The sequence below is a fragment of the Cellulomonas sp. NPDC055163 genome, assembly GCF_053607065.1.
The window spans coordinates 1-56,408 of the sequence record NZ_JBSGSU010000006.1; the positions used below are offsets into that span (position 1 = coordinate 1).

50 protein-coding genes (1 of these 50 running past the window's edge) are annotated in these 56,408 nt (G+C 75.5%); 25 read left to right on the forward strand and 25 right to left on the reverse strand.

Annotated elements, in window-relative coordinates:
* Positions 1-55: 55 nt before the first annotated feature.
* The 3 genes from ACWFNE_RS12525 to ACWFNE_RS12535 are packed head-to-tail and all read right to left on the reverse strand — an operon-like array spanning position 56 to position 2,544.
* Positions 56-868 carry a MerR family transcriptional regulator gene (locus tag ACWFNE_RS12525; RefSeq protein WP_452122759.1) on the reverse strand — a complete coding sequence of 271 codons (813 nt, stop codon included), beginning with the start codon at positions 866-868 and terminating at the stop codon, positions 56-58.
* A gap of 15 nt (positions 869-883) precedes the next feature.
* The gene (locus ACWFNE_RS12530) at positions 884-1,648 is read right to left on the reverse strand and encodes an ABC transporter permease (RefSeq protein WP_452122760.1); all 765 of its coding nucleotides are present in this window, start codon (positions 1,646-1,648) and stop codon (positions 884-886) included.
* Positions 1,649-1,650: 2 nt separating this feature from the next.
* Positions 1,651-2,544, reverse strand: a complete 894-nt coding sequence (locus tag ACWFNE_RS12535; protein ID WP_452122761.1) for an ABC transporter ATP-binding protein — start codon at positions 2,542-2,544, stop codon at positions 1,651-1,653.
* A gap of 135 nt (positions 2,545-2,679) precedes the next feature.
* Between ACWFNE_RS12535 and ACWFNE_RS12540 the strand changes: the two genes are divergently transcribed.
* Complete coding sequence (locus ACWFNE_RS12540; protein WP_452122762.1) at positions 2,680-3,366, forward strand: DUF4870 domain-containing protein; 687 nt, start codon at positions 2,680-2,682, stop codon at positions 3,364-3,366.
* Between the two features lie 32 nt (positions 3,367-3,398).
* Here ACWFNE_RS12540 and ACWFNE_RS12545 read toward each other — a convergent pair whose 3' ends face one another.
* From ACWFNE_RS12545 to ACWFNE_RS12555, 3 genes are all read right to left on the reverse strand, one after another.
* Positions 3,399-3,833 carry a DUF6325 family protein gene (locus ACWFNE_RS12545; protein WP_452122763.1) on the reverse strand — a complete coding sequence of 145 codons (435 nt, stop codon included), beginning with the start codon at positions 3,831-3,833 and terminating at the stop codon, positions 3,399-3,401.
* On the reverse strand, positions 3,830-4,102 hold the full coding sequence (locus ACWFNE_RS12550; protein ID WP_452122764.1) for an SHOCT domain-containing protein: 273 nt from the start codon (positions 4,100-4,102) through the stop codon (positions 3,830-3,832). The genes ACWFNE_RS12545 and ACWFNE_RS12550 overlap by 4 nt, the downstream gene beginning before the upstream one ends.
* Positions 4,103-4,280: 178 nt before the next feature.
* Entirely contained in the window at positions 4,281-5,801 is a 1,521-nt protein-coding gene (locus tag ACWFNE_RS12555; protein ID WP_452122765.1) for a cellulose binding domain-containing protein, read from the reverse strand.
* A gap of 201 nt (positions 5,802-6,002) precedes the next feature.
* On the opposite strand from ACWFNE_RS12555, the gene ACWFNE_RS12560 reads away from it, so the two are divergent.
* A complete protein-coding gene (locus tag ACWFNE_RS12560; protein WP_452122766.1) occupies positions 6,003-6,404 on the forward strand; it encodes an SRPBCC family protein in 402 nt (133 codons plus the stop codon).
* 150 nt (positions 6,405-6,554) lie between these two features.
* On the opposite strand, the gene ACWFNE_RS12565 is transcribed toward ACWFNE_RS12560, so the two are convergent.
* Entirely contained in the window at positions 6,555-8,144 is a 1,590-nt protein-coding gene (locus tag ACWFNE_RS12565; RefSeq protein ID WP_452122767.1) for a family 43 glycosylhydrolase, read from the reverse strand.
* Between the two features lie 374 nt (positions 8,145-8,518).
* Here ACWFNE_RS12565 and ACWFNE_RS12570 point away from each other — a divergent pair, with 374 nt between their 5' ends.
* Both ACWFNE_RS12570 and ACWFNE_RS12575 read left to right on the forward strand, forming a co-directional pair.
* Positions 8,519-11,257, forward strand: coding sequence for a beta-glucosidase H (locus ACWFNE_RS12570; protein WP_452122768.1), 2,739 nt, complete (start codon positions 8,519-8,521; stop codon positions 11,255-11,257).
* Between the two features lie 290 nt (positions 11,258-11,547).
* Entirely contained in the window at positions 11,548-13,128 is a 1,581-nt protein-coding gene (locus tag ACWFNE_RS12575) for an outer membrane protein assembly factor BamB family protein (protein ID WP_452122769.1), read from the forward strand.
* Positions 13,129-13,206: 78 nt separating this feature from the next.
* Here ACWFNE_RS12575 and ACWFNE_RS12580 read toward each other — a convergent pair whose 3' ends face one another.
* A complete protein-coding gene (locus ACWFNE_RS12580) occupies positions 13,207-14,502 on the reverse strand; it encodes an alkaline phosphatase (protein WP_452122770.1) in 1,296 nt (431 codons plus the stop codon).
* Positions 14,503-14,781: 279 nt separating this feature from the next.
* A complete protein-coding gene (locus tag ACWFNE_RS12585; RefSeq protein ID WP_452122771.1) occupies positions 14,782-15,660 on the reverse strand; it encodes an oxygenase MpaB family protein in 879 nt (292 codons plus the stop codon).
* Positions 15,661-16,006: 346 nt separating this feature from the next.
* On the opposite strand from ACWFNE_RS12585, the gene ACWFNE_RS12590 reads away from it, so the two are divergent.
* The 10 genes from ACWFNE_RS12590 to ACWFNE_RS12635 all read left to right on the forward strand — a co-directional run bounded on the left by ACWFNE_RS12590 (position 16,007) and on the right by ACWFNE_RS12635 (position 26,577).
* A complete protein-coding gene (locus ACWFNE_RS12590; protein WP_452122772.1) occupies positions 16,007-16,759 on the forward strand; it encodes an SDR family oxidoreductase in 753 nt (250 codons plus the stop codon).
* 10 nt (positions 16,760-16,769) lie between these two features.
* On the forward strand, positions 16,770-17,405 hold the full coding sequence (locus ACWFNE_RS12595) for a TetR/AcrR family transcriptional regulator (RefSeq protein WP_452122773.1): 636 nt from the start codon (positions 16,770-16,772) through the stop codon (positions 17,403-17,405).
* Positions 17,406-17,410: 5 nt separating this feature from the next.
* A complete protein-coding gene (locus ACWFNE_RS12600; RefSeq protein WP_452122774.1) occupies positions 17,411-18,406 on the forward strand; it encodes an NADPH:quinone oxidoreductase family protein in 996 nt (331 codons plus the stop codon).
* Between the two features lie 35 nt (positions 18,407-18,441).
* Positions 18,442-19,173 (forward strand): SDR family oxidoreductase, encoded by a 732-nt coding sequence (locus ACWFNE_RS12605; protein WP_452122775.1) that lies wholly within the window; start codon positions 18,442-18,444, stop codon positions 19,171-19,173.
* Positions 19,174-19,332: 159 nt separating this feature from the next.
* The gene (locus ACWFNE_RS12610) at positions 19,333-20,151 is read left to right on the forward strand and encodes an ABC transporter ATP-binding protein (protein ID WP_452122776.1); all 819 of its coding nucleotides are present in this window, start codon (positions 19,333-19,335) and stop codon (positions 20,149-20,151) included.
* Positions 20,148-20,864: an ABC transporter ATP-binding protein gene (locus ACWFNE_RS12615; protein ID WP_452122777.1), complete on the forward strand. Its 717-nt coding sequence runs from the start codon at positions 20,148-20,150 to the stop codon at positions 20,862-20,864. Before ACWFNE_RS12610 ends, ACWFNE_RS12615 begins: the two co-directional genes overlap by 4 nt.
* On the forward strand, positions 20,864-21,742 hold the full coding sequence (locus ACWFNE_RS12620; RefSeq protein WP_452122778.1) for a branched-chain amino acid ABC transporter permease: 879 nt from the start codon (positions 20,864-20,866) through the stop codon (positions 21,740-21,742). The genes ACWFNE_RS12615 and ACWFNE_RS12620 overlap by 1 nt, the downstream gene beginning before the upstream one ends.
* Positions 21,739-22,887 (forward strand): ABC transporter permease subunit, encoded by a 1,149-nt coding sequence (locus ACWFNE_RS12625; RefSeq protein ID WP_452122779.1) that lies wholly within the window; start codon positions 21,739-21,741, stop codon positions 22,885-22,887. The genes ACWFNE_RS12620 and ACWFNE_RS12625 overlap by 4 nt, the downstream gene beginning before the upstream one ends.
* Positions 22,884-24,170, forward strand: a complete 1,287-nt coding sequence (locus ACWFNE_RS12630; RefSeq protein ID WP_452122780.1) for an ABC transporter substrate-binding protein — start codon at positions 22,884-22,886, stop codon at positions 24,168-24,170. The genes ACWFNE_RS12625 and ACWFNE_RS12630 overlap by 4 nt, the downstream gene beginning before the upstream one ends.
* Positions 24,171-24,426: 256 nt before the next feature.
* Positions 24,427-26,577, forward strand: a complete 2,151-nt coding sequence (locus tag ACWFNE_RS12635) for a putative bifunctional diguanylate cyclase/phosphodiesterase (RefSeq protein WP_452122781.1) — start codon at positions 24,427-24,429, stop codon at positions 26,575-26,577.
* 29 nt (positions 26,578-26,606) lie between these two features.
* On the opposite strand, the gene ACWFNE_RS12640 is transcribed toward ACWFNE_RS12635, so the two are convergent.
* A complete protein-coding gene (locus ACWFNE_RS12640; protein ID WP_452122782.1) occupies positions 26,607-27,458 on the reverse strand; it encodes a DUF4184 family protein in 852 nt (283 codons plus the stop codon).
* 212 nt (positions 27,459-27,670) lie between these two features.
* Between ACWFNE_RS12640 and ACWFNE_RS12645 the strand changes: the two genes are divergently transcribed.
* Together ACWFNE_RS12645 and ACWFNE_RS12650 are read left to right on the forward strand one after the other, a co-directional pair.
* On the forward strand, positions 27,671-29,686 hold the full coding sequence (locus ACWFNE_RS12645) for a sigma-70 family RNA polymerase sigma factor (protein ID WP_452122783.1): 2,016 nt from the start codon (positions 27,671-27,673) through the stop codon (positions 29,684-29,686).
* An 88-nt stretch (positions 29,687-29,774) separates the two neighbouring features.
* A complete protein-coding gene (locus ACWFNE_RS12650) occupies positions 29,775-30,374 on the forward strand; it encodes a dihydrofolate reductase family protein (RefSeq protein WP_452122784.1) in 600 nt (199 codons plus the stop codon).
* Positions 30,375-30,597: 223 nt separating this feature from the next.
* Here the strand turns inward: ACWFNE_RS12650 and ACWFNE_RS12655 are convergent, their stop codons facing one another.
* Complete coding sequence (locus ACWFNE_RS12655; RefSeq protein ID WP_452122785.1) at positions 30,598-30,888, reverse strand: hypothetical protein; 291 nt, start codon at positions 30,886-30,888, stop codon at positions 30,598-30,600.
* Positions 30,889-31,025: 137 nt separating this feature from the next.
* Positions 31,026-31,814: an SDR family oxidoreductase gene (locus ACWFNE_RS12660; RefSeq protein ID WP_452122786.1), complete on the reverse strand. Its 789-nt coding sequence runs from the start codon at positions 31,812-31,814 to the stop codon at positions 31,026-31,028.
* 101 nt (positions 31,815-31,915) lie between these two features.
* Between ACWFNE_RS12660 and ACWFNE_RS12665 the strand changes: the two genes are divergently transcribed.
* On the forward strand, positions 31,916-32,773 hold the full coding sequence (locus tag ACWFNE_RS12665) for a helix-turn-helix transcriptional regulator (protein ID WP_452122787.1): 858 nt from the start codon (positions 31,916-31,918) through the stop codon (positions 32,771-32,773).
* Between the two features lie 87 nt (positions 32,774-32,860).
* Here ACWFNE_RS12665 and ACWFNE_RS12670 read toward each other — a convergent pair whose 3' ends face one another.
* Complete coding sequence (locus ACWFNE_RS12670; protein WP_452122788.1) at positions 32,861-33,328, reverse strand: MarR family winged helix-turn-helix transcriptional regulator; 468 nt, start codon at positions 33,326-33,328, stop codon at positions 32,861-32,863.
* A 147-nt stretch (positions 33,329-33,475) separates the two neighbouring features.
* Here ACWFNE_RS12670 and ACWFNE_RS12675 point away from each other — a divergent pair, with 147 nt between their 5' ends.
* Positions 33,476-36,679, forward strand: a complete 3,204-nt coding sequence (locus ACWFNE_RS12675) for an efflux RND transporter permease subunit (RefSeq protein WP_452122789.1) — start codon at positions 33,476-33,478, stop codon at positions 36,677-36,679.
* A 103-nt stretch (positions 36,680-36,782) separates the two neighbouring features.
* On the opposite strand, the gene ACWFNE_RS12680 is transcribed toward ACWFNE_RS12675, so the two are convergent.
* The 3 genes from ACWFNE_RS12680 to ACWFNE_RS12690 form a co-directional block, all read right to left on the reverse strand.
* On the reverse strand, positions 36,783-38,030 hold the full coding sequence (locus ACWFNE_RS12680) for a low temperature requirement protein A (RefSeq protein WP_452122790.1): 1,248 nt from the start codon (positions 38,028-38,030) through the stop codon (positions 36,783-36,785).
* A gap of 71 nt (positions 38,031-38,101) precedes the next feature.
* A complete protein-coding gene (locus ACWFNE_RS12685) occupies positions 38,102-39,406 on the reverse strand; it encodes a DUF418 domain-containing protein (protein ID WP_452122791.1) in 1,305 nt (434 codons plus the stop codon).
* A gap of 199 nt (positions 39,407-39,605) precedes the next feature.
* Positions 39,606-40,466 (reverse strand): NAD(P)H-binding protein, encoded by an 861-nt coding sequence (locus ACWFNE_RS12690; RefSeq protein WP_452122792.1) that lies wholly within the window; start codon positions 40,464-40,466, stop codon positions 39,606-39,608.
* Between the two features lie 86 nt (positions 40,467-40,552).
* Here ACWFNE_RS12690 and ACWFNE_RS12695 point away from each other — a divergent pair, with 86 nt between their 5' ends.
* Positions 40,553-41,293 (forward strand): TetR/AcrR family transcriptional regulator, encoded by a 741-nt coding sequence (locus ACWFNE_RS12695; protein WP_452122793.1) that lies wholly within the window; start codon positions 40,553-40,555, stop codon positions 41,291-41,293.
* A gap of 227 nt (positions 41,294-41,520) precedes the next feature.
* Here ACWFNE_RS12695 and ACWFNE_RS12700 read toward each other — a convergent pair whose 3' ends face one another.
* The 3 genes from ACWFNE_RS12700 to ACWFNE_RS12710 form a co-directional block, all read right to left on the reverse strand.
* Entirely contained in the window at positions 41,521-43,125 is a 1,605-nt protein-coding gene (locus tag ACWFNE_RS12700) for an AMP-binding protein (RefSeq protein WP_452122794.1), read from the reverse strand.
* Between the two features lie 143 nt (positions 43,126-43,268).
* Complete coding sequence (locus ACWFNE_RS12705) at positions 43,269-44,480, reverse strand: acyl-CoA dehydrogenase family protein (RefSeq protein ID WP_452122795.1); 1,212 nt, start codon at positions 44,478-44,480, stop codon at positions 43,269-43,271.
* Positions 44,481-44,490: 10 nt separating this feature from the next.
* Positions 44,491-45,537, reverse strand: a complete 1,047-nt coding sequence (locus ACWFNE_RS12710; RefSeq protein ID WP_452122796.1) for a phosphotransferase family protein — start codon at positions 45,535-45,537, stop codon at positions 44,491-44,493.
* A 151-nt stretch (positions 45,538-45,688) separates the two neighbouring features.
* Here ACWFNE_RS12710 and ACWFNE_RS12715 point away from each other — a divergent pair, with 151 nt between their 5' ends.
* On the forward strand, positions 45,689-46,258 hold the full coding sequence (locus ACWFNE_RS12715) for a PadR family transcriptional regulator (RefSeq protein ID WP_452122797.1): 570 nt from the start codon (positions 45,689-45,691) through the stop codon (positions 46,256-46,258).
* The gene (locus ACWFNE_RS12720; RefSeq protein ID WP_452122798.1) at positions 46,255-47,700 is read left to right on the forward strand and encodes an MFS transporter; all 1,446 of its coding nucleotides are present in this window, start codon (positions 46,255-46,257) and stop codon (positions 47,698-47,700) included. Before ACWFNE_RS12715 ends, ACWFNE_RS12720 begins: the two co-directional genes overlap by 4 nt.
* Positions 47,701-47,739: 39 nt before the next feature.
* Here the strand turns inward: ACWFNE_RS12720 and ACWFNE_RS12725 are convergent, their stop codons facing one another.
* Positions 47,740-48,147, reverse strand: coding sequence for an acyl-CoA thioesterase (locus ACWFNE_RS12725; protein WP_452122799.1), 408 nt, complete (start codon positions 48,145-48,147; stop codon positions 47,740-47,742).
* Positions 48,144-48,794 carry a QsdR family transcriptional regulator gene (locus ACWFNE_RS12730; RefSeq protein WP_452122800.1) on the reverse strand — a complete coding sequence of 217 codons (651 nt, stop codon included), beginning with the start codon at positions 48,792-48,794 and terminating at the stop codon, positions 48,144-48,146. The genes ACWFNE_RS12725 and ACWFNE_RS12730 overlap by 4 nt, the downstream gene beginning before the upstream one ends.
* Positions 48,795-48,917: 123 nt before the next feature.
* Between ACWFNE_RS12730 and ACWFNE_RS12735 the strand changes: the two genes are divergently transcribed.
* The 3 genes from ACWFNE_RS12735 to ACWFNE_RS12745 all read left to right on the forward strand — a co-directional run bounded on the left by ACWFNE_RS12735 (position 48,918) and on the right by ACWFNE_RS12745 (position 52,161).
* The gene (locus tag ACWFNE_RS12735) at positions 48,918-50,291 is read left to right on the forward strand and encodes an acyl-CoA dehydrogenase family protein (RefSeq protein ID WP_452122801.1); all 1,374 of its coding nucleotides are present in this window, start codon (positions 48,918-48,920) and stop codon (positions 50,289-50,291) included.
* Between the two features lie 73 nt (positions 50,292-50,364).
* The gene (locus ACWFNE_RS12740; protein WP_452122802.1) at positions 50,365-51,588 is read left to right on the forward strand and encodes an acetyl-CoA C-acetyltransferase; all 1,224 of its coding nucleotides are present in this window, start codon (positions 50,365-50,367) and stop codon (positions 51,586-51,588) included.
* A gap of 228 nt (positions 51,589-51,816) precedes the next feature.
* Positions 51,817-52,161 (forward strand): hypothetical protein, encoded by a 345-nt coding sequence (locus ACWFNE_RS12745; RefSeq protein ID WP_452122803.1) that lies wholly within the window; start codon positions 51,817-51,819, stop codon positions 52,159-52,161.
* 75 nt (positions 52,162-52,236) lie between these two features.
* Here ACWFNE_RS12745 and ACWFNE_RS12750 read toward each other — a convergent pair whose 3' ends face one another.
* The 4 genes from ACWFNE_RS12750 to ACWFNE_RS12765 all read right to left on the reverse strand — a co-directional run bounded on the left by ACWFNE_RS12750 (position 52,237) and on the right by ACWFNE_RS12765 (position 55,638).
* A complete protein-coding gene (locus tag ACWFNE_RS12750; RefSeq protein ID WP_452122804.1) occupies positions 52,237-52,698 on the reverse strand; it encodes a MaoC family dehydratase in 462 nt (153 codons plus the stop codon).
* Positions 52,695-53,450, reverse strand: coding sequence for a 3-oxoacyl-ACP reductase FabG (fabG, locus tag ACWFNE_RS12755; RefSeq protein WP_452122805.1), 756 nt, complete (start codon positions 53,448-53,450; stop codon positions 52,695-52,697). The genes ACWFNE_RS12750 and fabG overlap by 4 nt, the downstream gene beginning before the upstream one ends.
* Positions 53,447-54,718 (reverse strand): zinc-binding dehydrogenase, encoded by a 1,272-nt coding sequence (locus ACWFNE_RS12760; protein ID WP_452122806.1) that lies wholly within the window; start codon positions 54,716-54,718, stop codon positions 53,447-53,449. The genes fabG and ACWFNE_RS12760 overlap by 4 nt, the downstream gene beginning before the upstream one ends.
* Positions 54,719-54,897: 179 nt before the next feature.
* Positions 54,898-55,638 (reverse strand): hypothetical protein, encoded by a 741-nt coding sequence (locus ACWFNE_RS12765; protein ID WP_452122807.1) that lies wholly within the window; start codon positions 55,636-55,638, stop codon positions 54,898-54,900.
* Between the two features lie 182 nt (positions 55,639-55,820).
* On the opposite strand from ACWFNE_RS12765, the gene ACWFNE_RS12770 reads away from it, so the two are divergent.
* Positions 55,821-56,408, forward strand: partial view of a carboxypeptidase-like regulatory domain-containing protein gene (locus ACWFNE_RS12770; RefSeq protein ID WP_452122808.1) — the 5' end (the start) only. The gene runs 1,275 nt beyond the window's last position; only the first 588 of its 1,863 coding nucleotides appear in the window; its start codon is at positions 55,821-55,823; its stop codon lies beyond the right edge, outside the window.

The window sequence follows — 56,408 nt, forward strand, 5'->3', positions numbered from 1 at the left end:
CCGCCCCGGCGCCGCCCCGGCACCGCGCCGGCCCGGCACCGCCTCGCGAGGTGGGTCAGCAGACCTCGGGCGGCCCGCCGGGGACCGTCGACGGGGCGGGCACCCGGTCGGCGGGCACGCGCTCGATCCGCGTCCAGCCGCCCCAGCCGCGCTCGTGCAGGATCGCGACGATGCGGCCCGCGACCGGTGACGCGGCGAGCGTGGTCGCGTCCAGGAGGTCGACGAACTGGTCGTCGAACGTGTCGTCCCCGAAGTTCCCCTCCGCGACGGCACGGACCATCAGGCGCTCGAGCACGTCCGCGGCCTCGACGACGCGCGGGTCGTCGACCGACCAGTCGAGCGCGCCGCCCACGAGCGCGTAGAGCCGCACCATGTCCGGGTCGTCGAGCTCCGCACGCTTCTGGGCGATGATCGCGTCGATCTGGTCCGGCACCTGGGCGGCGATCATGATCCAGCTGTCCCGCTCGAGCTCGATGTACCCCTCGCTGACGCCGATCGCGCGGAGCGCGTCGAGGTAGGCCACGACGCTCGGCGGCAGCGCGAGGTGCTCCCCGGCGGCCAGCCGCGCCAGGCGCTGCCGGGTCGCCTGCAGCCGCCGGACCTCGACGCGCAGCTCCCGGTCGATCTCGCGGACCCCCGCGGCGAACTCGCCGGGCCCGGCGTCGAGGAGCTCCCGGACCCGGGCCAGGGGGACGCCCGAGTCGGCCAGGGTGTGGATCCGGATCAGCCGGACGACGGCGGTCGCGTCGTACGTCCGGTACCCCGAGCGGTCGCGCTCCGGCTCCGGGAGCAGCCCGATCTGGTGGTAGTGGCGCACCGCCCGGACGGTGACCCCGGCATACGCGGCGAGCTGGCTGATGGTGAGCACGGCTCCCAGGCTCCCTCAGGCGGTCTTCCGGCGGTAGACCGCCATGGCACCGGCGTACGCGACGAGGAGCACGCCGACGCACCACGCGAGCGCGACCCAGATCTCCGTCCCGACGGGCTGCTGCGCGAGCAGGGCGCGGATCGTGTCCACGATCGACGTCACGGGCTGGTGCTCCGCGAACCACTGGACCGGGCCGGGCATGGACTCGGTCGGCACGAACGCCGAGCTGATGAACGGCAGGAAGATCAGCGGGTAGGAGAACGCGCTCGCGCCCTCGACCGACGACGCGGTCAGCCCGGCGATCACCGCGACCCACGTGAGGGCGAGCGTGAGCACGAGCAGGATGCCGACGACGGCGAGCCACGCCAGGACCCCCGCGCCCGAGCGGAACCCGATGGCCAGCCCGACCGCGACGACGACGGCCAGCGAGACGAGGTTCGCGACGAGCGACGTGAGGACGTGCGCCCACAGGGCACCGGACCGGGCGACGGGCATGGACTGGAACCGCTCGAACATCCCGCTCTTCAGGTCGGAGAACAGCCGGAACGAGGTGTACGCGACGCCCGACGCGATCGTGATGAGCAGGATGCCCGGCAGCAGGTACGTCACGTACGAGTCGGTCCCGGTGTCGATCGCCCCGCCGAGCACGTAGACGAACAGCAGCAGCATCGCGATCGGCGTGACCGCGGTCGTGATGATCGTGTCGACGCTGCGCGTGACGTGCCGCAGCGTGCGTCCGGTGAGGACGGCGGTGTCGGCCAGGGCGTGGGTGGTGGTCATGGTCAGTCCCTCGGGTTCGTGTCGGTCGTGGCGGTGGTGTGCGGGGTGGGGGCGGTCCCGGTCCCGACGACCGCGAGGAAGACCTCTTCGAGCGTCGGCTGCTTCTCGACGTACTCGACCCGGGCCGGCGGCAGGAGCCGCTTCAGCTCGGCGAGGGTGCCGTCCGCGATGATCCGGCCCTCGTGCAGGATCGCGATGCGGTCCGCGAGCTGCTCGGCCTCCTCGAGGTACTGGGTCGTGAGCAGCACCGTGGTGCCGCCCTCGGCCAGCCGGCGCACGGACTGCCAGACCTCGACGCGCGCCTCGGGGTCGAGCCCCGTCGTCGGCTCGTCGAGGAAGATCACGGCCGGGTCGCCGATGAGGCTCATCGCGATGTCCAGGCGCCGGCGCATGCCCCCGGAGTAGGTGGACACCCGCCGGGCGCCCGCGTCCGTGAGGCCGGAGCGGGCGAGCAGCGCGTCCGCGAGCGCCCCCGGCTCGGCCACGCGCCGCAGCCGCGCGACGAGCACGAGGTTCTCGCGCCCGCTGAGGATCTCGTCGACGGCCGCGAACTGGCCGGTCAGGCTGAACGACTCCCGCACCTGCGCCGCCTGCGTCGCGACGTCGAACCCGTGCACGGTGGCCGTCCCGGAGTCGGCGCGCTGGAGCGTCGCGAGGATGCGCACGAGGGTCGTCTTGCCGGCGCCGTTCGACCCCAGCAGCGCGACGATGCTGCCGGGTGCGACCTCGAGGTCGACGCCGCGCAGCACCGCGAGGTCGCCGTACGACTTGTGCAGCCCACGCACCCGGATCGCCGGACCGTCGGCCCGCCGGGTGGCCGTGAGCCGCCCGCCGCCCTCCTCGTCCGTGCGCCCGACCGTGGGGACCAACCGTTCGCGCTCGATGGACATCGCCATCCTCCGCTCCGTCTCGACGTGCTCGCGGCCCCCGGCGGGGACCCTCTGCGACCAGCGTCGGGGGTTGACCCTGCGTCAAGGTCAAGCGCTCGCGTCACCGGGTTCTCCCGGACGCGGGTCGTTAGGCTCCGCGGCGTGACCGACCAGGCAGCGTTCCCGTCCCGTCCGCCCAGCCGCGAGGCGCAGAAGCTCCGCGACGACCTGCTGCGGCAGGGCTTCTCCGCGGAGGAGGCCGACCTCGCGCTGCAGGACGCGGGCATCATCGCGCCGGGCCCGGGGGGCGCGTACCCCGGTGCTCCCACTCCCGGCGGGGCGCCGTACCCGGGTGCTCCCACTCCCGGCGGGGCGCCGTACCCGGGTGCTCCCGGCCCCGGCGGCCCCGGCGTCGCGCCCGGGCAGGGGGACCCGAGGGCGACCGGGCGGACGCCCTACCTGCTGGGCCTGCTCGCCTGGCTGCCCGTGCCCTTCGTCAGCGCGGTGGTCGCCGGCGTCGCGATGGCCGCGGCCTACCCCGGTCAGCGGAAGCGCTCGGCGCTCGCCGCCGAGAACGCCCGCGGTGCCGCGAACTGGGGTCTGACGTACGCCCTCGGCGTCGTCCTGACCGTCGCGGTGACGATCGTCCTCGGCGTCGCGACGCAGCCGGAGACGCCCGACCCCGGCGCGGTGCCGTGGCCGCTCTTCCTCCTCCTCGCGATCCCGGCGCTCAGCGTCGCGCACCTCGTCGTCACGGTCCTCGGCCTGACGCGCACCTCGCGCGGGGAGGTCTACGTGCCGCGGGCGGTGCCGTTCTTCCGTTCCCCGCAGGGTCCGTCGGCGACCTGACGGTCGCGCGGCACCGTGTCGCGTGCGACGTCCTACGCGGGGCCCCGCGAGGACAGCACGCCGAGCCGGCCCCGGTCGGCCTCCGAGAGCCAGGTCTCCTCGAGCAGGGTCGCCCCGGCGGCGCGCAGCGCAGCACTCAGCGGTCCCGCCCACAGGTGCTCGATCAGGGCGACGACGGCCAGCCCGTGCGACGGGACGACGTCGGCGAGCGACCAGGCGTCAGCGGCGCCGACCTCCTCGACTCCCGCCTGGGCACCGTCGAGCAGGGCGGTCAGGACCGCGCCGTGGCCGTCGACGGCGCCCTCGACCGTCTCCAGCGAGCCGTCGTGGGCGCGCCTCACGACGAGCAGGTCGACGAGGCGCACGACGCCCGCCGCGCCGAGGCGGGTCAGCTCCGCCAGCACGGACCCGTCGAAGTGCGGCTCGTCGAGCCCGAGCACCAGCACCTGCACCGGTCCCGTGGTCACGGCGACACCCGCGCGGCGAACTCCGTGAACTCGGCCTCGGTCAGGACGCCCTGGTCCCGCAGCGCGCGCAGCTGGCGCACGGCCGTGGGCTCGTCGGGCTCCTCCGCCGGGGGTGCGGGCCGGGTCGTCGGGGGGTGCCGGAGCGAGGCAGGCACCCCCTCCTGCGGGTGCTGGAGCGAGGAGATCTGCGCGGGGGTCAACCGGCCCCCGTAGTACGGGACCTGGCCCGTCATGCCGGAGCGCTGCAGCTGCCGGGGTACCAGGATCATCCGCGAGCCCTCTCGGTCAACCCGTCACGGCGTGGCGTACCCGGTCCAGCATGGTCTGCTCCCGGTCGCTGACCCGCGTCGCGCCGATCCCCAGGAACCCGCCCCTGACGGTCATGTGCCCACGCAACCCCTCGACCCGCACGGTGTCAACGTCCGCTCGGCACGTCGACCGGGGCGCTCAGCCCGCCGCACAGGTCACCGGCCCGGTCGGCGCCGCACCGGAGCCGATGAAGCCGAAGCTCGTCGACGCACCCGCGGCGAGCCCGCCGTTCCAGGCCGCGTTCCGCACGGTCACGGTGCTGCCCGACGCCGTGAGCTCGCCGGACCACGACGTCGCGACCGAGCCGCCCGCGGGCAGCGCGAACGTCGTCTGCCACCGGCCGATCGCCGCCCGCCCGGCGGTGACCTGCACCGACGCCTGGTAGCCGCCCGGCCAGGCCGAGCCGACGGTGAGCGTCGCCGCGCACCCGGTGGGGGTGATGGTGGGCGTCGGGGTCGGCGTCGGTGTGGGGGTCCGCGTGGGCGTCGGTGTGGGGGTCGGGGTCGGGGTAGGCGTGGGTGTCGGTGTCGGGGTCGGGCCGCCGCCGAGCGGGAGCGTGCCGAGGAACGTCGTGAGCTCCCGCGCGATGACCCGGTGGTCGGCGAGCGACGGGTGCCAGTGGCAGCCCAGGTAGTCGAGCCCCTGCGCGCCGTAGAACCAGCGGACCACCCGGTCGTCACCGCGCGCGTTGCGCTCGCGGACGACCTGCTCGGTGAGCTCGGCCTGCGCGCTGCCGCCCGACGGCGTCGCGCTCACGACGAGGAAGGTGTCGGGGCCGTGCTCCGCCCGGAGGTCGTCGAGGAAGCCGTGGTACGCGGCCACCCAGGCGGTGCGCAGGGACTCCGTGGTCCACTGCTCGCCGGAGCCGACGGGCGTCGAGAAGTCGTTGATGCCGAGCCCGATCACGACGACCTCGGGGGTCCAGCTCGCCGGCCGGTCCCACACGTCGCCGGCTGTGGCGAGCAGCGCGCGCTCCGCGTACGTGCGGTAGCTCGTCCCGGCCTCGCCGCCACCGTAGTTGCGGACCATGCCGCGGCCCGAGAAGGCATTGAGCTGGTAGTCGGCGCCGAGCTCCCGGGCGGCGAGGGCGCCGAAGCTCAGGTCGGCGTTGGTCGTGCGGTTGACCTGGTCGCCCGTGCACTCGCGGGTGGTCGACTCGTTGCCGTAGCCCGCGGTGTAGGAGTCGCCGAGCAGCTCGAGCTGCAGGGGGCGGTCGGCCGGTGCCGTGAGGACCTGGCCGCCCGGCGCGGCGACGAACCCGCCGAACGTGCTCGTGGCCCACGGGCTCTCGCTGCGCTTCACGACCCGCACCGTGTGCGTGCCGTCCGCGAGCCCCTCGACCCAGCGCGTCCCGCTGACCGGTGCCCGGAGGGTCTGCACGGTGCGCCCGTCGATCGCGACGTCGTAGTCGGCGGCCGGGTCGTCGAGCACGATGCCCACCCCGGTGCCCCGGAAGCGGCCCTCGAGGTAGACGCCCGGCCAGCTGAACGCCAGCGCGCCGTCGCGCGGGGTGACCCGGCCGGCGGTGTGGGTCGTGGTCCGCACGTCCGGCGGGGGAGCGACGGTCGGGGCGGCGACGGCCGACCCGGGGAGCAGCGCGGCCGAGGCCCCCAGGGCCAGCAGGGCCGTCAGCGCGACGGTGGCACGTGCACGGCGCACGTCGTCTCCTCTCGGCGCGAGGGGACAGCCCACGCGCAGCTCGTGGCCGGGCGCGCCGGTGCGCTGCTCGGGGTCCCTTCGTACCTGGTCAGCGCACCGACGGGCACCTACGAAGCGTTTCGACGACCCGACCAGGTGGCGGGGTCTCCGCCGGTCGCCGCGGCGCTCGCGCGTGTGGGTGCCTCGGTGCACGATCGGCGCATGACGGAGTCCCGGCACCTGAGCGTGCACATCGACCGGTCCGTGCCTGACGTGTACGCGTTCGTCGCGGACCCGGCGAACCTGCCGCGGTGGGCACCCGGTCTCGGCGGTGACGTCGTCGAGGAGGACGGGCAGTGGTTCGTCGAGACGCCCGGCGGGCGCGCGCAGATCACGTTCACTCCGCGCAACGGGCTCGGCGTGCTCGACCACGACGTGGTGACCCCTACCGGCGAGACGGTGCACGTGCCCCTGCGGGCGGTCGCGGACGGTGACGGGACCGAGGTCGTCTTCACGGTCCGCCGGTCGCCGGGGATGTCCGACGGCGACCTCGACCGGGACGTCGCGGCGGTGCGGGCGGACCTGGACCTGCTCAAGCGGGTGCTGGAGGGCGCGGCGGGCTGACAGGGCGCCCCTCCGGCTGCGACCGCCGGCGCGGGTCCGGCTGCGACCGCCGGCGTGGGTCCGGCTCGGGCGACGGCGCGGGTCCGGCTCGGGCGGGGGTCCGGCTCGGGCGACAGCGGGGACCAGGCGGACGTGTGGTGGACCGCTGCGTCAGGGGTGGACCGCGTACGTCGCCGAGTCGACGTCCGCGGGGTGCCCCGTGCCGGTCAGGTCCCACACCCACAGCCCCACGAAGGCGCCGGTGAAGCCCATGCCGCGCAGCTGACCGGCGTCGTCGAGGTCGGTCGCGTGCTCGTCGGACAGGGTCGTCGCGTCGAGCCCGGGCCCGACCTGCTGCCAGCCGCCGGGCCCGTGGTGCCGGAACGCCAGCCGCCCGCCGTCGAGGTCGAGCCCCAGGCGCACCGGACCGTCCCCGTCGAGCGCGACCGTGTCCGGGTGCAGCGTGAGCACGCCCCGGTCGCACCCGGCGAGCCGCAGCACGCGCCGCCCGTCGTCGTCGGCGGTGACGTGCAGGAAGTACCAGCTGCGCGCGTTGTAGTACGCGGTGATCCCCGCGGCGTGCTGGAAGGCGGTCGGCCGGTGGTCGAGCGTCGCCTCGAACCCGATCCGCGGTGCGGTGACCCGCCGCGCGACGAGGCTCGCACCGACCGTGCTCTGCGGCGACCGACCACCACGGACCCGCAGGTGGGAAGGGCGCTCGGTCAGCGTCAGCCAGTCGTCCGTCGGCGGACGGCGCAGCGTCGACCAGGCGGGGCCGAGCCGGGGGCCGTCGAAGTCGTCGACGTCGACGCTCCCGTCCGGCACCGCAGCCCCGCCCGGCACCGTCAGCTCGAGCGGGGGCAGCGGGTCGGCCACGGTCGGCCAGTCGTCGACCCACGTCACCTCGGTGAGCGCGGTCTCCCGCCCGAGGACGCACGGGCCGTGCTCGCCGTGCGGGCGGGCGACGAGGAACGCGAGGTACCAGCGGTCGTCGGGCGTCTGCACGAGGCTCCCGTGCCCGGCCTTCTGCAGCGGCCAGTCGGACCGGTGCCGGGACGTGACGAGCGGCCCGCGCGGGTCGCGCTCGTACGGGCCGGTCAGGTGGCGCGAGCGCGAGACGGTGACCTGGTGCTCCCAGCTGGTCCCGCCATCGGCCGTCACGAGGTAGTACCAGGCCCCGCGCCGGTACAGGTTGGGGCCCTCGATCCAGCCGGCGCCGGGCGGCAGGTCGAGGAGCTGCGGGGACCCGACGAGCGTGCGGGTCCTGCGGTCGAACGCCGTCACCTCGAGACCGGCGGACCCACCGCGCCCGGGACGCCAGTCGTGCACGAGGTTGACCAGCCAGCTCGCGTCGCCGTCGTGGAACAGCGACGCGTCGAACCCCCGCGCGCCGAGCGGCACGGGGTCGGACCACGGGCCGTCGACCGCGGGGGCGGTGACGAGCCGGTTCGGGGAGTCGGTGAAGCCGCCCGTGTAGGCCGAGACGGTGCTGTACAGCAGGTGGAACGTCCCGTCGACGTACGTGAGGTTCGGCGCCCACACGCCGCCGGAGTCGGGGCAGCCGGTGAGGTCGAGCAGCCGGGGCTCGTCGAGCACGCCGCCCAGCGGCTCCCACGACGCGAGGTCGTGCGAGCGGTGCACGCGCACGCCGGGGAACCACTCGAACGTCGAGGTCGCGAGGTAGTACGCGTCGCCGGCCCGCACGATCGACGGGTCCGGGTGCGAGCCGCCGAGCACCGGGTTGCTGACCGTCACGTCCACGCCGTCTCCGTCCTCACGAGGGCGCCCGCGCGCCCACCGGCCCCGACACTGCCAGCCGCGGGCCCGCGGCGGCGACTCACCGGACCACGAGGAGGATCGACGCTCGGTCCGGGTACCGGTTCGCGCGCCGGACCGCGGGGAGGATCGGCGCTCGGTCCGGGTACCGGTTCGCGGGCTCCGGGCGGGTGCGTCGACCGCCCTCCCCGGAGCCGTCGGACCTCGCTCCGGCGGCCTCGGCAGAACCTGGTCACGTGCCCGACTTGTCCCTTGACGTTAGCCCGAACGGGTGAACTACTGGGCCGGGCCGCGGGGTCCCACGCAACGGGGCAACGGAGCCTCGACGCTCCCGCGGCGGCACCCGAGGGAGTGTGTCCATGCCACCTGCACGAGTCAGTTCCGCGCGCCTGCGCGTCGTCGCCGCCCTGTCCGCGACGGTTCTCGTCGCCTCCGCGGGAGCCGCGTCCGCGGCCACCCCCGACCTCGACCGCGAGGCCGCGACCGCCGAGCGGCTCGAGCCGCAGTCGTTCCCCACGACGTGGTGGTGGGACGAGTCCGAGGAGGACACCGAGCGGGCCCGTGACCTGCTGCGTCAGATGACCTTGGACGAGAAGGTCAACATGATGCACGGCGAGCTCAACAACTACTACGGGTTCTACAACGGCCCGATCGAGCGTCTCGGCATCCCGGCGCTCACCATGGCGGACGGCCCCGCGGGCGTGCGGATCGCGAACCCCGACGTCAACGACCAGGAAGCCACGCAGCTGCCCGCGCCGATCGCGCTCGCCGCGACGTGGGACCGGGACCTCGCGCAGCAGTACGGCGACGTCGAGGGCGACGAGGCGTTCCGCACCGGGCACAACGTGCTGCTCTCGCCCGCGGTGGACATCGCCCGCGTCGCGCAGGCCGGCCGGGCGTTCGAGGCGCTCGGGGAGGACCCGCTGCTGTCCGGGACCATGGCCGCCGGCGTGATCCGCGGCATCCAGCAGCACCCGGTCGTCGCCGACATCAAGCACTACAACGTGTACACGCAGGAGACGAACCGCCTGTCCGGCGGGAACGCCGTCGTCGAGGAGCGTGCGCTGCAGGAGATCTACACCCGCCCGTTCGCGATCGGCGTCGAGCAGGGCCGCCCCGGCTCGGCGATGTGCGCGTTCAACAAGGTCAACGGCGTGTGGGCGTGCGAGAGCGACGAGCTGCTCAACCAGGTCCTCAAGGAGCAGCTCGACTTCCAGGGCTGGGTCATGAGCGACTACGGCGCCACGCACAGCACCGTGCAGTCGGCGAACGCGGGCCTCGACCAGGAGATGCCCGGCAACACGACGCCCGACGTCGGGCCCGGCACGTGCTACTTCTGCGGCCCGCTGCTCGACGCGGTGCGCTCCGGGCAGGTCCCCGAGTCGCGCGTCGACGACGCGGTGCTGCGCATCCTGCGGCCGATGTTCGGCCTGGGGCTGTTCGACCACCCACCGGTGATCCAGCCGCTGCCCGAGGCCGAGAACGGTGCGTTCGCCCGGCTGGTCGCGGAGCGCGCGATGGTGCTGCTCAAGAACGACGACGGCGCCCTGCCCCTCACGGACTCCGTCGGGTCGATCGCGGTGATCGGCGCGGACGCCGACTCGGTGGTCGCCGGGGGCGGCAGCTCGCTGGTCAAGCCGACGTCCACGGTGAGCCCGCTCCAGGGCATCCAGGACCGCGTCGCCCCCGGCGTCCAGGTCCGGCACGTCGCCGGCGCCGACCCGGTCACGTCCGCAGCGCTCATCCCCGGTCCCGACCCGATCCCGTCGGACTTCCTCACGTCGGCGCTCGGCGGCGGTGCGGGGCTGCGTGCGGAGTACTTCTCCGAGGCGGACTTCGGGGGAGCGGTGATCGCGGACCGCACCGACCCGTACGCCGCGATCAACGCCGGGTTCTTCCTGTTCGAGGGCTTCAACGCGCAGTCGCCGCACTTCCCGGTGCAGACCCGCCAGATGGGCGCCTCGATCCGGTGGACCGGGCAGCTCACGGCCCCCACGACCGGGACGTACGAGCTCGCGGTCACCACGACGGGCAGCGCGACCGTGTACCTCGACGACGGGGCGGTCCTCACCGCGACCCCGTCGGGCTCCTCGTCGCCCACGACCACCACCGCGGACGTCGACCTCGAGGCGGGCGTCGCCGGTGACCTGCGCGTCGAGTTCGTCAACAACGGCCTGGGAGGGACCGACGCGGGCGCCGTGTTCCAGCTCGGCTGGACGACGCCCGAGGGTGTCGTCGCACCGCAGGCGCTCGAGGCCGCAGCGCTCGCGCGCAGCTCGCAGGCGGCGGTCGTCGTCGTGCGCGACTACTCCAGCGAGGGCGGTGACAAGCCCGACCTCGACCTGCCCAACGGCCAGGTCGAGCTCATCCGCCAGGTCGCGGCGGCGAACCCGCGCACGATCGTCGTCACGTCGACCGGCGGGGTCGTCCAGACCTCCGACTGGGAGGGGGGCGTCCCGGCGATCGTGCACTCGTGGTTCGGCGGCCAGGAGCAGGGCAACGCGCTCGCGGGCATCCTGTTCGGCGACGTCAACCCGTCCGGCAAGCTGCCCGTCACGATCCCCGTGGACGAGGACAGCACGCCGACGAGCTCGCCCGAGCAGTTCCCGGGCGACGGGCTCGACCAGCAGTTCTCCGAGGGCATCCACGTCGGCTACCGCGGCTACGAGGAGTTCGACATCGAGCCGCAGTACCCGTTCGGCCACGGCCTGTCCTACACGACGTTCGCGTACCGCAACCTGCGCACGGACATCGCCGCGGGCGGGGGTGGCGCGCAGCTCCAGGTGCGCGTCGCGGTCCGCAACACGGGGACGGTCGCCGGCACCGAGACCGTGCAGGTCTACGTCGGCAACCTCCCGACCCGCCGGGTCGAGAGCTCCCCGAAGGTGCTCGCCGGGTGGGAGACGGTCACGCTGCAACCGGGCGAGCGGCGGCAGGTCACGGTGACGCTCAGCCCGGAGTCGGTCTCGTACTGGGACGTCGACACCGACCGGTGGCAGACCCCGCGCGGGACCATCCCGGTCTACGTCGGGTCGTCGTCGGCGGACGTCCGGCTGACGGGCTCCCTGCGGATCGGGGGCAGCGCGCTCCTGCCGTGAGCGCGTGAGCCCGTGAGCGCGTGAGGCCCGGGTGGCCGTGGGGGTGGTCGTCGCACGACGCGGCGGCCACCCCCTCGGTGCACGTGGGGCGGTGGTCGACGCTGGTCGCGGTGGCCGCCCCCTGGGCGCACGCGGGGCGGCGTCGTCGCCGGTCCGTGGCTGCCCGTCGGCGCGCGTCCGGCCGGCCTGACCGGAAGCGCCCGCGCGCGCCCCGCCGCAGGTGAGAGCCTGTGCGGACGGGGACCGCCGGCGCGCCGACGCGCCGGGCTCCCGCGCCGGAGGGGGAGCCCGTGAGCCGTGAGCCGCGTGTCGAGGTCGAGCTCGTCGAGGATGCGCCGCTGGGCGCGGCGGCGGCCGCGGCCGGCGTGGCCGTCGAGGGCGCGCACGGCGGGGGCGCCCACGGCGAAGGCGCGCACGGCGGGGGCGCCGTGCCGGCCCGTGGCGCCCGGCAGCCCTCCTGGCTGCGGCCCCGGACGCTCGTCGCCGGCGCGCTGGTCGTGGCGGCCGGGCTCGCCGGGACGCAGGCGGTGCTCGACGCGCGCGAGCGGGCGGCCTACGCGCGCTTCGCCGACGTCCCCGGGGTCGTCGCGCCGCTCTCCCCGGACCTCGGGGTGCTGTGGCGCCCCGACGAGGAGCAGGCCTCCGTGCTGTGGGGCGTGCAGCGGGACGCCGACGGCCTGCGCGCCGGGGCCTGGTTCGACGAGTCCGGCGTGCCGTCCGCGGTCGCCCTCGACCCGCGCACCGGCGAGCAGGCGTGGTCGTCGCGGCTCGGCGAGCCGGACCCCGTCGTGGCCGGCACGCCGTACGACCCGCGCGTGCCGTGCGACCTGTCCGACGAGCGCCTGCTGGTGTGCCTGGTCGGCTCGGGGTACGTCCCCGCGCCGCCCGAGGAGGAAGGGCTGGACGGGTACGACCCCACCCCGGTGCCGAGCCGCGCCGAGCTCGTGGTGCTCGACGCGTCCGGCGGCGAGGTCGTGCGCCGCGCCGCGGTGGAGGTCGGCACCGGGCTGCACGTCCTCGGCGACCTCGTGGTGACGGCGCGCGTCCGGGCGGACGCGAGCATCGAGGTCCGGGCGGACGACGCCCGGTCGGGGGACGGCGTGTGGGCGCACACGACCCCGCCCGGGACCGCCACGGCGTCCGACACGCGCGTCGGCGGTGACGGCAGCCCGTTCGTCACGTCGGTCGGCGACGCGGTGCTCGTGCACGCCGGCGACGGCGGGGTCCGGATCGGCGTCGACGGGACACCCGAGGCGACGTACCTGCCCGACCCCGACGGGGACGGGACCGGGGCGCTCACCGTGGTCGGGGGCCACGTCCTGCGCCACGCGTACGGGGGCGGCTCGCCCGAGCTGCTCGCCGACGACGGGACCGGCACGCCGATGCCCACCGGGTACCCGCACCAGCTGTCGGTCGACGACCGTTCCGACCCCGACCTGCTGCTGCTCCCGAGCGGCTCGGGCAACGGCGTCGACGCCTGGGACGCCGGGACGGCGCGCGCGCGCTGGTCGCGGCCCGACGTCTCGTTCCACGACGCCGTGCTGCTCGACGGGACGTTGTACGTCGTGAACGCCGCCGGGGCCGTCGCGCTCGATCCGGCGGACGGGACGACGCGCTGGACGAGCGAGGCCCCGCCCGCCGCGTCGCTGTTCTCGACGTCCTCGATGACGACCGCCGTGACCGACGGCCGCGTGCTCGCGGTGGTCGGCCAGCGCGTGAGCGGGCCGCCCGTGATGCAGGCGTTCTCGCTCTCCGACGGTCGGCTGGTGTGGACCGCCGAGCTGCCCGAGGACGTCCAGAACGTGCTGGTGCTCGGCGGCGTGGTCCTCGGCTGGGGAGAGGGTGGCGCGGCCCGGGCGGTGCTGGGCTGACGTGCGCGGGGCGGGGCGGGGCCGGGCAGGGACCCGACCCGACCCGGCCCCGCGCCGCCGACGCGCTGCGACTGCCGCCTACCACCGCCTCTGCATCAGGTCCGCGACCACGTCGTGCACGTCGGTCGCGTCCTGCGCACGGGCGAGGCGCTCGGCGCCGGGGCCCTCCGCGGTGAGCGGTGTCGCGGCGCCGGTGTGGCTGCCGGTCGTCCAGTCCACGGTGAACTGCAGGTCGCTGCCGGCGATGGTGAACGGGCCGTCCTCGAGGCTCTGCGTGACGTCGGCGCTCGGGTCGTCCGGGTCGCCCGACTCGTCGTCGGGGTCGACGTTCTCGATCGCCAGCCCGCCGGTCTCGTGGTCGCCGACCACGAGCACGAGGGTCCCGCGGTTCTGCGCCGCGAACTCCTGCGCGAGCGCGACGGTCTCGTCGAGCGACTGCCCGGCCTGGATGGTGCGCCCGGCGTTGTTGGCGTGCTCGAACTCGTCGATCGCCTCCTCCTCGACGAGCAGGAAGAACCCGTGCCGGTCCTGCGAGAGCACGTCGAGCGCCTTCGCGGTCATGTCGCGCAGCGACACGAGCGGGTCGTACTCGTCGCCCTGGCCCTCGGGCTTCTGCTGGAACATCTCCTCGTTGGCGAACAGCCCGAGGATGCGGTCGGCGTCCGTGGCGGCGAGCTCCTCGGCCGAGCTCACGTAGGTGTAGCCGGTGTCCTGGGCGCGCTCGACGAGGTTGCCGATGGTGCTCTTGCTGATCTCCGCGGGGTCGTCCTCGGGGATGGCCTCGAACACGCCCTCGTCGCCCACGGGGTACCACCAGTCCTCGCCGCCGCCGAGGATCACGTCGGGCCGGGACTCCTCGACGTACTGCCGGGCGATCTCGGACTGGTCCGAGCGGTTCGGCACGTGCGCGCCGAACGCCGCGGGCGTCGCGTCGGTGACCTGCGACGTCGTGACGAGCCCGGTCGCCTTGCGCAGCGCCTTCGCGCGCTCCAGCAGGGTCGTCACGGGGTTGCCGTCGAGGTCGACCGAGACCGCGCCGTTGTACGTCCGCACGCCGGTCGCGAACGCCGTCGCACCGGCCGCCGAGTCGGTCACCGCGTCCTCGGGATCTGCCGAGTCGGTGTACGTCCACCCCGCGTACCGGAGCGTGTCCATCGCGAGCTGGCCGTCCTGCCCGACGGTCGCGAGCCGGGTCGCGTCGCGCGCCGCCATGCTCAGGCCGTCGCCGACCATCAGGATCACGTTCCGCGCCCGCTGCTCGCCGTGCCCGGGGTAGCCGCGGTCCGTCGCGGACCCCGGGCTCCCCGACGCCAGCCCGACCGCGAGCACCGCCGTCCCTGCGGCGCCTGCGAGCGCCCGTCCCCTCGTCCCCATCGTCTGCACCTTTCAGCCGCGCCGTCACCTGATGTGCGCGGCGGCCGGACCGCCGCGCGAGGGCTCCTGCGGAGCCGGTCGGTCGGCCGGGGGCGCGGCAGACCGGGCGGGGGCTGCTTCCCCGCGGCGCGCAGCGGCGGCACGACGAGCGGTCGCGCCGGTGCGGCTCTGCACGGGCGCGGCCTGGGTTCGATCACAACCCGGAGGCGCGGTCGGGGTCAACCGGTGGCGGCGGTCCGGGCGGACGGTGCCCGTTCGGGAGGCGTGCGGGGAGACGCCCTACCGCCGGTCGTCGCCCGGCTGCACGCGGTCGGTCGCGACGAGGTAGTGCGGCCAGTACCGCGGGCGCGCCGGGAGCAGCGGCAGTGCCCGTCGCGTCGCGAGCTGGGCGGCGCGGAACGTGAGGCGCTCGCGCTGCCGCCACGAGAGTCCGTACGCGTCGCGGACCGCCGCGGGCAGCACGCCGGCCGCCAGCAGCGAGGGGAGCGGGCGCGCGGGGGCGGCGACGAGCGGCGGGTCGGGGGACAGGATCTGCGCGGCGAGCCGGGACGCGGTCGGCCCGACGGCGAGCACGTGCTCGACCTGGTCGTCGACGTACCGTTCGAGCGCGGCGTAGTCGCCGGGCAGCGTGGCGTCGGGCACGCCGAAGTGGTGCGCGACGCGGCGCATGTCCCGGTAGTACGCGTCGCGCTCCGCGCCGGGCACCGGGCGGGCGAACCCGTCGGTCACCTCGACGGACGTCCACACGAGCGTCGCGAACACCCACAGCGCGAGGTCGCGGTCCGCGGCGCGGTACGGCGTGCCGGCGGCCAGCGAGCCGGTCGCGACGGGCAGGGTCCCCTGGACGACGCGGTGCCGGCGGGCGACGTGCCGCGCGGCGTCGCGCACCTGCGTGCTGTCGCCGAACGTCACCGTGAGGACCGCGTCGAGCGTGCCGCGCAGCCGGGTCAGCGGGTCCCCGGCGAAGTCGCTGTGCGCCGCGACCCCGGCCGCGACGAGCGGGTGCGCGACCTGCAGCAGCAGCGCGGCCGGTCCCGAGGCGAGCAGGACGCGCTCGCGGCCGATGCGCCACGCCGCCGACCCGGGGCCGAAGAGCCCGGGGTCGCCGGGGCGCCCGCGTCCCGGTGCGGCGGGGAAGAACGTGCTCAGCGGCGGCACGGGCGCTCCTCGCCGGGCCCCCGCGCGTGCGCGCTCGTCCGTCCCACGCGGCCTCCCCGTCCCAGGGGCGCCGTCGGCCGGGCGCCCGGCCGTCACCCTACGTCGGCGGGTGCGGGGAGCCGGCGGTCGCGGGGCGGCGGTCGTGTGCGGGGGCGGTGGACGCGAGCAGGAGCCGTCCGAGGTTGCCGCTCGCGATCGAGGAGAACGACGCGCCTGCCGAGGTCCCCGACGTCGCGACGACGGGCGGACGCCGGTCCGAGCCCGTCCGGGCGTCCGTCGTGTACTCTCGCCTCGAACATACCGGCTGGTCGGTCTGTCCGGGTCGGCGGCGAGCGAAGGGGCTCCGATGCAGCGGTTCGAGGGCAGGGTCGCCCTGGTCACCGGCGCGAGCCGGGGGATCGGCCTCGCGATCGCCGGGCGGCTCGTCGCCGAGGGTGCGTCCGTGGTGCTGACCGGCCGGAAGCAGGAGTCGCTCGACGAGGCCGTCGCCGCGCTCGGTGCCGACCGGGTGCTCGGTGTCGCGGGCAAGGCCGACGACCCGGAGCACCGCGCCGCCACGATCGCCGCGACCGTCGAGCGGTTCGGCCGGATCGACCACCTCGTCAACAACGCGGGCATCAACCCGGTCTACGGCCCGGCGCTCGAGATCGAGCCGGCCGCGATCCACAAGATCCTCGCGGTCAACGTCGTCGCGGCTCTGGAGTGGACGCGCGACGCCGTCGCCGCCGGGCTGGGGTCGGCCGGGGGAGCGTCGGTGCTCAGCACCGCGTCGGTCGCCGGGCTCTCGGCGAGCCCCGGCATCGCGTTCTACGGGGTCTCGAAGGCCGCGCTCATGAACCTCACCGCGCAGCTCGCCGTCGAGCTCGCGCCGCGGGTCCGCGTCAACGCCGTCGCCCCGGCGGTCGTCCGCACCAAGCTCGGCGCCGCCCTCTACCAGGGCCGCGAGGCCGAGGTCGCCGCGCGCTACCCGCTCGGGCGGCTCGGCGACCCGGTGGACGTCGCCGGCCCCGCGGCGTTCCTGCTCTCCGACGACGCCGCCTGGGTGACGGGGCAGACGCTCGTGGTCGACGGGGGCGCCTCCGTGGCGCCGATGGGGTGAGGATGTCGGCATGAAGCAGACGAGCGTCGTGGACGACGTGACCCGGGCGGCGGTCGAGCTCTTCGCGAACCAGGGCTACGCCAATACCTCCGTGCAGCAGGTCGTCGAGGCCGCGGGCGTCACCAAGGGCGCGCTGTACCACTACTTCCAGTCGAAGGACGACCTGCTCTTCGGCATCTACGAGCGGCTGCTGTCGCTGCAGACCGAGCGCCTCACCACGATCGTCGCGCGCGGGGAGCCGACGGCCGAGACCCTGCGGGCGGTGTGCGTCGACGTGATCGAGACGTCCGTCGACTTCCTGCTCGAGGGCACCGTGTTCTTCCGCAGCGCGCACATGCTCTCCGCGCCGCGGCAGCAGGAGGTCACCCGCCGGCGCCGCGCGTACCACGACACGTTCGCGGGCATCGTCGAGCGCGGTCAGGCCGAGGGGCTCTACCGCACCGACATCCCCGTCGCGGTGCTCGTGGCGCACTTCTTCTCCGACGTGCACTACCTGTCGCACTGGTACAAGCCCGAGGGTCCGGAGGACAAGACCGTGCTCGCTCACCAGCTCACCGACCTGTTCCTGGTGTCGATCGCGGCGTCGTCCGCGTCGGCGCACCCGCTCGCGACCACCGCGGGCGCGCCCGTCTCGGCCGAGGGCTGACCGCCGTGCGCGCCTGGCACGTCACGGCCCACGGCGAGCCGGCCGACGTCCTGCGGCTCGTCGACCTGCCCGACCCCGAGCCGGGCGACGGGCAGGTGCTCGTGCGGGTGCGCGCCGTCGCCGTCAACTTCCCCGACGTGCTGCTCGCCCGCGGGGAGTACCAGGTGCGCCCGCCGCTGCCGTTCGTGCCGGGCATCGAGCTGTGCGGCGAGGTGCTCGCGGTCGGTGCGGGGGTGACCCACGTGGCCGTCGGGCAGCGCGTGACCGGCTCCCGCATCGGGGTGCTCGCGGAGCTCGCGGTGCTCGACGCGGCCGAGGTGTTCCCGGCGCCGGACGCGCTCGACGACGCCCAGGCCGCGGCGTTCACGATCGCCTACCAGACCGGCTGGTTCGGGCTGCACCGGCGGGCCGGGCTGCGCGCCGGCGAGACGCTGCTCGTGCACGCCGCCGCGGGCGGGGTCGGCTCCGCCGCGGTCCAGCTCGGCGCCGCGGCCGGGGCGCGGGTCATCGGGGTCGTCGGCAGCGCCGCCAAGGCCGACGCCGCGCGGGCCGCCGGCGCCGACGTCGTCGTGGACCGGTCCACGCAGGACGTCGCCGAGGTGGTCCGGGCGGAGACCGGCGGGGCGGGGGCCGACGTGGTCTACGACCCGGTCGGCGGGGACGCGTTCGCGGCGTCGACGCGGTGCGTCGCGTTCGAGGGGCGGATCGTCGTCGTCGGCTTCGCGGGCGGCACCATCCAGGACGTGCGCGCGGGGCACCTGCTCGTGAAGAACTACACGGTGCACGGCCTGCACTGGGGGCTGTACGCGCGCGTGCGGCCCGACCTCGTGGCGGCCGCGCACGCGGAGCTCACGGCGCTCGCGGCGAGCGGCGCCGTGACACCGCAGGTCAGCGACGTCGTGCCGTTCGAGTCGGCCGACGAGGCTGTGTCGCGGCTCGCCGGCGGGGGCACCACGGGGCGGCTCGTGGTCCGCGTCGGGACCGACCGGACCGGCACCTGACCAGCGGCGGACCGCACGACCGCGAGGAGACCACGATGACGGAGCTCGACGGACGGGTGGCGCTCGTCTCCGGCGGGGCGCGCGGCCTCGGTGCGGCGTACGTGCGCGCCCTGCACGAGCGCGGCGCGAGCGTCGTGGTCGGCGACCTGCTCGACGACGAGGGCGCGGCGCTCGCGGACGAGCTCGGGGAGCGCGCGCGGTACGTGCACCTCGACGTGACGTCCGAGGGGGACTGGGCTGCCGCGGTCGAGGTCGCCGTCGGCCTCGGCGGAGTCGACGTGCTGGTCAACAACGCCGGCATCGCGAACGCCGGGCGCATCGAGCGGTACGGGCGCGAGAAGTGGGACGCGGTCATCGCGGTCAACCTCACGGGCACCTACCTCGGCGTGCGCGCCGTCGTGCCCGTCATGAAGGCCGCCGGGAAGGGCTCGATCGTCAACATCTCCTCGGTCGAGGGCATGCGCGGCGACGCGGGCCTGCACGGCTACGTGGCGTCGAAGTTCGGCGTGCGGGGGCTGACCAAGTCGCTCGCCGTCGAGCTCGGCGCGGACGGCATCCGGGTCAACTCGGTGCACCCGGGCTTCGTGCTGACACCGATGACCGAGCGGCTCGACGTGACGCTCCAGCGCATCCCGCTCGGGCGGCCCGCGGTGCCCGGCGACCTGGTCGGTGCGGTGCTGTTCCTCGCGGGCGACGCGTCCGCCTACGTGACGGGCACCGAGCTCGTGGTCGACGGCGGGATGATCGCGGGCGTCCCGCACGGCTGAGCCGCGTCGGCTCGCCTGCGGTCCGGTCGACCGGCTCCGCCGACCGTGCACGGCGCCGCGCGCACCTGCGCATCACAGTTCGGGATCGGTCCGAACTGGACATACCGTCTAGTCGGTTTCCGTTGTACAGTCGGGCCACGCCGACACGACGGAGTGCCGATGCCCGGACAGGAGACACCCGACCACGCGGGTGCGACGCGACTGCAGGTGCGCGGCCTCACCGTGCGCTTCGGCGGGCTCGCCGCCCTCACCGACGTCGACCTCGGCGTCGCGGACGGCCAGGTCGTCGGGCTGATCGGACCCAACGGCGCGGGCAAGACGACGGTGTTCAACGCGGTCTGCGGGCTCGTCCGGCCCGCCGCCGGGACGATCACCGTCGCCGGGCGCCCCGCCCCGCGCACCGCGGCGGGCCTCGCACCCGCGGGCGGAGCCCGGACGCTCCAGGGGCTCGGGCTCTTCCCGGGGCTCAGCGTGCTCGAGAACGTCGAGGTCGGGGCCCTCGGCGCGCGGCCGGGAGAGCCCGGCCGGCTCGGCGCCCGCACCCGCAGTCGCAGCACCCGCACCCGCAGCACCCGCACCCGCAGCACCGCCGCCGACCGTGCGCTCCGCGCCCTCGCCGAGCTCGACCTCGCCGACCGCGCCGCGCTCCCCGTCGGCGCCCTGCCGTACCCGGAGCAGAAGCGGGTCGCGCTCGCCCGTGCCCTCGTCGCCGAGCCCCGGCTGCTGCTGCTCGACGAGCCCGCCGGCGGCCTCGGTGCCGCGGACATCGCCGAGCTCGACGCCACCGTCCGCCGGGTCGCCGCGGGCGGCTGCGCGGTGCTGCTCGTTGAGCACCACGTCGACTTCGTCATGGGGCTGTGCGACCGGGTCGTCGTGCTCGACTTCGGGCGGGTCATCGCGGACGGGCTCCCCGACGACGTGCGCCGCGACCCGGCCGTGACGGCGGCGTACCTCGGGATCGAGGTGACGGCCCGGTGACCGCGGCGCTGGCCCTGCGCGGGCTCGTCGTCGGGCACGGCGGGGCGCCCGTGCTGCACGGGGTCTCGTTCGAGGTCGACGAGGGCACCGTGGTCGCGCTCGTCGGCGGCAACGGCGCGGGCAAGACGACGCTCCTGCGGACCGTGTCCGGGCTGCTCGCGCCGACCGCGGGGACCGTGCACCTGCACGGGCGCGACCTCGCCCGCACCGGCGTCGAGGACCGCGTGCGTGCCGGGCTCGCGCAGGTGCCCGAGGGGCGCGGCGTCATCACCGAGCTCACCGTCGAGGAGAACCTGCGCCTCGGCGGGCTGTGGCGGCGCGACCCCGCGGACCTGCGCGCCGCGCTCGCCGAGGTGGAGGAGCTGTTCGAGCCGCTCGCGCGGCGCCGCACGAGCCTCGGCCACCAGCTCTCGGGGGGCGAGCGCCAGATGCTCGCGATCGCCCGCGCGCTCGTCGCCCGCCCCCGCGTGCTGCTGCTCGACGAGCCGTCGCTCGGGCTGGCCCCGCTCGTCGTCGCGCAGATCATGCGCGTCCTGCGCGAGCTGTGCGACCGCACCGGCCTCACCGTCCTGCTCGCCGAGCAGAACGTCGCGGGCGCGCTGTCCGTCGCCGACCGCGGCGTCGTCCTCGGGCTCGGCGCGGTCGTCGCGGACCGCCCCGCGGCGGAGCTCGCGCGCGACGAGACCCTCCGACACGCCTACCTGGGGTTCTGATGGACCGGCTCGTGTTCCTGCTCGGCACCGGGGTCGCCCGCGGCACGGTGCTCGCGCTGTTCGCCCTCTCGCTCGTGCTGATCTGGCGCGCGACGCGCATCGTCAACTTCGCCGCGGGTGCGATGGCGGTCGTCGGCGTCTACGTCGGGGTCGCCGTGATCGGGGCGACGGGCAGCTGGTGGTGGGGGCTCGTCGCGACCGTCGTCGCCGGCGGCCTGCTCGGGTTCGTCGTCGAGCGCGGGGTGCTGCGGTTCGCCTCGCCGGGCTCGCCGCTCTCCGGCGTGATCCTCGCGATCGGGCTCGTCGTGGTGCTGCAGTCGCTGCTCGGCCTCGTGTTCGGGCAGGAGCACGAGCCCGTCCCGCCACCGTTCAGCGACCGGCCCGTGCGGGTCGGCGGGGTTCCGCTGCTCTCGCCGTACGACCTGTTCGTCGTGGTCGTCGCGCTCGGGCTGCTCGGGGCGCTGCGGCTGCTGTTCGTGCGGACGTCGCTCGGGCTGCAGCTGCGGGCGGCGGCGTTCGAGCCGGAGGTGTCCCGGCTGCTCGGGGTGCGGGTCGCGCGGATGCGGACCGTCGGGTGGGTGCTGGCCGCCGCGGCGGCGTCGCTCGCCGCGCTGCTCGCGGTGCCGAACGAGCTCGGCCTCAACCCGCACGCGGCGGACATGCTGTTCGTCTCGGCGTTCACCGTCGCGGTGGTCGGCGGGCTCGACTCGCCGGGCGGCGCGCTGCTCGGGGGGCTCACGGTCGGGGTCGTGACGAGCGTCGTGACCGGGTACCTCGGCTCGACGCTCGCGCCCGTCGCGGTCCTCGCGCTGCTCGTGGTGGTCCTGCTGGTGCGGCCGTCGGGGCTGTTCGCCCCGGCCGAGGCGAGGCGGGCATGAGCGCGCGCCGGACGCTCGGGCTCGCCGCGGGCGGGCTCGCGCTCGCGGTCGGGGCGACGTTCGTGCTGGACCCGTTCCGCAACTACCAGCTCGCCCTCGTGGCCGCGTACCTGTGCGCGACGGCGGGGCTGACCGTGCTCGTCGGGCTCAGCGGGCAGCTCTCGCTCGGGCACGCCGCGCTCATGGCGGCCGGCGGCTACGGGTACGCGCTCACGGCGAACGCGCTGACCGGGGCCGGGGTCGACGGCGCCGTCCGCTTCCTCGGCGGCGTCGCCGGGGCCGTCGTGGTGTCCGGGGCTGTCGGGCTCCTGCTGGGGCTCGCGGGCGCGCGGCTGCACGGCCCGTACCTCGCGGGGCTCACGCTCACGCTCGTCGTCGCCGTGCCCGCGGTCGCGGCGAGCGTGCCCGCGCTGCAGGGCGACCGCGGCGTGCGGACCGCGTTCGACGGCGTGCCCGGTCCGCTCCGGAGCCTCGTCGCGCTCGAGCAGTGGCAGGCGTGGGTCGCGCTGGCCGTCGCGGCGGTCGCGGTCACCGGGCTCGTCCTGCTGCGGGACGGGCGCGCGGGGCTGCGGATGCGCGCGGTGCGGGACGACGAGGTCGCCGCGGCGCTCGCCGGGATCGCACCGGCGCGGGTCAAGGTGCTCGCGTTCGTCGCCAGCGCGGTGACCGCAGGTCTGGGCGGGGCGGTGCTGGTCTTCGTCACCCAGTCGGTGTCTCCCGGGGCGTTCCCGCTCGCGCTGTCGCTGCTGCTGCTCGTCGCGGTCGTCGTCGGCGGGCTCGGGAGCCTGCTCGGAGCCGCGCTCGGTGCGGTGCTCGTCGTGCTGCTGCCGTGGCTCGTCGGGGCGGTCACCGACGCCCTGCCGCTGCCGGACGCCGTCGCGCAGCGCCTCGACGGGACGCTCGCGTCGCTCGTGTTCGGGGTGCTGCTCATCGTGCTCGTCGCGGGTGCACCGGGCGGCCTCGCCGGTGCGCTCACCGCAGCCCGTGCCCGCCGCCGTGCCCGCCGCCGTGCCCGCCGCCGGGCCGGCCCGGGCACCCCGTCCGCCTCCGCCGTCCCGCCCACCCCGACCCCGAGCACCCCGACCCCAGGCACCCCGACCCCGAGCACCCCCAGAGAACCCGTCCGCACACCGACCGAGGGATGACGACGATGTCGCAGCTCCGCACCCGCACCACGCGCCCGCACCTGGCCCGCACCGCCGGCACCCTCGCGCTCGCCGCGGTCGTGCCCCTCGCCGCGTGCAGCACGCCCGCAGCCTCGCCCGGCGTCGCCGAGGAGACCGTGACGGTCGGCACGCACACGCCCCTGACCGGGCCCGCCGCCGCCGGCTACGCGTCGATCTCCGCGGCCGCCTCCGCGTACTTCGACTACCTCAACGACCAGGGCGGCATCCACGGCCGCACGATCGAGTACGTCGTCAAGGACGACGCCTACAACCCGGCGACCACCCAGACCGTCGTGCGCGAGCTCGTGCAGGAGGACGGGGTGCTCGCGGTCGTCAACGGCCTCGGCACGCCCACGCACGGCTCGGTCGTCGACTACCTCAACGAGAACGGCGTGCCGGACCTCTTCGTCGCGTCGGGCAGCCCCGCGTGGGACGACCCCGAGGCGCACCCGTGGACCTTCGGGTTCAACGCCGACTACGTGACCGAGGGCAAGGTCCTCGCGCACCACGCGCAGGAGACGTACGACGACGCCGTGTTCTGCGTGCTCGGTCAGGACGACGACTTCGGCACCGACTTCACGACCGGCCTGACCACGGTGCTCGGCGAGCTCGCGAGCACGCAGACGTACTCGGTCTCGAACCAGGACGTCACCGCGCAGGTCGGCGCGATGCAGGCCGCGGGCTGCACCGTGAACTTCCTCGCGACCGTCAACGGCTTCACGGCCCTCGCGCTCGGCACCGCCGCGAAGATGGGCTACCGCGCGCAGTGGGTCTCGTCGTCCTCGGGCGGCGACTACCCGACGCTCGTCGGCTACCTCGGCGAGGACGTCGGCCCCGCGCTGCTGCAGGGCTTCGTGAGCACCAACTACCTGCCGTTCAGCCCCGACGACCCGTGGGTCGAGCTCTTCCGACGCGTGAACGACGAGTACAACGACGGTGCCCCGTTCACGGGCAACACGGTCTTCGGGATGTCGGTCGCGTACACGTTCGCGGAGGCGCTCGCGCGAGCCGGGGAGGACCCGACGCGCGAGAGCCTCGTCGAGGCGCTCGAGTCCGGCGACGTCGTCGGCAACGGGATCGTGCCGCTGCAGTTCTCGGCGGACAGCCACGCGGCGTTCGGCGGCGTCGGGATCACCGTGGTCGACGACGGCGTGCAGGACTACGTCGGCCCGGTGTACACGACGGACCGGGGCGACGGGGCGGTCGTCCCGTACGACGGCGACGGAGTGCCGCTCGAGGACGAGGGCGTGCCCCAGGGCTGACCGCGGCCGGGCCGCCCCGAGGCGGACCGCGCCCCGGCCGGTCCGGGGGCGGTCCACGTCCGGTCCGCCGCCGTGGGCCGGTCGGACCGGGTGCCGGTCGAGATCCGCCCGGCGGCCGGTGCGGACGTGCTGCCCCCGCGTGCGGCATCCTGGGAGCGGCCGCGGGTGTCCTGCCCGGGGCGTCAGGCGTCCGTGGGCGCCGCGGGGGCCGGGAGCGTGCACGCGACCGGTGCCCCGGACATGACTGGGGGGTCACATGTCCGGCGTCACCGTGGACGACAGCGACGGGCGTGCCGGTGCGCGTGCGCGCTGGCAGGTGCACGCGGAGGCCTACACGGCGCTGTTCGAGCGCAGCACGGACGGGCTCGTCCTCACAGGCCCCGACGGCCGCATCCTCGCGGCGAACCCGGCGGCGTGCCGCATGCTGGGCCGGGACGAGACCCAGCTGCGCCGGCTCGGTCGCGCCGACGTGATCGACCCCGAGGACGAGCGGTGGGCGCGGGCCGTCGCAGTCCGCAACGACGAGGGGTACTTCCAGGGCGAGCTGCGTGCGCGCCGGGCCGACGGGTCGACGTTCCCGATCGACCTGTCCTCGGTGATCGTCGACGACCGGACCGCGATCGTGCTGTTCCGGGACCTCACGCGGATCGCCGAGGTCGTGGAGCGCGCCGAGGGCAAGCAGCGCGCCGCGGCCACGATCATCGACCTGCTCGAGACCATCAGCGAGGGCTACTTCGCGCTCGGCGACGACTGGCGGTTCTCGTACGTCAACCGGCAGGGCGAGCGCATCATGGACGTCGACCGCACCGAGGTGCTCGGCCGTGTGTTCTGGGACGTGTTCCCGCAGCTGGTCGGCTCGCCGCTCGAGGCGTCGTACCGGCACGTCATGGCGACGGGGGAGCCGGTCGAGTTCGAGGGCGAGTACGGCCCGCACGGGATCCGGTGCGAGGTGCGCGCGTACCGCCTGCCGAACGACGGGCTGGCGGTGTACTTCCGCGACATCGTCGAGCGGTACGCGGCGCAGCGCGAGCGCGAGGAGCTGATCGCGCACCAGGAGTCGGCGCGCGCCGCCGCGGAGGAGGCGCGTGCGGCCGCGGAGGAGGCGCAGCGCGAGCTCACCGAGCACGCCACGCACGACACCGTGACCGGGCTGCTCAACCGGTGGGGGCTGCTGCGCGAGGTCCGGCGGCTCGGCGACGGCGACGCGTCCGCGGGCGCGGGCCTCGTCCTGCTGTTCATCGACCTCGACCGGTTCAAGCTCGTCAACGACACCCTCGGCCACGTCGCCGGGGACCGGGTGCTCAGCGCCGTGGCGGAGCGCCTGCGCGAGCTGATCGGGCCCCGGGACCTGCTCGCGAGGTTCGGCGGGGACGAGTTCGTCGTCGTCCTCCCCGAGGCGTCCGCCGCGGCGGCCGAGGCCCTCGCGCGGCGGATCGTCGACTCGGGCGACGAACCCGTCGTCATCGGCAGCACGCTCCTGCCCGTCACGACGAGCATCGGGCTCGCGCACGCGCAGGGGGTCGACGAGATCGACACGCTGCTGCGCGAGGCGGACGCCGCCCTGCACCGGGTCAAGGACGGCGGGCGCGACGGGTTCACGTGGTTCGACGAGGTGCTCCACCAGCAGACGGTCCAGCGCGTCGAGACCGAGCTCGAGCTGCGCCGCGGGCTCACCACCGGCGAGGGCCTCGTGCTGCACTACCAGCCGGCGTTCGGGCTCGGGCGGCACCCCGGCGTCGCGCACGTCGAGGCGCTCGCCCGGTGGAGCGGCTCCGGCCCCGGCCTCGTGCCGCCCGCCGAGTTCATCCCCGTCGCCGAGGAGTCCGGGCTGATCGTGGCGCTCGGGGCGCAGGTCGTGGCCCGCGCGGTCCAGCAGATCGCGCGCTGGTCCGACCGCCCCGGTGTGCGGGTCTGGGTCAACGTCTCGCCGCGCCAGCTCGCGCTGCCCGGGCTGGCCGACCTCCTCGCGCGCCGGCTCGACGAGGCGGGGGTCGCCGCCGACCGGCTCGGCATCGAGGTCACCGAGCAGGCCATGGACGACGGCCGGCTCGTCGCGCACCTCGAGGCCGTGCGCCGCCTCGGGGTCGCCGTCGCGATCGACGACTTCGGGACCGGCTACAGCTCGCTCTCGCGCCTCGCGCAGGCCCCGGTCGACGTCATCAAGGTCGACCGCTCGTTCGTCCTCGCGACCGGCACGGCCAAGGGCCAGGCGATCGTCGACGGCATCGTCCGGCTCGCGCACTCGATCGGCGCGCACGTCATCGCGGAGGGCATCGAGACCCCCGAGCAGCTCGACGCGATCGTGGCCGTCGGGGCCGACGCCGCGACGGGGTTCCTGCTCGCCCGCCCCGAGCCCGCGGAGGGCGTCGCGTGGGAGAGCCGGTTCGTGCTGCGCGGGCGGGGCTGACCGGCACGCGGGCCTGCGCGCGCCGCCCGTCAGGGCTGCGGCGTCGGTCGCCCGGTGAGCCGTCCCAGCCACCACAGCGCGGCCGCGGCGAGCCCGGCGGCGGCGAACGCCGTCCCTCCCGTCTTCGCCACCGCGGAGAGCGTGCCCTCCGCGCCCGAGCCCGCCGCGCCGACGAGCCCGACCACCGCCCCCGCGATGCCCGCGACGCCGAGGAGCGCGAGCACCGCCGTGCGCCACCGCCCGAGCACGAGCCGCCCGCCGCGGGCGCGCCACGCGACGGCCGACCGCACGGCCCACACCGCGAGCACGAGCAGCCCGACCGCGGTGCTGGCGTGCTGCAGGACCCGGGCGGCGGGCACGTCCCCGACGAGCGGCTCGCGCAGCCACGCGATGTGCTGCACCACCACGCCGTCGCCGTGCGTGACCGCGTCCCAGGCGACGTGCGTGAGCACCCCCAGTGCGACCGACACGAGGACCCACACCGTCGCGGCGAGGGACCGGGCCGCCGAGCCGGCCACCCGCGCCGCGGGGACGTGCACCGGCACCACCGGTCCGCCCGCCTGCGCCCCCGAGCCGTGCACCGGCACCGCAGGCCGCTGCGCCGGTCCGCCCGCGTCCACGAGCACCCGCAGCGGTGCCCGGACGGCCCACCACAGCCCGAGCAGCACCACGGCCGTCGGGACCGCGACGCTCAGCGCGCCCGGCCACGCGTGCGTCGTCGTCGCGTTCACGAACGGCTCGTACCAGGACCCCGCGGAGCGCGGCACGGGGACGAAGTACGGCACGTCCGGGCTGAGCGAGCCGGCGACGAGGGCGGCGGGGACCAGCGGCCCGCGGGCGAGCGGGAGCACGGCGGCGGGGTGGGCGAGCGTGAACGGCACCGGGTCACCCTGCCAGGCGCCGAGCGGTGCGGCGTCCCCCTCGGGTCTCGGGCGGGATCGTCCTCCCGGCGGAGAGCGGGGCGGTCGACGGCCGGGAGGCGTCCGCGCCACGTTTGCGTTATCCGCCCCCGTCCGGGTGGTCTCCCTCCGTGTGGGCGGTGCACGCGCCGGCCCGCGCGATGATCGACTGCCCCACGGAGAGGTCCCCCGCCATGCAGCCCACCCCGGACACCGCGACGGTCGTCGCCGCGCGCGCCGGCGACCCCGCAGCGGTCGACCGGCTCGTCGGCGGGTACCTGCCGCTCGTGTACTCGGTCGTCGGCCGGGCGCTGCGCGGGCACGCGGACGTCGACGACGTGGTGCAGGAGACGATGCTGCGCGCGCTGCGGGGGCTCGGGGACCTGCGCGACCCCGAGGCGTTCCGGTCCTGGCTCGTCGCGATCGCCGTCCGGCAGGTGCGCGACCGGCACCGCGTGCAGGGGTCGGCCCCGGACGTGCTGCCCGACGACGCGGCCGACGGCGACCCCGGTGCCGACTTCACCGACCTCGCGATCGTCCGGCTCGAGCTGTCCGGCCAGCGCCGCGAGACGGCGGAGGCGACGCGCTGGCTCGACGAGGACGACCGCGAGCTGCTGGCGCTGTGGTGGCTCGAGGCGTCGGGCGAGCTCACGCGCGACGAGATCGTCGACGCGCTCGACGTGACGCGTGCGCACGCCGCCGTCCGGGTGCAGCGCATGAAGGGCCAGCTCGAGACGGCGCGCGTCGTCGTCCGCGCGCTCGCGGCGACGCCCCCGTGCACCGAGCTGCTCGCCGTCACCACCGGGTGGGACGGGCGCCCGGCGCCGCTGTGGCGCAAGCGGGTCGCGCGGCACACGCGCGAGTGCTCGCAGTGCGCGCCCGCGTGGCACGGGCTCGTCGCGGCGGACCGGCTGCTCGTCGGCCTCGGGCTCGTCCCGGTGCCGCTCGCGCTGTCGGTGCTGCGGGACGGGCTCGTCCCGGGCCTGCCGGCGGTCGCAGCGGCCGGTGCACCGCCGGTGGTGCAACCGGGCGCGACGCCCCTCGACGCGTCCCTCGTCCAGCCGGGTCCGGCGCCGGTCGACGCCACGGTGCTCGCGCACGCCCCCGGGCAGTCCGCGGCGGGCGCCGCCGGGCACGCCGGGACGCACGCGGCGTCGGGGCACGGGCTCGCCGCCAAGCTCGCGGTCGCCGCCGGGACGCGGGTGGGGCGCGGCATCCTCGTGGCGGCGCTCACGACGTCCGCGGTGGCGGGGGTCGGGACGGCGGTGGCCGTCGGGCAGCGCGAGCCCGCGCCGGAGACCGTGGTGGCCGCGACGTCGTCCCCGACCCCGAGCGAGCCCACGCCGGCGCCGACCGCGCCCGCTCCCGACCCCGCGCTCGTGCCGCCCGCGGTCCTCGAACCGCCCGTCGAGACGCCGGCGGCGCCCGTCGAGCAGCCCGCCCCACCCGCCCCGGAACCGGCGCCCGTCGCCGCCACCTCGGCCAAGAAGGGCGTCGCGACCTGGCAGTTCGACGGCCTCCGCGGGGCGCTCGGCGACGTCGGCGCGGGCTGGTACTACACCTGGTCCGACTCGAACGCGAGCATGCCCGGGCCCGACGGCGTCGAGTTCGTGCCCATGATCTGGGGGCGCGACTCCGTGACCGACGCGACGCTCGCGCGGGCCGCGTCCGAGGGCACGACGCTGCTCGGCTTCAACGAGCCCGACCTCGCCGAGCAGTCGGGCATGAGCGTCGAGGAGGCGCTCGCGGCGTGGCCGCGGCTCGAGGCCACCGGGATGCGGCTCGGCAGCCCGGCGGTCGCGTGGGGCGGTGACACCCCGGGCGGCTGGCTCGACCGGTTCATGACCGGCGCGCGCTCGGAGGGCCGGCGCGTCGACTTCATCACGCTGCACTGGTACGGCTCGGACTTCAGCGACGCCGCCGTCGGCCACTTCCTCGGGTACGTCGATGCGGTGCACGAGCGCTACGGGCTGCCGGTGTGGGTCACCGAGTACGGGCTGATGAACTTCGGCGGGAGCCCGCGGTACCCGTCGGGCCCGCAGCTCGCGGCGTTCATCGAGGGCTCGACGGCGGGCATGGAGGCGCGGCCGTACGTCGAGCGGTACGCGTGGTTCGGACTGCCGGCGGTCGGGGACAGCGCCGCGTTCGGGCTGTACACCGACGCGACGACGCCGACCGAGGCCGGGCGGGCGTACCGCGCGGCGGGGTGATCTCGGGTCGACCGATGAGGTCGGCGGTCCGGTGCGGTCTGATGGGGGTGCGTCCGCACGGCGCGGCGCGAGGACTCGGAGGACCCCCATGGCAACCATCGTCTCGACCCTGTTCAGCTCGCTCGACGGCGTCGTCGAGATCGACCCCGCGTGGCACTTCCCGTACTTCGACGAGCGCATGGGCGCGGCGGTCGGCGAGGACTACGAGGGGGTCGACGTGCTGCTGCTCGGCCGGGTCACGTACGACAGCTTCGCGGGCGCGTGGCCCGCCCGGGAGGCCGCCGGCGGGGAGGACGCCGGGTTCGCTGCGACGCTCGGAGACACGCGCAAGGTGGTCGCGACGCGCGGCAGCCAGGACCTCGGGTGGCGCAACGCCGAGAAGGTCGAGGGCGACCTCGTCGAGGCCGTGACGGCGCTCAAGGCCCAGCCGGGCCTCGGCAAGATCGTGGTCCCCGGCTCCGTGTCGGTCGTGCGGCAGCTCCTCGCGGCGGGTCTGGTCGACGAGCTGCGCCTGCTCGTGCACCCGGTCGCGGCCCGCAAGGGCGAGAGGCTGTTCGACGAGGGCGACACGATCTACCCGCTGCGCCTGCTGAGCTCGGACGTGTTCCCGACGGGCGTCGTTCGGCTGGTCTACGCGCCCGCCGAGCTGCCGGGCGCGGCGGAGCACGAGGACGACGCGGCGGGCTGACGGCGCCCGGACACGAGGACGTCCCCGGGTGCGAGCGCTCACGAAGTCCCGCCCGGGGACGATGGGACCCGTGTGACGCCGCCGTCCACACGTTCCGCCGCCCTCGCGCGCATCCTCGACGACCGCGACGTCAGCGTGCTGTTCCACCCGGTGGTCGAGCTCGCCACCGGCGAGGTGGTGGCGGCGCCGGTCTCGGCCGCAACCTCACCTGGTTGCGGACGTCCTAAGCGAACTCCAGCCATTCACACTGCTCGCCCGCGGCCGCGGCGATCTGCCGCGTGACCTGCTCGATCCAAACCTCGGCCCGAGGCATGTCCCCATCGAAGGTGACCTGCCAGCCGACGTCTTCGCCGGAGTACCAGACATCGACGCCCTCGGATCGGACGCGGAAGTCACCTGCGCCACCGAAGGGCTCGCAGTCCCAGCCAGCTGGTTGGAGAACCTCTGCCATCCGGTCGCTATGGAACGCGGGCCAGCCATGATCGGCGCTGGTCCGGATCAGAAACTCACGCACGGTCGAATCATGGCAGGCATTGGGAGACACGCCCTAGGTGGGCGGCCCCGGTCCGCTGCGGCTAGGGGCTCGGCGGCCCCGGTCCGCTGACGCACGGGTGCGTCGACCCGGTTCGCTCGCGCGCGCGTCCGACGCGGTCACGCCGCCCCGGCGTCCGCGTCCGCCTTCCCGTGCGGGTCGTGGGCGTTGATGGTCGCGACCACCTGGTCGTAGTCGCCGCGGGCCTCGCCGTAGCGGAGGAACCGGACGTTCTCGACCTGGATCTCGGTCGCGTCGGGCTGCGTCTCGAGGAGCTCCATGACCTCCGCGACGAAGTCGTCGAGCGGCATCGCGGTCGCGCTGTCCCGCTGCCCGGGCAGCAGGTCCGTCGCGACCGACGGCGGCTCGAGCTCGACGACGCTCACGCTCGTGCCGGCGAGCTGGAGCCGCAGCGACTCACTGAGCATGTGGATCGCGGCCTTGGTCGCGTTGTAGCTCGGGGTCGCGCGCAGCGGGGCGAACGCGAGGCCGGAGGACACGGTCATGATCGTGGCGGCGGGCCGGCCGAGCAGGTGCTCGACGAAGGCGGCGATCAGCCGGACCGGGCCGAGCAGGTTCGTGGTGACGGTCTGCTCGGCCGAGGCGAGGAATCCGGACGGGTGCGTCCAGTCCTCGACCCGCATGATCCCGGCCATCGGGATCAGCACGTTCAGGTCGGGGTGCTCGGCGACGACCTGGCGGGCGACGGTCGTGATGCTCTCCGGGTCCGTCGTGTCGATCGTGTACGCGTGCAGGCCGGGGTGCTCCGCGGTGAGCTCCGCGAGCAGCTCGGTGCGGCGACCGCCGATGATGACCTCGTTGCCGCGGGCCTGCAGGGCGAGCGCGAGGGCGAGACCGATCCCGCTGGTCGCGCCGGGGATGAAGACGGTGTTTCCGGTGATGTCCATGACCCGAGTCTTCGCGGCCCTCGCAGGGTCCACCAGGGAGCGCTCATCGAGGGACCCGCGATCCCTGGCTCGGGCCGCGCCGTGGCGCCGATACTGCACGGATGGACCGCGACGCCCTGGCCGACTTCCTGCTGCGGCACCGCGAGGCGCTCCGACCCGGCGACGTCGGCCTCGGTCCGGGGGTGCGCCGCCGCGCCCCGGGCCTGCGCCGCGAGGAGGTCGCGCAGCTCGCGGTCATGTCGACGGACTACTACGCCCGCCTCGAGCAGCGCCGCGCACCGCAGCCCAGCCCGCAGATCCTCGCCGCCCTCGCGCGGGCGCTGCGGCTCACGCCCGACGAGCGCGACTACCTGTACCGGGTCGCCGGGCACAGTGCGCCGGACCGCACGGCGACCGAGGACTACGTGGCGCCCGGCCTGCTGCGCGTGCTCGACCGCCTCACCGACACCCCGGCCCTCGTGCTCGACGCGCTCGGGCGCACGCTCGTGCAGAACGACCTCGCACGCGCGCTGCTCGGCGACGTCGACGGCCTGACCGGGTGGGAGCGGAGCGCGATCTACCGCTGGTTCGTGCACCCGGACACCGAGCGGCTGCACTACCCCGAGGAGGACAGGGACCGGCAGGGCCGCGCGCAGGTCGCGTCGCTGCGCGTGACCTACGGGGTGAGCGGGGCCGACTCCCCGGCCGGCGAGCTCGTGCGCGAGCTGCTGCGCCGGAGCCCGGAGTTCGTGCGGCTGTGGGAGGCGCACGAGGTCGCGCGCCGGTTCGAGGACCACAAGGTGCTGGTGCACCCGGAGGTCGGGCCGATCGAGGTGGACTGCCAGGCGCTGTTCACCGAGGACGGGTCGCAGACGCTGCTCGTGCTCACCGCCGCGCCGCGCAGCGAGGCCGAGGGGAAGCTGCGGCTGCTCCGGGTGCTCGGGACGCAGGAGTTCGCGGGCGGCGCGGGGGAGCGGTGACCGGCGGCCGACCGGCCGCGTCCGGCAGGGGCCACGGCGTCCGGGATCGCGGGGCGTCCCGTGCGCGCGGAAGGAGCGCCGGGCGTGTCAGACGGCGGCCGGCCCCGCGGGGACGGACCGGCGGGCGGCCTCGGCGAGCGCCCACATGCCGCGCACGAGCGCGCGCAGGTCGTCGACGTCGAGCGCGGCCAGGACCTCCAGCTCGGCGTCCATGGGCAGAGTGAGCAGGTGGCGGAGCGTCGCGGTGCCGGCGTCGGTCGGGGTGAGCACCCGGACACGGCCGTCGTGCGGGTCGGCGTGCCGCTCGACCATCCCGGCGCCGACGAGCCGGTCGACGACTCCCGAGACGGTCGCGGCGGAGACGTCGAGCGCCTCGGCGAGCGCGTGGGTCGTGGTGGCACCGCCCGTCGCGACGAGGCCGAGCGCGCGCAGCTGCTGGACGGTCAGCGTCGTCTCAAGCAGCGGGCGCAGCCGGGAGGCGAGGAACGCGTCGTCCAGGGCCGCGTGCGCCGCGGTGAACTGGGCGACGAGCTCGGCGCGCGGGTCGTCGGTCATGGAGCCGAGGCTACGGGAACAGTGCGCCGATCCTTCGCGTTAGGCTAACGACCGCGCCGAGGACGCCGCGTCGAGTGCCTGCCCGTACCCGTCCGTCGTGCCGTGCCGTCCCCGCAGCGCCCGCTGCGTCCTGACCCGGAGGCCCCCGTGTCCCGTCTCGCCCGTCTCTCCCTGGCGAACCGTGCCGTCGTCGCGCTCGCGACGTTCGCCATCGCCGTCTTCGGGGTCCTGAGTGTCGGCCAGCTCAAGCAGGAGCTCATCCCGTCGTTGCAGCTGCCCGTCGCGGTCGTCGTCTCGGTCTACCCGGGCTCGTCGCCCGAGGTCGTCGAGCAGGGCGTCGTCGAGCCGGTCGAGGCCGCGGTCCGCGCGATCCCGGACATCGAGGCGATCACGTCGACCGCCTCGACCGGGCTCGGCCTGACGACCGTCGAGCTCGAGTACGGCACCGACCTGGACGCGGTGACGCAGCGCCTGCAGACGGCGATCTCCCGCCTGCAGACCCAGCTGCCCGAGGGCGTCGAGCCGACCGTCATCACCGGCTCGCTCGACGACCTGCCCGTGATCCAGCTCGCCGCGGCGTCCGACGCGGGCGGCGACTCCGGCACGAGCGCGCTCGCCGCGACCATCGACACCGTCGTGGTGCCCGCGCTCGAGGACATCGAGGGCGTCCGCACGGTCGCCGTGACCGGCGGCACCGCCGACCGGGTGCTCGTCGAGCTCGACGCCGCGCGCGTCGCCGCCGCGGGCGTCGACCCCACCGCCGTCACGGACCTGCTCGCCGACTACGGCGTCGTGCTGCCCGTCGGCACGCTCACCGAGGGCGACCGGACCTACTCCGTGCAGGCCGGCTCGCGCCTCGGCTCCGTCGAGGACCTCGAGGCGCTCCCGCTCGGCGCCGGAACCCTCGGCGACGTCGCGACCGTCACGGTGGCGCCCGAGGACCCGACGTCGTACTCGCGGCTCGACGGCTCCCCGGCGCTCGGCGTCGCGATCACCAAGACCCCCGACGGCAACACGGTCGACGTCTCGCACGCCGTGCAGGACGCGCTCGCCGACCTCGGCCCGGCGCTCGAGGCCGAGGGCGTGCGCACCGCCGTCGTGTTCGACCAGGCGCCGTTCATCGAGGAGTCCATCGAGGGGCTCGCGACCGAGGGCGGCCTCGGGCTCGTCTTCGCCGTCGTCGTGATCCTCGTGTTCCTCGCGTCGCTGCGCGCGACCCTGGTCTCCGCGGTGTCGATCCCGCTGTCCCTCGCGGTGACGTTCATCGTCATGGACGCGACCGGGTACACGCTCAACATCCTCACGCTCGGCGCCCTGACGATCTCCATCGGGCGGGTGGTCGACGACGCGATCGTCGTCATCGAGAACATCAAGCGGCACCTGTCCTACGGCGAGGAGAAGACCGCCGCGATCCTCACCGCCGTGCGCGAGGTCGGCGGGGCCATCGCCGCGTCGACCATCTCGACCGTCGCGGTCTTCCTGCCCATCGCGCTCGTGGGCGGCATGGTCGGCGAGCTGTTCCGTCCGTTCGCCGTGACCGTCGCGATCGCGATGCTCGCGTCGCTGCTCGTGGCCCTGACGATCGTGCCGGTGCTCGCGTACTGGTTCGTGCGCTCGCCCCGACCGGCCGAGGGCCCCGCGGACGGGACCGACGCCGGCGCCGCCGCGGCGCGCGAGGCCGCCGAGGCGAAGGAGCGCCGGGGGCTGTGGCAGCGCGCGTACGTCCCGTCGCTCGCGGCGGCGCTGCGGCGCCCGTGGGTCACGATCGGCGTCGCCGTCGTCGTGCTCGTCGGGACGCTCGGCCTCGTGCCGCGGCTCGAGACGAACTTCATCGGCGACAGCGGCCAGAACACCGTCACGGTGACGCAGCGGTTCGCGGTCGGCACGTCGCTCGCGGCGCAGGACGCCGCGGCGCGTGAGGTCGAGGACGCCCTGGCCGGGGTCGACGCGATCGAGAGCGTCCAGACGACCGTCGGCACCGGCGACGCGGCGACGGCGGCGTTCAGCGGCGGCGGCAGCGCCCCCTCGGCGTCGTTCGCGATCACGCTCGACGCCGACGCCGACGGGGTGGCCGCGCAGGACGACGTCCGCGACGCCGTCGAGGCGCTCGTCGCGGCGCCCGTCACCGCGATCAACGTCGCCGGCAGCGAGGGCGGCTTCGGCTCGTCGACGGTCGACATCGCCGTCCGGGCCACCGACCGCGGCGACCTCGCGGCGGCCGCGGAGTCCGTGCACGAGGCGGTGCGTGACGTCGAGGGTGCCGCCGAGGTGGCCAACGACCTCGCGGGCGAGCAGGAGGTCCTGCAGGTCACGGTCGACCGCGAGGCGGCCGCCGGGCTGGGGCTCTCCGAGACCGTCGTCTCCGGTGTCGTCGCCGCGGCGATGAACCCCGCCCGCACGATCGGCGAGACCGACCTGGGCGACGGCCCGCTCGAGGTCGTCGTGACGACCGGCACCGCGCCCGCGACACGTGCCGAGATCGAGGCGCTCGTGGTCCCGTCCGCGCAGGGCCTCGTGCCGCTGACCGACGTCGCCGCGGTCGAGGCCGTGCAGGTCCCGACCTCTGTCACGCGCGTCGACGGCGAACGGTCCGCGACGGTCCGCGTCACGCCCGCGACGCAGGACGTCGGCTCGCTGACGCGCGAGCTCCAGGCCGCGGTCGACGGGCTCGACCTCCCCGCCGGCGTCGACGTCGAGGTCGGCGGCGTCGCGAGCCAGCAGCAGGACGCGTTCGCGGACCTCGGGCTCGCGCTGCTCGTCGCCATCGCGATCGTCTACGTCGTCATGGTCGCGACGTTCGGGTCGCTCGTGCAGCCGCTGATCCTGCTGGTGTCGGTGCCGTTCGCCGCGACCGGCGCGATCGTCGCGCTGCTCGTGAGCGGGACGCCGCTCGGGGTCCCGGCGTTGATCGGGGCCCTCATGCTGGTCGGGATCGTGGTGTCGAACGCGATCGTGCTCATCGACCTCATCAACCAGTATCGCGAGCGCGGCCGTTCGCTCGACGACGCCGTGCGCGAGGGCGCCCGCAAGCGCCTGCGCCCGATCGTCATGACGGCGCTCGCGACGGTGTTCGCGCTGACGCCCATGGCCCTCGGGCTCACGGGCGGCGGGGCGTTCATCAGCAAGCCGCTCGCGCTCGTCGTGATCGGTGGGCTGATCTCCTCGACGCTGCTCACGCTGCTTGTCGTCCCCGCCCTGTACGTGCTGGTCGAGCGGCGCAAGGAACGGCGCGCCGACCGGCGGGCGGCGCGGCGGGCGGCGCGGCACGCCGTCCCGGTGGCCACCGTGGACGGGGACGACGTGCCCGGGGACGACGTCACCACCGGCGCGCCGGCCGGCACGCGCGGGTAGCGAGCGCGGGGGCCCGTGCCGACGGCGACGTCGGCGCGGGCGTCGGACCGGGGCCGCCGGACCGGGCCGCCGGGCTGGGGCCGCCGGGTTGGGGCCGCCGGGCTCAGTCGGCGGCCGGGGTCGGCGCGTGGCCGTGGCGGATCTGGTCGCGCCGCTGCCCGAGGCGCGAGAGGTCGAGCACGACGAGCCCGACGAGGACCGCCGCGACGAGCGCCATCGCCGCGAGCGCCGGCAGCCGCGCGGCGAGCGGGAGCAGCGCGAGCACGACGGCGCCCGCGACGAGGTGCCCTGCCGGCCAGCGGCCCTCGGTGCGGCGCAGGAAGGCCGCGTGGCCGGCGACGTAGGCGGCGGCGCCGACGTACAGGCAGAGCAGCGGCATGCCGCTCAGCGGCTCGGTGAGCGTGTGGTGCTCGGGGTCGGAGACGTAGCTCATCGCCTTCTTCAGGCCGAGCGCGACGAACAGGACCGACCCGACGATCGGGAAGTGCAGGTACGTGTAGGCGTCCGCCGCCAGCCGGCTGCGCCCCGCGTCGTCGGCCCGCGTGAGCGCGTGCTCGCCCACGTGGGTCGCGACGTCGAAGTACAGCCACCACATCGCGACGACGGTCGTGATGCCGAACGCCGATCCGACGATCACGGGCCACGAGACGGCGTGCTCGGCGACGCCCACCCCGACGGAGACCAGCGACTCCCCGAGCGCGACGATGACGACGAGGCCGAAGCGCTCCGCGAAGTGCCGTGCGCTGTGCAGCCGCCAGCCCGCGGTGTTCGTCACCCAGATCCCGACGTAGTCGACGGCGAGGGCCAGCGCCCACACCCAGGTCTGCGCGGGCGGCCCGAGCACCGCGCCGACGGCGAGCAGCCCGCTCGCGAGGACGACCGGGACCGCTGTCGTGAGGATCTGCCGCCGCAGGACCGCGTCGTCCCCGGCCGCCACGAGGTAGCTCGCGAGGTGGAGCAGCCGGACGGCGGCGAAGCAGGCCGCGAAGACGAGCGGCCCGAAGAGCCCGCCGGGCAGGTCGACGAACGACTCGGGGATGGTCAGCGCCATGACGAACATGACGCCGGTCGCGAGCAGCATCGTCAGGCGCACGGTGCCCTCGTCGGCCTGCGCCTGGTTGCCGAGCCACGCGTAGGAGCACCACACCCACCACAGCAGCGCGAACACGACGAGCCCGCGCAGGGCGCCCGTCGCCGTCGGCTCCGCGCTCAGCAGCTGGGTGACCTGGACGAACCCGAACACGAACACCAGGTCGAAGAACAGCTCGAGCGTCGTGACGCCGTGGCCCGGACCCGTCGCGCGGACACGCGCGAACCTCGACCAGCCCGAGCGCGGGGTTGTCTCGACCATCCGGGTCACCGTCTTCCTCGCGCGGATCGGGACGAATCGGACCCAAGGTAGCGGTCAGGGGTGGTCGCACATCACCCCGGGCGTCGGGCTCGTACGACGGGGTGACCGTCAGCGGTGCTGCTGTCGTGCCCCGCCCCCAGCCCTGCCCCGGCGGTTGCCGGCGCGTGCCGTGGCGCCCGGGCGTGGACCCGCTGCACGGCGAGCTCGAGGGGTCCGCGCTCGAACCGCCGGAGCCACGCGGTCGCGAACAGCACGAGCGTGAGCGAGACCACGGCCCACAGCCCGACGACCCACCAGGGCCGGGCGTCGGCGAACCGCGTGGCCAGCCCGAGGCCCCAGTCGAAGCAGAGGACGCTCGCGAGCACGTTCTGCAGCACGTAGCAGGACAGCGCGGTGCGGCCGACGGCGGCGACCGCACGGCGGGGTGCACCGCCGCGGCTGCGGAGCACGACCTCGGTGACGAGCCCGAGCAGGCCGAGGGCGACCAGCGGCGGCAGCACGTAGCGGTCGACGAGCGCCCAGGCGGGTCCCGCGAACCCGGTCAGCAGGTTCAGCGGCGCGCCGACCCCGAAGCCGAGCACGAGGAGCCGGCGTCGGATCCGCGCGCCCGCTGCGGTGTCGTCGAGCGCGCCCGCGCGCCGCAGCCGTGACCCGAGCAGGAACAGCACCGTGGCGGACGGCACGATCAGGACGAGCTCGATGCGGTACAGCGCGGCGCCGTCGAGCCGCACGAGCACCTGCGCCCACCAGCTCGCCGTCGCTGCGGTGGCCGGCTCCGGCACCTCCGGCCCGTCCGGCAGCACCAGGAGCAGCGCCGTGAGCACCCCGATCCCGAGGACGTAGAGCCCGCCGACCGTGGCCATCCACGCGCGGACGGCCCGGTCGCTGCGCCCCACGAGGTACGCGACGAGCAGCGACGCGAGCGCGTACCCCATGAGGACGTCGAACTCGAACACGAGCACGTAGTGCACGAGCCCCTCGACGAGCAGGATCGCCGCCCGCACCGGGTACCGCCCCGGCCAGCGCGCACCGCGGCGGACGGCCGAGCGGTGCTGCAGCTCGATGCCGATGCCGAACAGGAGCGTGAGCAGGGCGAGGAGCTTGCCGTTGGCGAGCGTCCGGAGCGCCGTCTCGACGACGCCCGGCTCCGGCCCGGCGCCCGCGAACCACGCGGTGGGCCCGCCCGGGTGGGCGAACAGCCACGCGTTCGAGGCGAACGTCCCGAGGATCGCGATGCCGCGCAGGACGTCGAGGGACGCGAGGCGGGTGGACGTCGTGGGCGCGGGCAGGTGCACGGGCGCGGGTGCGGGTGCGGGCGCGGCTCCGGCCGGAGCGGTGGGCGTGGTGAGAGCGCGGGCGGTCGGGGTGTCGGGCACGACGACGACCCTGCCGCGGCGGGTCGCTCAGGGTCGTCGGTCGTTCTGCTGACGTGCGCGGCCCTGCGTACCCACCTCGACGGAGGCCGGTGGGCGCACGCGGAGCGGCGGGTGTGCCCCGCGCGGGCGTCCCGCAGGGCCTCCGAGGCGGGTGCGCCGCCACGTCGTCGGCCCGCGTCGCGTCGTCCGCCCGGCTGCGTCAGGCCGCGGCGATCGCCTCCAGCACCGCGCGCACGGGCGTGGGGCGGCGGCCGAGGAGCGTCCCCAGGGTCGGGTCGGTCGCGTCGAACTCCCCGCGGCGCGCCGCCCGGTACATGCCGAGCGTGAAGTCCGCTGCCGCGGCGGGCATGCCGCGCTCGACGGCCGTCTCCTTCCACTGCTCGTCGCTGACGACGACGCGGCGGACGGTGCGGCCGAGGACCTCGCTGAGCTCGATCGCGACAGCGGCGAGGTCGAGCGACTCGGCGGCGGTCAGCGGCGGGGTCGCGCCGTCGAGCAGGCCCTCCTCGGTGAGCGCGAGGGCGTCGACTGCGGCGAGGTCCGCGTGCGCGGTCCAGGACACCGGTCCGTCCTCGGGCGCGACGACCAGCCCGGTCTCCAGGGCGTCCCCGAGGAAGAAGCGCAGGGAGTCGGCGTAGAACCCGTGGCGCAGCGCGGTGAACGGCACCCCGAGCCCGGCCAGGTGCGCCTCCGTCGCCGCGTGCGTCGCCTGCGGGGCGAACAGCGAGCTCGCCGACGCCGCCTGGTGGCTCGTGTAGAGGATCCGTGCGGCGCCGGCGGCGTGCGCGGCGTCGACGGCGGCCCGGTTCGCGTCGACGGCCCCAGCGCCGCGGATGGCCGCGGAGACCACGAGGACCTGCTCCGCGCCCTCGAAGGCGTGCCGCAGGCCGGCGGGGTCGGTGAAGTCGCCGGCGCGGACGCGGACGCCACGCTCGGCGAGGCCGGCGGCCTTCGCGGGGTCACGCACGCTGACCCCGACGGTGTGGGCGGGCACGCTCTCGAGCAGGCGCTCGACGATCTGCGAGCCGAGCTGACCGGTCGCGCCGGTGAGGACGATCATGACGACACCTCTCGTCGAACCACTGGAACTCTCAGAACGTTATCACTGGAAATCCAGTGGAACGGTCCCAGCGTTACCCTCGGTTCATGACTGCCGCGCCCGACCCCGCGCCCGACCCCGCGCCCGACCCCCGCGACGACACGCGGGCGCGCATCCTCGACCACGCCCAGCGCCTGCTGCGGGAGGACGGTGCCGCCGCCGTCACCACGCGCGCCGTCGCCTCGGCGGCCGGCGTGCAACCGCCGACCCTCTACCGCCTGTTCGGCGACAAGGACGGGCTCGTCGACGCGCTCGCGGAGCACGTCATGGCGGCCTACGTCGACACGAAGGCCGCCACGGCGCGCGGCGCGGCCGGCGACGCCGTGGCGGACCTCCGGGCCGGGTGGCGCACGCACGTGGAGTTCGGCCTGGCGAACCCGGAGCTGTACCGCCTGCTCGCCACCCACCGCGGACCCGGTCCGTCCCCGGCCACGGTGCGGGGGATCGAGGTGCTGCGGGCCCGCGTCCACGCGCTCGCCACCGCCGGGCTCCTGCGCGTGAGCGAGGAGCGCGTGCTCGCGATGATCCACGCGGCCGGGAACGGGACCGTCCTCGCGCTCCTGGAGGTGCCCGCAGCCGAGCGGGACACCGGCCTCGCGGACGCGATGCTCGACGCCGTGCTCGCGAGCGTGCTCGCCGTAGCCCCCGCCGCGCCTGACGCGACTACGAGCACCGTCGCCGTGACCTTCGGCACCGTGCTGGACGACCTCCCCGGGCTCAGCGACGCCGAGCGGGCCCTCATGGCGGAGTGGCTCGCGCGGTCCGTGGAGCGCCTGCAGGGCGCGTGACGGCGGGTCGCGGTACCGCTCCTGGCCGATCGAGCGGTGCTCGCGCGCCCGGCGGACGCGCGCTCGGTGGACTCGTGCCCGGCGGACCCGTGGTCAGCGCCCCTCCGGCTCCGCCCCGTACTCCGCGTCGGTGACATGCTCGCCCCAGACGGCGGCGTCCGACGACGCTACGGCGCGCGCCCAGGCGCTGACAGGCCCTGGCGGAACGCCCCTGCGGGGGGCACCGCTCAGCCCGGCACGTGCTCCGCGGCCGGCGCCGAGTACTGCGCGACGAGCTCGCGCTTGAGCACCTTGCCCGAGCCGCCGAGCGGCAGCGTCTCGACGAGGTGGACCACGCGCGGGTACTTGTACGCGGCGATCCGCTCGCGCGTGAAGTCGACGACCTCCTGCGCGGTCGCGGTGCGGCCGGGCATGAGCACGACGGCGGCGTGGACCTCCTGGCCGTGCGCCTCGTCGGCGACGCCGAACACCGCGGCCTGCGCGACGGCGGGGTGGCGCACCATCGCGTCCTCGACCTCGCTCGGGTACACGTTGTAGCCGTTGCGGACGATCATGTCCTTCTTGCGGTCGACGATCGTGACGATGCCCTCGGCGTCGACGGTGCCGAGGTCCCCGGTCCGGAACCAGCCGTCGACCACGGCCGCGGCGGTCGCCTCGGGGTTGCCGAGGTAGCCCTTGAACAGGTTGTGGCCGCGCACGACGACCTCCCCGAGCTCGCCCGGGCCGAGCAGCACGATGCGCTCCTCGACCTCGGAGTCCGCGATCTCCACGTCGACGCCCCAGAGCGGCCGCCCGACCGTGCCCGGGCGGATGGGCTCACCGACGTAGTTGAACGACACCGTCGGCGCCGTCTCCGTGAGCCCGTAGCCCTCGTGCACCTCGGCGCCGAACTCCCGCGCGAACGCCTCGAGCAGCGCGACCGGCAGCGCGGCGCCGCCCGAGACGGCGTACTTGAGCGGCGGCCGGTCGGGCGTGCGCGCGGCGGCCTGGACCATGCCGAGGAACATCGTCGGGACGGCCGTGAACACCGTGGCGCGGTGCTGGACGAGCAGCGCGAGCGCCTCGTCGGCGTCGAACCGGGGGAGCAGCACGATCGCGGCGCCGCGCCGGAACGCGGTGTTGAGCACGGCCGACTGGCCGAACGTGTGGAAGAACGGCAGCCCGCCGAAGACGACGTCGTCGGGCCGGATGTCCGCGGTGTCGAGCAGCGTGACGTGCACCTGCTCGACGAGGGCGAGGTGCGAGGCGACCGCACCCTTGGGGCGGCCCGTCGTGCCGCTCGTGTACAGGACCGTCGCCGGCGCGAGCGGGTTGACCGACGCGTACGTGCGGACGGGCTCCGCGGCGTCCGCCTCGTCCTCGAGGCGGGGGGCGGGGACGGCGGCGACGTGCGCGTCCGGGACCAGGACCGTCACGACGGGGACCCCGGCCGCCGCCGCGGCGGGCAGCGCCTCGCCGAGCATCGGGGCCGCGGCGACGAGCAGCACGGCGTCGCTGTCGCCCAGCACGTACTCGATCTCCTGGGCCTTGAACAGCAGGTGCACGGGCACCACGACCGCGCCGAGCGAGAGCACCGCGTAGTAGACCCGCGCGAAGTCCGGCACGTTCGGCACGAGCATCGCGACCCGGTCGCCCGGGCCGACGCCGCGCGCCCGCAGCGCACCCGCGTACGCACGGGTGCGGTCCCACAGCGGGCCGTACGTCAGCGCGGCGTCACCGACGTGGAACGCGACCCGGTCCGGGTGGCGGCGGGCGGTCTCGGCGAGGATCGCGGCGACGGACAGCGTGCCGTGGCCGGGGCCGGTGAGGATCGGGTCGAGCTCGGCAGTCATCTCGGGGTCCCTTCGCGTGCGGTGACGTCGGTGTCTTCGGCGGGGAGGTGCGGGGCGAGCGGTGCGGCGGAGCGTCCGGGCCGGGGGCGTCGTGAGGACGGGACGACGACGGCACCCCTGGCCCCGGGGCGTCGTCGTCCCCGTCACGTCGGGCGGGGCCGGAGCTCCGCCTTCCCGAGGGAGGAGAGGTGGACCTCGTCGGGCCCGTCGGCGATCCGCAGCGACCGCGCCGCGGCGTACATCGCGGCGAGCGGCTGGTCGTCGGAGAGCCCGGCCGCGCCGAACACCTGGATCGCGCGGTCCACGACCTGCTGCACCGCGCGGGGGACCGCGATCTTGATCGCCTGGATCTCCGTCATCGCCGCGCGGTTGCCGACCGTGTCCATGAGCCAGGCCGTCTTGAGCACGAGCAGGCGCAGCGCCTCGACCTGGATGCGCGACTCCGCGGCCCACTCCCGGACGACCCCCTGCTCGGCGAGCGGCCGCCCGAACGGCGAGCGGGACGCGGCGCGCTCGCGGGCCAGGTCGAGCGCCCGCTCCGCCATGCCGAGCGCGCGCATGCAGTGGTGGATGCGCCCCGGTCCGAGCCGCGCCTGCGCGATCGCGAACCCGTCGCCCTCGCCGCCCAGCAGCGCCGACGCGGGGACCCGCACGTCCTCGAACGCGATCTCGGCGTGCCCGCCGTGGTCCCGGTCGTCGTAGCCGAGCACGGTGAGCGGGCGCACGACGCGCACGCCCGGGGTGTCGCGCGGCACGAGGACCATGCTCTGCTGCCGGTGCCGCGGCGCGTCGGGGTCGGTCGCACCCATGACGACGAGCAGGCTCGCGCCCGGGTTCATCGCGCCCGTCGACCACCACTTGCGGCCCGTGACCACGAGGTGGTCGCCGTCGCGGCGGATGCGCGTGGCGATCTGCGTGGCGTCCGACGACGCGGCGCCGGGCTCGGTCATGCAGAACGCCGAGCGGGTCTCGGCGGCGAGCAGCGGGTCGAGCCAGCGCTCCTGCTGCTCGGGCGTGCCGAACTCGGCGAGCAGCTCCATGTTGCCGGTGTCGGGCGCCGCGCAGTTCGTCGCGACAGGCCCGAGGCGCGGGCTGCGGCCGAGCGCCTCCGCGACGGGTGCGTACTGGAGGTTCGTCAGCCCGGCGCCGCGCGGCCCCGGAAGGAACAGGTTCCACAGGCCCTGCGCCCGGGCGACCTCCTGCAGCTCGCGGACCACCGGGCGCGGGCCCCACTCGCCGGGCGTCGCGGTGACCTGCGCGTCGAGCACCGGCTCGGCGGGCAGGACGTGCTCGTCGAGGAACGTGCGCGTGCGCGCGAGCACGTCCCGGGTCCGCGCGTCGTACGCGAAGTCCACGTCCGCCCCCTCAGCTCGCGCCGTCGAGGCGCGCGAGGCCCTCGCCGGCCAGGGGGAGGACCATCGCGCCGATCGCGTCGAAGCCCTCGCCCACGGTCTCGCCTGCGCGGTACCGGAAGTGCACGCCCTCGAGGATGACCGCGAGCTTGTAGGCGGCGAACGCCCGGTACCAGGAGAGGTCCGGGACGGACGAGCCGAGCCGCGCGGCGTACGCGTCGGCGAGCTCGGCGAACTCCGGGTAGCCCGCGGCGGGGTCGACGGCGCTGGGCGTCAGGCCGTCGGGCGGCGCGATCCGGCGGATGTCCCAGTACAGGCCGAGCATCCCGAGGTCGACGGCGGCGTCGCCGAGCGTGGCCATCTCCCAGTCGAGCACCGCCGCGACGTGCGCCCCGCCCACCCGGGAGACGAGCGCGTTGTCGAGCCGGTAGTCCCCGTGCACGAGCCCGGTCCGGACCGTCGCCGGCACGTGCTCGCGCAGGCGCTCCTGCAGCGCGTCGAGCGCGGGGAGGTCGCGCGAGCGGGAGCCGTCGTACTGCCGGCCCCAGCGGTGCAGCTGGCGGCCGAGGTAGCCGTCGGGGCGGCCGAGGTCGGCGAGCCCGACGGCCGCGGGGTCGAGGCTGTGCAGCTCGGCGAGCAGCCCGGCGAGCTCGAGGCTCACGGCCCGCAGCTCGTCCGGCGTGTACGACGCGTTCTGCGCGGGGTCGGAGATCGCCGTGCCCTCGACCCGCTCCATGACGAAGAACGGCGTCCCGGTCCCGGCGCTGCCGTCGGTGTCGTCGACCAGGTCCACGGTCGCGGGCACGGGGACGCGGGTGCCGCCGAGCGCGTGGATCACGCGGTGCTCGCGGGCCATGTCGTGCGCGGTCTCCTGGACGTGGCCGAGCGGGGGCCGGCGCAGCACGAGCGGCACGCGCGCGCCGTCGACCCGGTACGTGAGGTTGCTGCGGCCGCCCGCGAACAGGGTCGCGCGGAGGGGCTCGCCGGTCGCGAGGTCGGGGTGCGTGCGGCGGAGCCAGGCGTCGAGTCGGCCGACGTCGAGGCCGGGCAGGGTCGCCACGCACACCACCTCCTCGCCGGCAGGGCGTCGATGCCCGCTCGAGAGCAGCATACCGGACGGTCGGTACGGCCGGAACCGAGCGGTCATGCGCGACACGGAGGAAGAGCACCGCTGGCTAGTCGTGCGCAACTACTCGTGCGAGAGTATCTTGGTGTCCTCCATCCGTCTGTTCATCCTCGGCTCCCTGCGCGAGCGAGGACCCATGCACGGCCACGCGCTGCGGCTCCTCGCCGAGCAGGAGCACATCGACGAGTGGACCGACTTCGGAGCGGGAGCGATCTACGGTGCGATCAAGCGCCTCGCCACGGACGGGCACATCGAGGAGCTGCGCGTCGAGCGCGAGGGGAACTACCCCGCGCGGTCGGTCTACGGCCTCACGGACGCAGGTGCTCGGGCGCTCGTGGAGCTGCGCCGTGACGGGCTCGAGACCCTCGTGCTGCGCCCCGATCCCGTCGACCTGGCGCTGGTCCGGCTGGACCCCGAGAACCTCGACGCCGTGCGGCCGACCCTCGAGTCGCGACTCGCCGAGCTGACGTCACGGCGCGACGCGTGGAGCGCACGCCTCCCCGAGATCCGCCACTACCTCTCCGTCATGGAGGCGCACGTCATGCGCCACCGGCTCTTCCGCCTCGAGGCGGAGATCGACTGGCACGAAGAGCTGCTCGCGGCACTGCCCGAGATCATCGAGGACGAGAAGTCCAGGACAGGAACCCCCTCATGACCACCACCGGAACCCCGTCTGCCGTCATCCCGAGGACGACGTGGCTCGCCCTCGTCGTGCTGCTCGCGGGCATGTTCATGGCCCTGCTCGACACGACGATCGTCAACGTCGCCCTGCCGACGATCCGCGAGTCCCTCGACGCCTCCGAGGCGACCCTGTCCTGGATCATCTCCGGGTACGCGCTGGCGTTCGGCCTCGCGCTCATCCCCGCCGGGCGCATCGGTGACCGCTACGGCCACAAGTGGGTGTTCTTCACCGGCCTCGCGATCTTCACCGCCGCCAGCCTGGCGTGCGGGCTCGCGTCCGACAGCGTGCACCTCATCGTCGCCCGCGTCGTGCAGGGGGTCGGCGGCGGCATCTTCGTGCCTGCGGTGACCGCGTTCATCCAGCTGCTGTTCCCCCCGCAGGTCCGCGGCAAGGCCTTCGCGATCATGGGTGCCGTCATCGGCGTCTCGTCCGCGCTGGGCCCGATCGTGGGCGGGCTGCTCATCGAGGCGCTCGGCGACGAGAACGGGTGGCGGTGGATCTTCGCCGTGAACCTCCCGATCGGCGTGGCCGCCCTCGTCGCTGCCGCCGTCCTGCTGCCCGCGGGAGCGGAGGGCAAGACGACGTCGGCCGACCTGGTCGGTCTCGTGCTGGTCAGCGCGTCCCTCGTGGCGATCCTCGTCCCGCTCATCCAGGGCCAGGACGCCGGCTGGCCGCTGTGGACCTTCCTGTCGATCGGCGGCGGGGTGGTGCTCCTCGTGCTGTTCGCCCTCTGGGAGCGGCGCGTCGCGGCCGGCGGCGTCGAGCCCCTCGTCCCGCCGCACCTGTTCTCGCACCCGGCGTTCACGGGCGGGGCGATCCTCGCCCTGGTGTTCTTCGCCGGGTTCACCAGCATCTTCTTCACGATCTCGATCCTCTGGCAGGCCGGCCTCGGCCACAGCGCGCTCGCCTCCGGCCTGGTGTCCATCCCGTTCGCCGCGGGAACCGTCGTCGGCGCCTCGCAGAGCGACCGGCTCGCCGCGCGGCTGGGGCGCACGGTCCTGGTCATCGGCGCCGGGCTGCTGGCCGTCGGCCTGATCGCGCTGTACGCGGTACTGCTGATCGTGCCTGCGGCCGACCTGACGAACTGGGACCTGCTCGGTCCGCTCCTCGTCGCGGGCCTGGGCTCGGGGTTGTTCATCGCCCCGAACGCGCGGTTCATCGTCGCGACCGTCGACCGCTCGGAGGCGGGCGCCGCGAGCGGAGTGATCGGGGTCATGCAGCGCATCGGCTCCGCGATCGGGATCGCGATCATCGGCAGCGTGCTGTTCGGCAACCTCGGCGAGATCCGCGGGCCCGCCGACGTGGCGGAGGCGTTCGGCCAGGGGGCGCGGCCTGCCCTCGCGGTGAGCGCCGCGTTCGCGGTCGTGGCCTTCGCGCTCGTCTTCGCGCTGCCCAAGCGGGTGTCGCTGCACTGACGGCCCCGGGGTCCGGCGCCGGGGCCGGCACGGGCCGGCTCAGACCACCAGCTCCCGCTCGATCGCCGCGCGGATCGCCTCGGGGATCGGCGCCGGGCGGCGCGAGCCGCGGTCGACGAACACGTGCACGAACCGCCCGGTCGCGATGGGCTCCGGCTCGTCCGCGCGCAGGATGCCGAGCTCCCACGTGACGCTCGTGGTCCCGACGCGGCCCGCGCGCAGGCCGACGGCGAGCGGCTCGGGGAACGACGCCGGGGCGCGGAAGTCGCACGACGAGGAGACGCACAGGGCGATCCGGTCCCCGTCGAGGGGGTCGAGGCCGGCGCCGATCATCCAGACGTTGACGGTGGTGTCCATCGCCTCGTAGTAGACGGTGTTGTTGACGTGCCCGTACTGGTCGTTGTCGTTCCAGCGGGTCGGGAACGGCGCGCGGTGGCCGTAGGTCATCGGGGCTCCTCAGGGCGCAGGACGAGGTCGAAAGCGGCGCGGGCGCGCTCCGCGCTCGGTGCGTCGCCCGTGATCAGGTCGGCGTACGTGAACGACTCCGAGACCCGCACGAGCAGGTAGGCGAGGTCGGCCGGGGCGATGTCGCGCCCGAAGGGCCGCACCCCGAGCTCCTGGCGGACGAGCTGCTCGACGACGGCGACGTACCGGCGCTGGATCTCGCTGCCGTTGGTCGTGAGCAGGCGCAGGGCCCGCGCGGGCTCGCGGCGCAGGAACGACCGGAAGTAGCCGGCGGTGATGAGGTCGTGCGCGAACGACGTCAGGACGGCGACGACCCGGTCGGCGCCGGAGCGGCCGTGCGTCGCGGCGTCGGCCTGCTCCAGCGTCGGGACGGCGAGCGACCAGAGCACCTCGGAGAGCAGCGCGTCGCGGTTGCCGACCCAGCGGAACAGCGACGTGCGGTCGACGCCGAGGCGGGTCGCGAGCCGGCCCATGTCGATGCGCTCGCCGGCGATGAACGTCTCGCGCGCGAACCGGAACGCCCGGACCGCGTCCTCGTGGGCGCCGTCCTCGAGCCGCTCGGACAGCCAGGACGGCGCGACCGCGGTGCCGACCCGCGCGAGCGTGCTCCGGTGCGTGGGGACCGTCATGCGCCGCACTCTAATCCCGGCCGCCGCGGGGGTTGCAACATTCTCGCGAATGATGCAACGCTGACGGCGGGACGCGTACGCACCGGGGCGTAGCGCGCCGGTCGACGACGATCGAGGGCCGACATGACCGACACCGCCACGACGGACCACACCACGGCGGACCACGCCGCCACGGACAGGGGAGCGGACGGCGCCGCGACGCACGACGCCGCAGGCGCCGCCGCGACGCCCGCCGCGCACGACGCCGGCGCGACGCACGACACCCCAGGCGCCACCGCGACCGGGACCGCCGCACGCGACGCCGGCGCGTACCTCGCGCCCGGCACCGACCGCCTCGCCGCCGACTTCTACGCGTTCCAGGACGAGCTCACCCCGGTCGAGCTCGAGGCGTCGCTGCGCCTGCGCGACTTCATGGAGCGCGAGGTCCGGCCCATCGCCACCGACTACTGGGACCGCGCCGAGTTCCCGACGCAGATCATCCCGGGGCTCGCCGAGCTCGGGATGTTCGGCGCGAGCTGGCCCGAGACCCAGCGGTTCGAGAACAGCGCCGTGTGGCGCGGCTGGGCGGCGCTCGAGCTCGGCCGGGTCGACCCGTCGACCGCGACGTTCGTCGGCGTGCAGAGCGGGCTCGCGATGAGCTCGATCGCGATCGGCGGATCGCCCGAGCAGCGCGCGCAGTGGCTGCCGCCCATGGGCCGCGGCGAGCTCATCGGCGCGTTCGGGCTCACCGAGCCGCTGTCCGGCTCCGACTCCTCCAAGGGCCTGCGCACGACCGCCGAGCGCCACGGCGACACGTGGGTCCTGAACGGCGCCAAGCGCTGGATCGGCAACGCGACGTTCGCGGACGTCGTCGTCCTCTGGGCCCGTGACGTCGCCGACGGCCATGTCAAGGGGTTCCTCGTGCGCCGCGGGACGCCCGGCTTTACGACCACGAAGATCGAGCGCAAGCAGGCGCTGCGGATCGTGCAGAACGCCGACATCACGCTCGACGGGGTCCGCGTCGACGAGGCCGACCGGCTGCCGAGCATCCACTCGTTCCGCGAGGTCGCGCTCGTGCTGCGGCTCACGCGCGCCGAGGTCGCGTGGCAGGCCGTCGGCGTCCAGGTCGGCGCGTACGAGGCGGCGGTGCGGTACGCGGGGGAGCGCCAGCAGTTCGGCCGCCCGCTCGCGTCGTTCCAGCTCGTGCAGGACCGCCTCGCGCAGTGCCTCGGGAACATCACCGCGAGCATCGCGCTGTGCCTGCAGGTGTCGCGGCTCCAGGACCAGGGCCGGCAGGGCGACGAGCACGCAGCGCTCGCCAAGGGGTTCGCGACGAGCCGTATGCGCGAGACCGTCGCGTGGTGCCGCGAGCTGCTCGGCGGCAACGGCATCGTGCTCGAGCACGGGGTCGCGAAGTTCTTCGCCGACGCCGAGGCCGTCTACTCGTTCGAGGGCACGCGCGACATGAACAACCTCATCGTCGGCCGCGCGATCACCGGCGTCGGCGCGTTCGTCTGACCAGCCCGCACCGCCGTCGCCCCCGACGCGTCGCCCGCCCGCACCGCCGCCGCCCACGAGAGGACCGCCCGCCATGCCCGAGGCCTACGTCGTCGCCACCGCCCGCTCACCCATCGGCCGCGCGTTCAAGGGCTCGCTGCGCAGCCTGCGCCCCGACGACCTCGCCGCAGCGATGGTCCGCGCGGCGCTCGACCAGGTCCCCGGGCTCGATGTGACGCGCGTCGACGACCTGCTGCTCGGCTGCGGGATGCCCGGCGGGGAGCAGGGCATGAACATGGCGCGGGTCGTCGCGGTGCTGCTCGGGCTCGACACCGTGCCCGGCGCGACCGTGAACCGGTACTGCTCGTCGAGCCTGCAGACCACGCGCATGGCGTTCCACGCGATCAAGGCCGGTGAGGGCGACGTGTTCGTGTCCGCGGGCGTCGAGTCGGTCAGTCACGCGGCCCGCGGGTCGAGCGACCACGTCCCCGGCGAGGACCTGACCAACCCGGTGTTCGCGGAGGCCGTCGCGCGCACGGCCCGGTCCGCCAAGGGCGGCAGCACGTGGCACGACCCGCGCGACGACGGCGAGCTCCCCGACGTCTACGTCGCGATGGGCCAGACGGCCGAGAACGTCGCGCAGCGCACCGGCACGACCCGCCGCGACCAGGACGAGTACGCGGCGTCGAGCCAGAACCGCGCCGAGGCCGCGGTCGCGAGCGGCTTCTGGGAGCGGGACATCACGCCGATCACGCTCGCGGACGGCACGGTCGTCGCGCGCGACGACGGTCCCCGTGCGGGCGTCACCGTCGAGGCGCTCGCCGCCCTCGACCCCGTGTTCCGGCCCGACGGCACCGTCACCGCCGGCAACTGCTGCCCGCTCAACGACGGCGCCGCCGCGGTCGTCGTCGTCAGCGACCGGGTCGTCGACGAGCTCGGCCTGACCCCGCTCGCGCGCATCGTCTCGACCGGCGTGAGCGCGCTGTCGCCGGAGATCATGGGCCTCGGGCCCGTCGAGGCCAGCCGGCGGGCGCTCGCGCTCGCGGGCCTGTCCGTCGGTGACATCGACCTCGTCGAGCTCAACGAGGCGTTCGCCGCACAGGTCCTGCCGTCCGCACGCGAGCTCGGCGTCGACCTCGACCGGCTCAACGTGCACGGCGGCGCGATCGCCGTCGGCCACCCGTTCGGGATGACCGGGGCCCGGATCACGAGCACGCTGCTGCACGGCCTGCAGGAGCGCGACGGGACGCTCGGCCTCGAGACGATGTGCGTCGGCGGCGGCCAGGGGATGGCGATGGTGCTCGAGCGCGTGGGTTGACGCGCGGCGCGCGGGACCCTCACGTCGTCGTCGCGCCCTGGAGTGACGGGCGGCCCGGCGAGCAGTTCCTCGCCCCCCGGACCGGCGTGGCCGAGCTGGCCGTCCGGTCCCGACGGCGCGGACCGACGCCACCGTCACGCGCCGCCCCGGACGTCCACCTCCTCGTCGTGTGCCGCGTGCTCGCCACCGGCACCCCTGTCGACCGGCGCCGGGTGGCATGCTCACGGGATGCCGTCCTTCGTCGCGTTCGCCGCCCGCGCCAACGCGCTCGTGGCCCCCCTCGTCACCTCACGGCGACTCGGCTTCCTGGTCCGGGGATGGCTGACGGTCGTGACGTACACCGGCCGACGCTCCGGACGCGTCATCAGCACACCGGTGGGCTACCGGCGCCGGGGCGACGTCGTCGAGATCCCCGTCGCGATGCCCGACACGAAGACGTGGTGGCGCAACTTCACCGGCGACGGGGCGGCGCTGACGCTCGTGCTGGACGGTTCACCGCGCGCCGGTCACGCCGTCGCCGCCCGCGACGCCCGGGGCACTGCGCTCGTCACGGTGACGCTCGCGCCCCGGTAGACCGACCCCGCGGGCCACCGGCAGGGCGCCGTCGCGGCAAGCTCCCGCGGCGAGAGCCGTCGCGCCGGCGCGGAGTCAGGCCGGCACGAACAGCGCGATCGTCCGCGCCACGAGCGCGGGGCGCGGCGCACCCTCGATCTGGACGGTCACGGTCGACGACACGCGTACGCCCTGCGCGGTCGGCTCGGCGCTCTCGACCACGGTGCTCGCCCGCACGCGCGACCCGGCGAGCACCGGCTGGAGGAACCGCACGCGGTCGAGCCCGTAGTTGACCACCATCGCGGTCCCGCCGACGTCGAGCAGTCCCGCGGTGAGGGCCGGGATCAGCGCGAGCGTGAGGAAGCCGTGCGCGACGGGCCCGCCGAACGGCGACTCGGCGGCGGCGCGCTCGGGGTCGACGTGGATCCACTGGTGGTCGTCGGTCGCGTCGGCGAACAGGTCGATGCGCCCCTGGTCGACGACGCGCCACGCACCCGTGGCGGTCTGCCCGACGGCGCTGCCGAGGTACGCGGGCGAGGTGACGGTGATGGCGGTCATGCGCGCGGCCCCCCGGCGACGTAGAGCACCTGGCCGGACACGTAGGACGCGCCCTCGGAGCAGAAGAACGACACCGCGGCGGCCACGTCCTCGGGCTGCCCGACGCGGCGCACCGGCACCTCCTTCGCGGCCGCGGCCAGCAGGTCGGCGTAGGGCACGCCGGTGCGCTCGGCGACGGCGCGCATCATGTCGGTCTCGATCACGCCGGGCGCGACGGCGTTGACGGTGACCCCGAACGGCCCGAGCTCGATCGCGAGCGTCTTGGTGAACCCCTGCATCCCGGCCTTCGCGGCGGCGTAGTTGGCCTGGCCGCGGTTGCCGAGCGCCGACGTGCTCGAGAGGTTGACGACCCGCCCCCAGCGCGCCTCGACCTGGTGCTGCTGGACCGCCCGGCTGACGAGGAACGCTCCGCGCAGGTGCACCGAGAGGACGGCGTCCCAGTCGTCGGCCGACATCTTGAACAGCAGGTTGTCGCGCAGGATCCCCGCGTTGTTGACCAGGACGGTCGGCGGCCCGAGCTCGTCGGCGACGCGCGCGACCGCGGCGGTGACCGCGGCCTCGTCGGCGACGTCGGCCCCGAGGGCGAGCGCGGCGCCGCCCGACTCCCGGATCGCGGCTGCGGTGGCCTCGGCGTCGGCCTCACGCAGGTCGAGCACCGCGACCCGGTACCCGTCGGCGGCGAGCCGGCGGGCGGTCGCGGCACCGATGCCGCGGGCGGCGCCGGTCACGAGGGCGGTGCGGGCAGTCGTCACGGGGTGGTCCCTTCGTCGAACGTGAGGAGCTGGCGGAGCTCGCCACCGGCCGCGAGGCGGTCCATGGCGGGGTCGAGGTCGTCGAGCGTGACGCGGGAGGAGACGAGCCGCTCGAGCGGGAGCCGGCCGGCGCGCCACAGGTCGACGTACGCCGGGATGTCGCGCGCCGGGACCGCGGACCCGAGGTAGGAGCCGACGACCGTGCGGGCCTCGGCGGTGAGCGTGAGCGGCGAGACGGCGGCGCGGGCGTCGGGGGACGGGAGTCCGACGGTCACGGTGGTGCCGCCGGGGGCGGTCAGGGCGAGCGCCGTCTCGAACGCCCGGACCGAGCCCGCGGCCTCGACGACGACGGGTGCGCGCACGCCGCGGTCGAGCGCGTCGGCGGGGCTGTGCGCGGCCGCGGCGCCGAGCTCCCGGGCCGTCGTGAGCTTCTCGGGGACGGGGTCGACCCCGATCACCTCGTGGCCGAGCGCCACGGCCACGAGCAGCGCGGCCATGCCGACGCCGCCGAGCCCGACGACGACCACCGTCTCCCCGGGCCGAGGCCGGCCGGCGTTGACGACCGCTCCGCCGCCCGTGAGCACCGCACAGCCGAGCAGCGCCGCGACCTCGGGCGGGACGTCGGGGTCGACCCGGACGACCGACATGCGGCTGACCACGGCGTGGGACGCGAACGCCGAGACGCCGAGGTGGTGGTGCACGGGGGAGCCGTCGCGGTGCAGGCGCGTGCCGCCGCCGACCAGGGTCCCGGCGGCGTTGGCCGCGCTGCCCGGGCCGCACGGGAGGCGGCCGTCGGTCGCGCACGCGGGGCACGCGCCGCAGCGGGGGAGGAAGGTGAGGACGACGCGGTCGCCGAGCGCGAGGTCGCCGCCGGCCCGCGGTCCGCCGGTGAGCGGGCGGCCCGGCCGGCCACCGGGCGCGTCGTCCAGCCCGCCGCGGCGCCCGTCGTCCAGCCCGGCGCCCAGCCCGCGGCGGCGCCCGTCGTCCAGCCCGGCGCCGGGCCCGGCGCCCGGCTCAGGGCCGAGCCCGTCGCCGAGCGCGGTGACGATCCCGGCGGCCTCGTGGCCGAGCAGCATCGGCACCGGGCGGGCACGGCTGCCGTCGACGACGGACAGGTCCGAGTGGCACACGCCCGCGGCCTCGATGCGCACGAGGACCTCGCCCGGTCCGGGGTCGTCGAGGTCGAGGCGCGAGACCGTGAAGGGGCGCGACGCGGCGAACGGCGGGGTGCTGCCCGTGCGCTCGAGCACGGCTCCGACGATCTGCACGCGTGACCTCCTGCCGGCGTCGCCCTCGACGCTCCGAGACATACCGACTGCCCGGTATGTGCGACCCTACCGCACACGCCGCCGCCCGAGCGAGGTCCGCGCGGCGCCGGGCACAGGCGGCTGCGCACTCCGACGCGACACGGGTACGGCCGCCGCCGGGTCGGCGCGTCGGCCCCGGCTCAGCAGCCCGCGACCTCGTACCCGCACAGCAGCTCCCACGCCTGCTGCGCCTGCGCCACGGTCGCCGTGCGGGCGTTCCCGACCGTGCGCTCGCCGCCCTCGCCCGAGACGAGCGTCACCGCGCTGCCCCGGCGCGTGACCGCGAGGTAGGTCCCGAGCCCGGAGTCGTCGCCCGGCTCGTAGTACCAGGTCGCGAGCCCGTGGCCCTGCGCCCCGACGGCCACGGGCTCGACCGCGTGACCGCCGCCCGAGCCGCTCGTGTCGACGCACGTCCCGAGCGCCCCGACGAGTCCCGTGGCCGCCGCGACCGCGTCGTCGGCCGTCGCGAACGCCGCGACCTGCTGGACCCCGACCACCGTCTCCTCCGTCCCGTCGCCGTGCGCGTGCGTGCGCATCGCGGTCGCACCCGCCGGCGCCCCGACGTCACCGCACGAGTCCGGGACGCGCCACGGCTCGACGGTCGTCGACTCCGCGAACGCCTCGGTCGACGACTCGAACACCGCGGCCGGCAGCAGCACGTCGGCGGCGACGTCCACCGGTGTCGTCGGCTGGACCGTGGCCTCGGGCGTGGTCGACGCGACGGGCTCCGCGGACCGGCTCGGGCTGCCCGCGGGTGCGGCGCCGCCGGTCGTGTCGTCCGCGGTGCAGGCGGCGGCGGTCACCGCGAGGGTCAGCGCCAGGAGCACGCTCCGCGCGCGGGCCGGGACTGCGGGGGACGTCGTGCGTGCCGCGTGGGTCATGCGGGTCCTCTCGTGCTGCGCTCGGGTTCTCGCGTCCTCGGACCCCGCGACGCCGCCGGGGCGAGGGCCGCCGCTGTCGGCCGCCATCCTGCCAGCGCCCCACGTATCTCGTCGGCCGCCCGCGCGTCCGAGAGACGAGCGCACCGGACCAGGACGCGCGCCGCACCGAGGGAGAGATCGACATGGCCTACGAGATCCGCGGAGCCCTGTGGGGCACGCTCTGCGCCGACCACCGCGAGCCGCTCGCCGGCGTCGAGCTGCGGGCGTACGCGTCGACCGGCGAGCGTGCGACCGAGCAGGCCGTCGCCGACCCGAAGGAGACGTTCCGCGAGGTCACCGAGGGTGCGCGAGGCGACGCGCCCCTCGCCGTGGCGCGCGTCGAGGAGTCCGGACGGTACGCACTCACGATCGACGACGACCGCTACCAGGGCGGCCCGCTCGACCTCGACCTCGTGGTGCGGACCCCGCCCCGGCCGCGGTACGAGCCCGACGCGCCGCCGCGCCACGTCGCCGTGACCACGCTCCAGCCGCGGTGGCGGCGGACCGAGAACGGGTTCCTCGCGGTGTGGGAGTACGCCCTCCCGGCCCGGTTCTGGTGTCGCATCCTGGCGTGGTTCGGGATCTGGACGATCAGCGGACGCGTCACGACCTGCGCCGACCAGCGCCCGGTCCCCGGTGCCGTGGTCTCCGCGTTCGACGCCGACTGGCTCCAGGACGACCCGCTCGGCAGCGCCACGACCGACGCCGCCGGGCACTACGTGATCACCTAC

Bases quoted from the DNA above. Each gene is read 5' to 3' on its own strand.
- ACWFNE_RS12530 (WP_452122760.1), bottom strand. From the start codon at position 1,648: ATGACCACCACCCACGCCCTGGCCGACACCGCCGTCCTCACCGGACGC.
- ACWFNE_RS12535 (WP_452122761.1), bottom strand. From the start codon at position 2,544: ATGGCGATGTCCATCGAGCGCGAACGGTTGGTCCCCACGGTCGGGCGC.
- ACWFNE_RS12550 (WP_452122764.1), bottom strand. From the start codon at position 4,102: ATGATCCTGGTACCCCGGCAGCTGCAGCGCTCCGGCATGACGGGCCAG.
- ACWFNE_RS12560 (WP_452122766.1), top strand. From the start codon at position 6,003: ATGACGGAGTCCCGGCACCTGAGCGTGCACATCGACCGGTCCGTGCCT.
- ACWFNE_RS12570 (WP_452122768.1), top strand. From the start codon at position 8,519: ATGCCACCTGCACGAGTCAGTTCCGCGCGCCTGCGCGTCGTCGCCGCC.
- ACWFNE_RS12580 (WP_452122770.1), bottom strand. From the start codon at position 14,502: ATGGGGACGAGGGGACGGGCGCTCGCAGGCGCCGCAGGGACGGCGGTG.
- ACWFNE_RS12590 (WP_452122772.1), top strand. From the start codon at position 16,007: ATGCAGCGGTTCGAGGGCAGGGTCGCCCTGGTCACCGGCGCGAGCCGG.
- ACWFNE_RS12595 (WP_452122773.1), top strand. From the start codon at position 16,770: ATGAAGCAGACGAGCGTCGTGGACGACGTGACCCGGGCGGCGGTCGAG.
- ACWFNE_RS12605 (WP_452122775.1), top strand. From the start codon at position 18,442: ATGACGGAGCTCGACGGACGGGTGGCGCTCGTCTCCGGCGGGGCGCGC.
- ACWFNE_RS12610 (WP_452122776.1), top strand. From the start codon at position 19,333: ATGCCCGGACAGGAGACACCCGACCACGCGGGTGCGACGCGACTGCAG.
- ACWFNE_RS12620 (WP_452122778.1), top strand. From the start codon at position 20,864: ATGGACCGGCTCGTGTTCCTGCTCGGCACCGGGGTCGCCCGCGGCACG.
- ACWFNE_RS12625 (WP_452122779.1), top strand. From the start codon at position 21,739: ATGAGCGCGCGCCGGACGCTCGGGCTCGCCGCGGGCGGGCTCGCGCTC.
- ACWFNE_RS12630 (WP_452122780.1), top strand. From the start codon at position 22,884: ATGACGACGATGTCGCAGCTCCGCACCCGCACCACGCGCCCGCACCTG.
- ACWFNE_RS12635 (WP_452122781.1), top strand. From the start codon at position 24,427: ATGTCCGGCGTCACCGTGGACGACAGCGACGGGCGTGCCGGTGCGCGT.
- ACWFNE_RS12645 (WP_452122783.1), top strand. From the start codon at position 27,671: ATGCAGCCCACCCCGGACACCGCGACGGTCGTCGCCGCGCGCGCCGGC.
- ACWFNE_RS12650 (WP_452122784.1), top strand. From the start codon at position 29,775: ATGGCAACCATCGTCTCGACCCTGTTCAGCTCGCTCGACGGCGTCGTC.
- ACWFNE_RS12660 (WP_452122786.1), bottom strand. From the start codon at position 31,814: ATGGACATCACCGGAAACACCGTCTTCATCCCCGGCGCGACCAGCGGG.
- ACWFNE_RS12665 (WP_452122787.1), top strand. From the start codon at position 31,916: ATGGACCGCGACGCCCTGGCCGACTTCCTGCTGCGGCACCGCGAGGCG.
- ACWFNE_RS12670 (WP_452122788.1), bottom strand. From the start codon at position 33,328: ATGACCGACGACCCGCGCGCCGAGCTCGTCGCCCAGTTCACCGCGGCG.
- ACWFNE_RS12680 (WP_452122790.1), bottom strand. From the start codon at position 38,030: ATGGTCGAGACAACCCCGCGCTCGGGCTGGTCGAGGTTCGCGCGTGTC.
- ACWFNE_RS12690 (WP_452122792.1), bottom strand. From the start codon at position 40,466: ATGATCGTCCTCACCGGCGCGACCGGTCAGCTCGGCTCGCAGATCGTC.
- ACWFNE_RS12695 (WP_452122793.1), top strand. From the start codon at position 40,553: ATGACTGCCGCGCCCGACCCCGCGCCCGACCCCGCGCCCGACCCCCGC.
- ACWFNE_RS12700 (WP_452122794.1), bottom strand. From the start codon at position 43,125: ATGACTGCCGAGCTCGACCCGATCCTCACCGGCCCCGGCCACGGCACG.
- ACWFNE_RS12720 (WP_452122798.1), top strand. From the start codon at position 46,255: ATGACCACCACCGGAACCCCGTCTGCCGTCATCCCGAGGACGACGTGG.
- ACWFNE_RS12725 (WP_452122799.1), bottom strand. From the start codon at position 48,147: ATGACCTACGGCCACCGCGCGCCGTTCCCGACCCGCTGGAACGACAAC.
- ACWFNE_RS12730 (WP_452122800.1), bottom strand. From the start codon at position 48,794: ATGACGGTCCCCACGCACCGGAGCACGCTCGCGCGGGTCGGCACCGCG.
- ACWFNE_RS12735 (WP_452122801.1), top strand. From the start codon at position 48,918: ATGACCGACACCGCCACGACGGACCACACCACGGCGGACCACGCCGCC.
- ACWFNE_RS12740 (WP_452122802.1), top strand. From the start codon at position 50,365: ATGCCCGAGGCCTACGTCGTCGCCACCGCCCGCTCACCCATCGGCCGC.
- ACWFNE_RS12745 (WP_452122803.1), top strand. From the start codon at position 51,817: ATGCCGTCCTTCGTCGCGTTCGCCGCCCGCGCCAACGCGCTCGTGGCC.
- ACWFNE_RS12750 (WP_452122804.1), bottom strand. From the start codon at position 52,698: ATGACCGCCATCACCGTCACCTCGCCCGCGTACCTCGGCAGCGCCGTC.
- ACWFNE_RS12765 (WP_452122807.1), bottom strand. From the start codon at position 55,638: ATGACCCACGCGGCACGCACGACGTCCCCCGCAGTCCCGGCCCGCGCG.